General features: G+C 67.9%; 41 protein-coding genes and 2 tRNA genes (1 of these 43 only partly in view). 16 read left to right on the top strand and 27 right to left on the bottom strand.

Annotation, left to right across the window (positions count from 1 at the left end; translation table 11 throughout):
• The coding region (locus AQJ67_RS24330; protein ID WP_062721197.1) for a DUF6192 family protein at window positions 1–684 on the bottom strand (684 nt) is incomplete at its 3' end.
• A 157-nt stretch (window positions 685–841) separates the two neighbouring features.
• On the opposite strand from AQJ67_RS24330, the gene AQJ67_RS24325 reads away from it, so the two are divergent.
• Complete coding sequence (locus AQJ67_RS24325) at window positions 842–1,120, top strand: hypothetical protein (protein WP_159058813.1); 279 nt, start codon at window positions 842–844, stop codon at window positions 1,118–1,120.
• A complete protein-coding gene (locus tag AQJ67_RS47765; RefSeq protein ID WP_159058812.1) occupies window positions 1,117–1,668 on the top strand; it encodes a DUF6192 family protein in 552 nt (183 codons plus the stop codon). The genes AQJ67_RS24325 and AQJ67_RS47765 overlap by 4 nt, the downstream gene beginning before the upstream one ends.
• 252 nt (window positions 1,669–1,920) lie before the next feature.
• On the opposite strand, the gene AQJ67_RS24320 is transcribed toward AQJ67_RS47765, so the two are convergent.
• Together AQJ67_RS24320 and AQJ67_RS24315 are read right to left on the bottom strand one after the other, a co-directional pair.
• On the bottom strand, window positions 1,921–3,786 hold the full coding sequence (locus AQJ67_RS24320) for a tyrosine-type recombinase/integrase (protein ID WP_244190572.1): 1,866 nt from the start codon (window positions 3,784–3,786) through the stop codon (window positions 1,921–1,923).
• A gap of 104 nt (window positions 3,787–3,890) precedes the next feature.
• Window positions 3,891–3,963, bottom strand: a tRNA-Ala gene (locus AQJ67_RS24315).
• Between the two features lie 182 nt (window positions 3,964–4,145).
• Between AQJ67_RS24315 and AQJ67_RS24310 the strand changes: the two genes are divergently transcribed.
• Both AQJ67_RS24310 and AQJ67_RS24305 read left to right on the top strand, forming a co-directional pair.
• The gene (locus tag AQJ67_RS24310) at window positions 4,146–4,694 is read left to right on the top strand and encodes a helix-turn-helix domain-containing protein (protein WP_062721195.1); all 549 of its coding nucleotides are present in this window, start codon (window positions 4,146–4,148) and stop codon (window positions 4,692–4,694) included.
• Window positions 4,695–4,845: 151 nt separating this feature from the next.
• A complete protein-coding gene (locus AQJ67_RS24305) occupies window positions 4,846–6,537 on the top strand; it encodes a serine/threonine-protein kinase (protein ID WP_062721194.1) in 1,692 nt (563 codons plus the stop codon).
• Between the two features lie 55 nt (window positions 6,538–6,592).
• Here the strand turns inward: AQJ67_RS24305 and AQJ67_RS24300 are convergent, their stop codons facing one another.
• Window positions 6,593–7,834, bottom strand: coding sequence for a hypothetical protein (locus tag AQJ67_RS24300; protein WP_244190571.1), 1,242 nt, complete (start codon window positions 7,832–7,834; stop codon window positions 6,593–6,595).
• A gap of 392 nt (window positions 7,835–8,226) precedes the next feature.
• Entirely contained in the window at window positions 8,227–8,355 is a 129-nt protein-coding gene (locus tag AQJ67_RS49500; protein ID WP_003999697.1) for a DLW-39 family protein, read from the bottom strand.
• Between the two features lie 337 nt (window positions 8,356–8,692).
• On the opposite strand from AQJ67_RS49500, the gene AQJ67_RS24295 reads away from it, so the two are divergent.
• Window positions 8,693–9,070: a DUF6344 domain-containing protein gene (locus tag AQJ67_RS24295; RefSeq protein WP_062721192.1), complete on the top strand. Its 378-nt coding sequence runs from the start codon at window positions 8,693–8,695 to the stop codon at window positions 9,068–9,070.
• Window positions 9,071–9,170: 100 nt separating this feature from the next.
• Here AQJ67_RS24295 and AQJ67_RS24290 read toward each other — a convergent pair whose 3' ends face one another.
• The 11 genes from AQJ67_RS24290 to dnaA form a co-directional block, all read right to left on the bottom strand.
• Window positions 9,171–9,914, bottom strand: a complete 744-nt coding sequence (locus AQJ67_RS24290; protein ID WP_062721191.1) for an AAA family ATPase — start codon at window positions 9,912–9,914, stop codon at window positions 9,171–9,173.
• A 46-nt stretch (window positions 9,915–9,960) separates the two neighbouring features.
• Window positions 9,961–10,314 carry a VOC family protein gene (locus AQJ67_RS24285; protein ID WP_062721190.1) on the bottom strand — a complete coding sequence of 118 codons (354 nt, stop codon included), beginning with the start codon at window positions 10,312–10,314 and terminating at the stop codon, window positions 9,961–9,963.
• A 104-nt stretch (window positions 10,315–10,418) separates the two neighbouring features.
• Window positions 10,419–10,492, bottom strand: a tRNA-Ile gene (locus AQJ67_RS24280).
• A 109-nt stretch (window positions 10,493–10,601) separates the two neighbouring features.
• Window positions 10,602–11,411 (bottom strand): DUF3566 domain-containing protein, encoded by an 810-nt coding sequence (locus AQJ67_RS24275; RefSeq protein ID WP_062721189.1) that lies wholly within the window; start codon window positions 11,409–11,411, stop codon window positions 10,602–10,604.
• A gap of 18 nt (window positions 11,412–11,429) precedes the next feature.
• Complete coding sequence (gene gyrA, locus AQJ67_RS24270) at window positions 11,430–14,027, bottom strand: DNA gyrase subunit A (protein WP_062721188.1); 2,598 nt, start codon at window positions 14,025–14,027, stop codon at window positions 11,430–11,432.
• A 42-nt stretch (window positions 14,028–14,069) separates the two neighbouring features.
• Entirely contained in the window at window positions 14,070–16,142 is a 2,073-nt protein-coding gene (gyrB, locus tag AQJ67_RS24265) for a DNA topoisomerase (ATP-hydrolyzing) subunit B (protein WP_062721187.1), read from the bottom strand.
• A 474-nt stretch (window positions 16,143–16,616) separates the two neighbouring features.
• A complete protein-coding gene (locus AQJ67_RS24260) occupies window positions 16,617–17,165 on the bottom strand; it encodes a DciA family protein (RefSeq protein WP_062721186.1) in 549 nt (182 codons plus the stop codon).
• Window positions 17,162–18,283, bottom strand: coding sequence for a DNA replication/repair protein RecF (gene recF, locus AQJ67_RS24255; RefSeq protein ID WP_062721185.1), 1,122 nt, complete (start codon window positions 18,281–18,283; stop codon window positions 17,162–17,164). Before recF ends, AQJ67_RS24260 begins: the two co-directional genes overlap by 4 nt.
• Before the next feature lie 162 nt (window positions 18,284–18,445).
• A complete protein-coding gene (gnd, locus tag AQJ67_RS24250; protein ID WP_062721184.1) occupies window positions 18,446–19,321 on the bottom strand; it encodes a phosphogluconate dehydrogenase (NAD(+)-dependent, decarboxylating) in 876 nt (291 codons plus the stop codon).
• Between the two features lie 173 nt (window positions 19,322–19,494).
• Complete coding sequence (gene dnaN, locus AQJ67_RS24245) at window positions 19,495–20,625, bottom strand: DNA polymerase III subunit beta (protein ID WP_062721183.1); 1,131 nt, start codon at window positions 20,623–20,625, stop codon at window positions 19,495–19,497.
• 903 nt (window positions 20,626–21,528) lie between these two features.
• Window positions 21,529–23,427, bottom strand: a complete 1,899-nt coding sequence (gene dnaA / locus AQJ67_RS24240) for a chromosomal replication initiator protein DnaA (protein ID WP_079056133.1) — start codon at window positions 23,425–23,427, stop codon at window positions 21,529–21,531.
• Window positions 23,428–23,809: 382 nt separating this feature from the next.
• Between dnaA and rpmH the strand changes: the two genes are divergently transcribed.
• The 9 genes from rpmH (at window position 23,810) to AQJ67_RS24195 (ending at window position 30,748) form a co-directional block, all read left to right on the top strand.
• Window positions 23,810–23,947, top strand: coding sequence for a 50S ribosomal protein L34 (gene rpmH, locus AQJ67_RS24235; RefSeq protein ID WP_015659252.1), 138 nt, complete (start codon window positions 23,810–23,812; stop codon window positions 23,945–23,947).
• A 21-nt stretch (window positions 23,948–23,968) separates the two neighbouring features.
• Complete coding sequence (rnpA, locus tag AQJ67_RS45495; protein WP_079056132.1) at window positions 23,969–24,340, top strand: ribonuclease P protein component; 372 nt, start codon at window positions 23,969–23,971, stop codon at window positions 24,338–24,340.
• The gene (yidD, locus tag AQJ67_RS24225) at window positions 24,337–24,690 is read left to right on the top strand and encodes a membrane protein insertion efficiency factor YidD (RefSeq protein WP_062721180.1); all 354 of its coding nucleotides are present in this window, start codon (window positions 24,337–24,339) and stop codon (window positions 24,688–24,690) included. The genes rnpA and yidD overlap by 4 nt, the downstream gene beginning before the upstream one ends.
• 3 nt (window positions 24,691–24,693) lie before the next feature.
• Window positions 24,694–25,980: a membrane protein insertase YidC gene (gene yidC / locus AQJ67_RS24220; protein ID WP_062721179.1), complete on the top strand. Its 1,287-nt coding sequence runs from the start codon at window positions 24,694–24,696 to the stop codon at window positions 25,978–25,980.
• A 15-nt stretch (window positions 25,981–25,995) separates the two neighbouring features.
• Window positions 25,996–26,508 carry a Jag family protein gene (locus AQJ67_RS24215; RefSeq protein ID WP_062721178.1) on the top strand — a complete coding sequence of 171 codons (513 nt, stop codon included), beginning with the start codon at window positions 25,996–25,998 and terminating at the stop codon, window positions 26,506–26,508.
• Between the two features lie 122 nt (window positions 26,509–26,630).
• Entirely contained in the window at window positions 26,631–27,347 is a 717-nt protein-coding gene (gene rsmG, locus AQJ67_RS24210; RefSeq protein ID WP_062721177.1) for a 16S rRNA (guanine(527)-N(7))-methyltransferase RsmG, read from the top strand.
• Window positions 27,348–27,645: 298 nt separating this feature from the next.
• Window positions 27,646–28,719 carry a ParA family protein gene (locus AQJ67_RS24205; RefSeq protein WP_079056166.1) on the top strand — a complete coding sequence of 358 codons (1,074 nt, stop codon included), beginning with the start codon at window positions 27,646–27,648 and terminating at the stop codon, window positions 28,717–28,719.
• On the top strand, window positions 28,716–29,813 hold the full coding sequence (locus AQJ67_RS24200) for a ParB/RepB/Spo0J family partition protein (RefSeq protein WP_062721175.1): 1,098 nt from the start codon (window positions 28,716–28,718) through the stop codon (window positions 29,811–29,813). The genes AQJ67_RS24205 and AQJ67_RS24200 overlap by 4 nt, the downstream gene beginning before the upstream one ends.
• Window positions 29,814–30,130: 317 nt before the next feature.
• Window positions 30,131–30,748 (top strand): GNAT family N-acetyltransferase, encoded by a 618-nt coding sequence (locus AQJ67_RS24195; RefSeq protein ID WP_062721174.1) that lies wholly within the window; start codon window positions 30,131–30,133, stop codon window positions 30,746–30,748.
• 68 nt (window positions 30,749–30,816) lie between these two features.
• Here AQJ67_RS24195 and trxA read toward each other — a convergent pair whose 3' ends face one another.
• From trxA to AQJ67_RS24160, 7 genes are all read right to left on the bottom strand, one after another.
• Window positions 30,817–31,149 (bottom strand): thioredoxin, encoded by a 333-nt coding sequence (gene trxA, locus AQJ67_RS24190; protein ID WP_030049453.1) that lies wholly within the window; start codon window positions 31,147–31,149, stop codon window positions 30,817–30,819.
• A gap of 53 nt (window positions 31,150–31,202) precedes the next feature.
• Window positions 31,203–32,171, bottom strand: a complete 969-nt coding sequence (trxB, locus tag AQJ67_RS24185) for a thioredoxin-disulfide reductase (protein ID WP_062721173.1) — start codon at window positions 32,169–32,171, stop codon at window positions 31,203–31,205.
• A 167-nt stretch (window positions 32,172–32,338) separates the two neighbouring features.
• Complete coding sequence (locus tag AQJ67_RS24180) at window positions 32,339–33,268, bottom strand: anti-sigma factor family protein (protein WP_062721172.1); 930 nt, start codon at window positions 33,266–33,268, stop codon at window positions 32,339–32,341.
• Window positions 33,265–34,005, bottom strand: a complete 741-nt coding sequence (gene sigM / locus AQJ67_RS24175) for an RNA polymerase sigma factor SigM (RefSeq protein WP_062721171.1) — start codon at window positions 34,003–34,005, stop codon at window positions 33,265–33,267. Before sigM ends, AQJ67_RS24180 begins: the two co-directional genes overlap by 4 nt.
• A gap of 30 nt (window positions 34,006–34,035) precedes the next feature.
• On the bottom strand, window positions 34,036–35,754 hold the full coding sequence (locus AQJ67_RS24170) for a protein kinase family protein (RefSeq protein WP_062721170.1): 1,719 nt from the start codon (window positions 35,752–35,754) through the stop codon (window positions 34,036–34,038).
• 136 nt (window positions 35,755–35,890) lie between these two features.
• Window positions 35,891–38,131 carry a murein biosynthesis integral membrane protein MurJ gene (gene murJ / locus AQJ67_RS24165; protein WP_062721169.1) on the bottom strand — a complete coding sequence of 747 codons (2,241 nt, stop codon included), beginning with the start codon at window positions 38,129–38,131 and terminating at the stop codon, window positions 35,891–35,893.
• Window positions 38,132–38,176: 45 nt separating this feature from the next.
• Window positions 38,177–40,585: a DUF6049 family protein gene (locus AQJ67_RS24160; protein WP_062721168.1), complete on the bottom strand. Its 2,409-nt coding sequence runs from the start codon at window positions 40,583–40,585 to the stop codon at window positions 38,177–38,179.
• A gap of 271 nt (window positions 40,586–40,856) precedes the next feature.
• Here AQJ67_RS24160 and AQJ67_RS24155 point away from each other — a divergent pair, with 271 nt between their 5' ends.
• Window positions 40,857–42,299, top strand: a complete 1,443-nt coding sequence (locus AQJ67_RS24155; protein ID WP_062721167.1) for a CCA tRNA nucleotidyltransferase — start codon at window positions 40,857–40,859, stop codon at window positions 42,297–42,299.
• A gap of 102 nt (window positions 42,300–42,401) precedes the next feature.
• Here the strand turns inward: AQJ67_RS24155 and AQJ67_RS24150 are convergent, their stop codons facing one another.
• The 4 genes from AQJ67_RS24150 to AQJ67_RS24135 all read right to left on the bottom strand — a co-directional run bounded on the left by AQJ67_RS24150 (window position 42,402) and on the right by AQJ67_RS24135 (window position 46,220).
• Entirely contained in the window at window positions 42,402–42,923 is a 522-nt protein-coding gene (locus AQJ67_RS24150) for an LppU/SCO3897 family protein (protein ID WP_062721166.1), read from the bottom strand.
• A 110-nt stretch (window positions 42,924–43,033) separates the two neighbouring features.
• On the bottom strand, window positions 43,034–44,311 hold the full coding sequence (locus AQJ67_RS24145; protein WP_062721165.1) for an MFS transporter: 1,278 nt from the start codon (window positions 44,309–44,311) through the stop codon (window positions 43,034–43,036).
• 98 nt (window positions 44,312–44,409) lie between these two features.
• Window positions 44,410–45,492 (bottom strand): inositol-3-phosphate synthase, encoded by a 1,083-nt coding sequence (locus AQJ67_RS24140; protein ID WP_062721164.1) that lies wholly within the window; start codon window positions 45,490–45,492, stop codon window positions 44,410–44,412.
• 44 nt (window positions 45,493–45,536) lie between these two features.
• Window positions 45,537–46,220, bottom strand: a complete 684-nt coding sequence (locus tag AQJ67_RS24135; RefSeq protein WP_062721163.1) for a PadR family transcriptional regulator — start codon at window positions 46,218–46,220, stop codon at window positions 45,537–45,539.
• 352 nt (window positions 46,221–46,572) lie between these two features.
• On the opposite strand from AQJ67_RS24135, the gene AQJ67_RS24130 reads away from it, so the two are divergent.
• Window positions 46,573–48,322, top strand: partial view of a transglycosylase domain-containing protein gene (locus tag AQJ67_RS24130; RefSeq protein WP_079056131.1) — the 5' portion only. Its footprint extends 881 nt past the window's final position; the window shows 1,750 of its 2,631 coding nt (coding positions 1–1,750); it begins with the start codon at window positions 46,573–46,575; its stop codon lies off the right edge, out of view.

Here is a 48,322-nt window from a genome sequence, read left to right as displayed (position 1 = left end):
ACCGAGAGGAGTGGCTTCCTCCTCGAACTCCTCCTCCACCTCCGCGGCGTCGTCCGCTGAGGCCAGCTCGGCTTCGGCTTCCGCCGCCTCTTCAACCTGCTGCCAGTGCTCGTACTGAGCCTCACGCATCAGGCTCCGGGCATGCTGGTCGGATGCGAGACGGGCCCGGACGTCCGGACGTCCGAGCATCTCGGTGACCGCCTTGGCCGCATCCTCATCCGTGCGGAGCAGGCGCCGGGTGTGAGCGAGGCGTTCCGCCTGGTTGGTCGGCGTTCCGACCGCACGGTGCGCGACCTTCTCGGCCTCGTTCACCGTCCAGCGGTGTTCCTTGGTGAACGGGTCATAGGGGTCCTTACGGATCAAGATGTACCGGCTCCGGACGTAAGCCAACTTTTCGTGCACCGAGAAGCTCACATCCGCCCGGCGCTTCGCCTCCGGCCACTGCCGCGCCACGGCGTAGTAGTTCCGCAGTGTCTCCGGATTGGCCCCGATTTGATGCGCCAGGATCTTGATCACCTGGTTCACCTCGCCGTGTCCGCGGCCGTGTCCTTCGAGAGCGTCAATGACGAGGTCGCCGAGAGCCCACTGGATCCCGGACTTCTGCTTCATCAGCTTCTGCCCGCGGCGGACAATCTTCGTCCATTCGGCCTTGGTATAGCCGTCGGGAACAGTCAGGGTCGTCACGAGGAGCCTCCTCGCTTGTCGAGCGTCAGGCCACAGGTGCAGCGCCGCCACGCCCCCGACTTCCAATTTACTCCACTTTGCTAAGATAAACCTGAATGTCACACATGGATGCTGCACTGGTCGGCCCAGGGGCCGCTACGGGCCTGCGGGGTGCGAAATGTCCCACCGAAGCTTTCCCGCCGACTACTCCGGCGAAGAACGAGCCGCGTTGATCGCTCGTGGCCGCATGTTGGTGGCGCGGCGTAAAGACATCGAACGCGAGCTTGGCTGGCGCGTACAGGACGTGATCGTCTTCCAAGGGCTCGACGCCGTCCAGCACCTCGGCGAAGCCATCGGTATGACACCCAGCATTCTGCTCAAGTACGTAGAGGCCACCGCGCAGTCATCCCTTCACCCCGACCGTCCCTCCGGTCCGGCAGAGGAGGGGCAGTCGTGACGAAGCGCAAACTGATCCCCTCGGTCTGGTACTGCAAGTACTGCTACCAGCGGCAACCAATCGACATCGGCCCCGACGGGAGCCTGATCATCTGCACCGTATGCGGATACGGGCTGGCCCCGCTCGATGAAGTCTTCGCCGCCGGATCCATGCTGACTTGGTATGAAGGAATCTGCGACAAGTTCTACGCCGAAGCAGCCGCCTACCAGGTGAAAACCCACAAGGGCAAGGCCGCAAGGTTCCTGCTCGGAGATCTGGCCCTGGGGCTGGTACCCCTGAACGCCCCCTTCACCGGTAGAAGGCTGTCGAAATACGCCGAGTCCGTCGGCCTCACGCCAAAGGCCATGAACCAGTACCGACGTGTAGCGGCAGCATGGCCTGCGGCCCGGCGAAGGCACGATGCCTGCTGGTCAGTTCACGCCCTACTCGCCTCCCATCCCGACCGTTTCGACCTCGTCAAGTCCCCGCCGCCACAAGGGGGACGGTGGACGTGTGCGGACGCTCATGGGGTCATGGACACCTTGCATGCACATCCAGCCCGCTCGTGAGCAGACAAGCAGTGCCTCACGCTGTTGGGTCGGGGCCACCATCGGCAACGAACGCGAGAAGTGACAACAGCAGGCAGGAGCCACGGGCCGGTCAAAGCAAGTGCTTTCCGACATACCCGAGGCAGCGGGCCGACGGACCCGCGTTCCTCTGCGCGAAGGCCCAGGAAATCGGCCCTCAGCTGTAGTGGGCCGATCTTGTTGTGGTGTCAGACACATCACCCTGAGTGATGTGTCTGACGGCCCTCACCAAAATCACGCCTTGACGTTGGCGAGATCAACCTCGGAGTGCTTGGCACACGCCTCCAGAGCCTCCACGCGGGCCTGCTCGAAGGCTCGGGACACGGCCGACCTGTTGATTCCCCGGGCGTGTGCCTCGGTGCTGCCGCGGGGACGGAACTCGGTCCGGAACTCGGCGGCCCGCGTCGTGAAACCGTCGGGCTCAAACTCCCACGTCCACCGGCTACTCACCGGAAGCGGCTCGTACGTCAGGGTCCCGTCGGCTTCGTACGACGCCAGGGCGGAGTACACGAACTGTCGCTCTGGCATCCGGGTCCAGACGGAGCCGCCGCCGGCCCACCGCTCGCGTTCTTCGGGGCCGAGGGCTCCGTGGCGGGCGATCTTCTCCTCCGGCCAGCCGTCTGCCGTCATGACTGTGATCTCATTCTCGTGGTCGTCGTTCCACTGGTCGGCAACATCCTGCGCGTGCTGGCGGTCCGCGAACGGCACTTCCCGGCCTCCCAGGGTGACGACGAAGACCGGGCCGTCTCTGTGCTCCGTAGCGTTCGGTGGCATGTCGCTGACGCCCTTCCATGTTTCCTGAGCTGGGTCAGAAGATTGGTGGGGCACACGAGGGAGAGCGCCCGTCGCGGACGAGAGGCCGGAATGCTCCAGGAAGCCGGGCAGCGGAGCAGTGGGGTCCATTGCCCATTCGACGGCGGCCAGGACCTCGTCGTCCAGCGCGTCCAGCAAGTGCCCGTACGTGTCCACCGTGGTGGTGATGGACTCATGGCCCATGCGCCGCTGGATGGCGGGCAGGGGCACCTTCGCCGCGATCAGCCATGACGCGTGCGAGTGCCGGAGGTCATGAATTCTCGGCCGCTTGATCAGACCGTACTTCTCGGCGGCGAGTTCGATCGCAGGCACCCAGCGCAGGCGGCGGAAGGTTCCCGGGTCCCACTTATTGCCCTCCGGGCCGGTGAACAGAAGGTCGTCCTGCTTCAAGCCCTTGGCCCGGCGCCGCAGCATCCGGTCCAGCTTGTGCGTGATGACGACGGTTCTGCGCGACTTCCGGGTCTTCGGAGGGCCGAGCACGGACTTGCCGTCCTCGTCCTTCTTCCACGCCCTCTGTACGCGGATGGCGGGGCGGCCGTTGCGCCGCCGGAGGTCGCGGGGCTGAAGCGCGGTCGCCTCCCCCCACCTGAAGCCGGTCTCCGCGATGGTCTCGCCAAGTTCCTTCGCATCCTCGGCCATGCACTCGTGGATCCACGCCCACTCCTCGCGTTCGAGGAAGACGATCTCTTCCTCATCTTCGGTGGAGTCGAGTCGAGGCAGACGGGTCTTGGCGCATGGGTTGGAAGCGCGCAGTGACGTTTCTGCATCGACGGCGGACTGCATGATCGCGCTGAGCAGACCGTGCTTGTTGTGGATGGTCTTCGGCTTGTATGCGGTCCGGGGTTTCCGGTCGGGCGGGTCGAGCGGAGCAAGGCGCCCAACCTCCAGGTCGTTGACCCAGTCCTGGACCATGGTCCGGAGGATGCTCCCCTCGCCGCCCTCTACGGAGTAGGGGCCGAACCAGGGGACCATATTGTCCAGAACATCCTTCTTGTACTTTGCGCGCGTATCACCCTGGATGCCCGTGAGGCGATCGATGTAGGCGAGCGCGAAGGGCTCGAACATCGTCTCCGCGCGGCGCTGCTCGGCGACGAACCCCTGCCCCCGAATCCACCCCGGGGGCCAGTTCTGGCCGTGTCCGTTGACCAGATCCTTGAAGCGCTGGGCGTCCGGCTCCTCGTCGAAGACCTCTGACTCCTGCTTGCCTCCAGCGGTCCCGCCGGCTCGCCACATCACGGTGTAATAGACCGATCCGTCGCGTCTGACCCTGTCTTTCACGTACGCCATGCCCAGCACCGTAAATCAGGTCGATGCTGACGCGGTGCTGACGTTATGAACACGTAGAGCCCCCTTGACCTGCGTTTCCGCAGGTCAAGGGGGCTCTCCGGTTGTGGAGCCTAGGGGAGTCGAACCCCTGACATCTGCCATGCAAAGACAGCGCTCTACCAACTGAGCTAAGGCCCCGGAAGAGGAACGTCCGACCGGAAGAACCGCGTACCGGCGGGCGCCGCAGACCAGAGTACCGGGTCGCCCCCCGTATCTCGCAAAAAGATTGGGGGTCCCGGTGAACGACCACTCTCCGTAAGATGCTCGGCGTGGTTCGCTACAGCGAACCGCAGTTTTTGGGGAAGCGATGGGGAGACGCAATGGACGCCGCACAGCAGGAAGCCACCGCAAGAGCGCGGGATCTGCAGCGGAACTGGTACGGGGAGCCGCTGGGGACGCTCTTCCGTAAGCTCATCGACGATCTTGGTCTTAACCAGGCTCGTCTCGCGGGGGTGCTGGGACTGTCCGCACCGATGCTGTCGCAGCTGATGAGCGGTCAGCGGGCGAAGATCGGCAATCCCGCCGTGGTCCAGCGGGTGCAGCTGCTGCAGGACCTGGCGGGGCAGGTCGCGGACGGCAGCGTGAGTGCGGCCGAGGCGACCGAGCGCATGGACGAGATCAAGAAGTCGCAGGGGGGCTCGGTGCTCAGCAACACCACACAGACGACGAACAGTTCGGGAGCGCCCACGGTCAAGCGGGTGGTCCGGGAGATCCAGTCACTGCTGCGTTCGGTCGCGGCCGCGGGGGACATCATCGAGGCTGCGGACACCCTCGCCCCCACGCACCCGGAACTGGCAGAGTTCCTCCGGGTGTACGGCGCGGGCCGCACCTCCGACGCGGTAGCGCACTACCAGTCCCACCAGAACTGACCCCGAGGCCCGGTCGCCGAAGGGGGTTCGGCAACCGGGCCGACGGCCCACGTTCCGGAAGGACCCGGATTGCGTCAGCGAGGGGGAGTCGTATCGCTCGTCGAGGGGGAGGCAAGGGGGGTAGCCGAAGGGGGAGGAGCGACGCACAGCCATGGGTGAGGTCTTCGCCGGCCGGTACGAACTGGTCGATCCGATCGGACGCGGCGGCGTAGGTGCCGTCTGGCGTGCCTGGGACCACCGGCGTCGCCGGTATGTTGCCGCCAAGGTGCTCCAGCAGAGCGACGCGCACTCGCTGCTGCGGTTCGTCCGCGAACAGGCCCTGCGGATCGATCATCCCCATGTGCTCGCGCCGGCCAGCTGGGCCGCCGACGACGACAAGGTCCTGTTCACCATGGACCTGGTGGCCGGCGGCTCGCTGGTCCATCTCGTCGGGGACTACGGCCCCTTGGCGCCCTCTTTCGTCTGTACGCTCCTCGATCAGCTCCTCGCCGGGCTTGCCGCGGTGCACGCGGAGGGTGTCGTCCACCGTGACATCAAGCCCGCCAATCTGCTCCTCGAAGCCACCGGCACGGCGCGTCCGCGGCTGCGTCTGTCCGACTTCGGCATCGCCATGCGGCTGGGCGAGCCCCGGTTGACCGAGACCAATCTGGTGGTGGGCACTCCGGGCTATCTCGCGCCCGAGCAACTCATGGGTGCGGAGCCGGACTTCCCGGCCGACCTGTTCGCCGTGGGACTTGTCGCCCTGTATCTGCTGGAGGGCGCCAAGCCTGACGTGAAGGCGCTGGTGCAGTACTTCGCGGATCACGGGACGCCCGGTGCGCCCAAGGGCATTCCCGAACCTCTCTGGCAGGTTGTGGCGTCGCTGTTGCAGCCGGACCCCCATGCGCGGTTCCGCACGGCCACGGGGGCGCGCAAGGCGCTCGCCTCGGCTGCGGAGCTGCTGCCGGAACCGGGCCCGGACGACGAGCTCATCGAGATTTTCGACCAAATCGGGCCGCTGCCCACGGGGTTCGGACCGGACGGGCCGCTCCAACGGGCGCCGGGCGTCGAGGAGAGCACGGGCAGCCGTCGCCGGTTCGGCACGAGTACGGACTCGGTGAGGGCGGCCAACTCCGGTTCCCTGCATACGGGTACCGGGGCGGTGGCCGGCGCCGCGGGCTCGGTCTACGGCACTGGCACTGACTCCGGCTCCGGCTCCGGCTCCGGCTCCGGCTCCGGCTCCGGCTCCGGCTCCGGCTCCGGGACAGCAGGCACCGGCTCGGGCATCGCGCCGAGCGATCCGCGCCAGGGCGTGGCTGGGCCGGCCCCGGCTTCCCGGGAGTCGTCCGTCCCCTCGCGGACCGGCGACACGGACGGGCCCCTCAGCATGTCGGACACCGGCAGCTTCCACCTGCTGCCCCCGCAGGACACCGTCTCCTCCGCGCGGCCTCAGACACCCCCGCCCCAGCCGCCCTGGGCCCCGGCGGCCCCTCAGGACCCGGCCCAGGGCCAGCCAGAGCAGGCCCATCAAGCCGCACAGCACCACTTCACCCACGTCTCCCCCTACGACACCACGCACGTCCTGTCCTCCCCCCGACCTCGCACACCGCAGTACCCGCCTCAGCCCCCGACGCCGGTGCAACCTCAACGCGTCGATGCCTCTACTGCTTCGTACACCGCTCAGAGCCCGCAGGTTCCACCTTCGGCGCCCTCAATTCCGCAGCCGCACCGCCGCGGCGGCCACCGCGCCGCCCGCCGCCTCGCACGCCGGCGTCCCGGCCCGCCCGCGAAGGTGGCCGTACCGCTCCTTCTGCTGGCGCTGGCCTGTTACGCCGTGGGTTTCTGGGCGCTGGCCCGCATCTGAGCCCGCCGCGGCGCCGACGGGGTCCAGGCCGCGTCATGTGCTGCCCCGGCTGTCCCTACAGGGCCGCGGCCCTGCGCCGAGCCACCATCGTCCACACCCCCAGCACCACCAGCACCACAGTCCCCGTGCCGATACCGCTCACCGCCAGCACGGTCATCGCGGAGTCGCCGCCGCTCCCAGCCCCGCCGGCCGCGGAAGTCGCCTGATCGCCACCGGTCCCGGCCTGCCCGAGCTGGAAGAGGCCCTTGGGCTCGGACTCCCCCGCGTAGCTGGGGCCGGCCTCCGAGGCACCCTCCACTCCCACGCGCAACGTCAGCTGAAACGGTCCCTCCCCGTACTTCTCGGCGACCTCGGCCGCGAGGTTCACCACGAGGTAGTAGGAACCGGCGAACCGCATCCCGTTGAGCGGGTCGGACCGGGCGTACCGGTTCTCGTAGGCGACCGGGGGCAGGGGGTCGAGTTCGGCGGACTTCTGGCGGCCGTCGTAGGTGGCGCTCGCCTCGTCGACGAAGCCGTGCACGGGGTTGTAGAGCGAGAGGTTCAGGGCGCCGCCCGCGGAGCCCTCGCCGCTGTTCGAGCTGCCCAGTTCGGCGGTGGCGTTCAGCTGGCGCCCCCAGTCGAGCGGCACCTTGTAGAAGAGCGTCCGGCCGGGCTCGATGGCGGAGCTCCAGACGCCGTTCCCGATGGAGGCCGCCGTGGCGAAGCCGGAGCCTCCGTCGCGCCGGGCGGCGTCGCCGGTGAGGGGTGCCGGCGGGGCGGAGTTCCAGTCTTCGGGGGCTTCCGTCGCGCCGGTCTGCTCCAGGGAGGGCTCCGTGACGGCGAAGAGCTCCAGGTCCCAGGTGTCCGGTGCGGAAGTCACCGTACTGACGCGCTCGAGGACCACGTAGTAGGTGCCTCTGGTCGCACATCGGGTCGGCTTGACGGAGATCTCACGCCCGGCCCACGCCGCGAGCGGGCGGGCGGTGGCGACGATGCCGAAGGTCTCGCTGTCGGAGGAGCAGATGCGGCCGTCGGAGTCCTCCACGGAGACCCTGACGCCGTCGCCCGGGCGGATGGTGCTGCCGGCGGCGGGGACGGCGGTGGCGGAGACGTAAGCGTCCGAGGCGGCGTCGAGTTCGAGGCTGTAGTAGATCTCTCCGTCGCTCGGCAGGGAGCTGCGGTACGTCGTGCCCGGTGTGAGGGGTGCGGCGTCCGCCGTGCCCGTCGCTCCCGGGACGAACTGTGCGTCCGGCGCGAAGGCGTAGGGGCTGGGTGTTCCGGCCGCGAGCGCGGCTGCGCCCGGCAGGGCAGCCGTCATGCACAGCAGCAGTGCCCCTACGACGGCCACGCGCGCGCGTGCCGCGTGATGACCGCGCCGCACCCTCGCCCGGCGCCACCACGCTGTACGCCGCCGCCTCATCACGCGCCACCCCTCGTCGCCGCCGGACCATGGACCGTCGCCCATCCTGCCCAGCCGGGCCGCCCGCCACCCACGCAATCCGTACGACCGTCCGAAACGCCCGGCTCTACGGTCTCCGCTCCGGTCCCGCAACTCGAGTCGTGACGCTCCGCGCGGCCGCCGCACGAGTGGTCGTCCCAGCGGACAGGTCCGGGCTCCGAACGAACAAGAGCCGGGCACAGAAGGGCCCAGGCACACAAAACCCCGACCGCTTGGCGGCCGGGGTCTGCTTCAGAATCCGATGTGATGACTCACGAACCCGTGGGCACGGAGTCGGTCGCCTCCGTCCACAGATCCTGCTCGGCGCGATCCGCCTGGATCTGGCGGTACACGAGGAGCCCGCCGATGGCGGCCAGTGCGACCAGGAGAAGCTTCTTCACCGCGCGACCTCGTCTTTCCTTGACGTAGGGGACCTCTGGCGCCCGACTATACACACCGACCGATATCGATCGGTGACCTGCGTCCGGGCTCAACTGCCCTCCGGAACACCGCAGTAGAAGCGGACCGGATCGCTCCGATCGGAGGGTGATCACACCTCGACAGAGGGTGACTTCGCTCCCCTTCCTCCGCGTTTCCGCGCTCTTCGAGTTTCTTGCACCCATTCGAGTGTTGTTCATCTGAAGATCGACGCGTCATGGGCGTCGGTCCATGACTTCTCGGCCCCCATACACATCATGAGGAAAGTACGCAAATCGCCCAACCCGAAAGTGAGGGGCCATGACCAGGAACAAGGTCATGAAGCTGTGGACCGCCATTGTCTCCGCCTTCCTCGCGCTGTTCTCGGCGCTCGGATTCGTCTCGACCTCCGCTGCCGCGGCCGTACCGCACACCGAGACGACGCGCAAGAGCGGCAGCGACGACAGCGACCGCAACGCGGAGCTGACGGTGCCGGCGATGCCTCACTGGGCCTGGTCCTACGCCAGAGCGCTGCCCCCCACGATGAAGCAGCGCATCCGGGCCGAGGCCCACGGCAAGACCCCCAGCTGCCGACACCGCCCGCTCTCGGACACGGAAGCGGCCTTGCCCGACTCGGCCACCCGCGAGTGCGCCCACGCCGGCCCCCCGGCTCAACCGCTCGTCCCGCACCAGCGTTGACCCGACGGCTCACCCCCTGAGCCGTCCCCCCTTTGACTCTCTGTGCAACACCTGTTGATTGTCCTCAGTACCGTTGTGACAACGGCCCCCAGGGCGTGCTTCACCCCGCTTCGACGATGTGCCGCAGATAGGCCCATGGATCGTTGAGGTAACGCCTCCAGTGGTCGACGAGTTCCAGATCCCGCCAGCCGGCGGGACGCATTCCGTGGTCGCCCACCTCGATGATCTCGGCGCCTGGCAGTGCCGTGAGCACGGGTGAGTGCGTGGCGCAGACGATCTGCGCACCGGAACGCCCCAGTTCATGCAGATGTCCGACGAGTTGAAGACAGGAAGCGAAGGACAGCGCGGCCTCGGGTTCGTCCAAGACGTACAGCCCAGGCTCCTGAAACCGCTCGCGGAAGGCCATCAGAAAGCCCTCGCCGTGGCTCATCTCGTCCGCGGCCCCGGACAGCCTTCCCGTCTCCTGTTCCCGGCCCAGCGCGTCCAGCGCCGTCTCCGCCCGCAGAAAGAAGCCTCTGCGGCGCGTCCGAGGCCCGCGCAGCATCCGACGCCCGGCCGCCGTCGCCTCGAACCGTATCCGGCCGCCCAGCTCCGACGGTTCACGCCGGCTCGCGTACTTGTAGCCCGCGGATCCGCCCCAGGAGTCCAGGCCGAACCCCTCCGCCAGCGCCTCTACGAGCGTCGACTTGCCCGAGCCGTTCTCCCCCACCAGGAACGTGACCGGCGCGGTGAACGTCAGGCCGTCCTGCAGCAACTGCCGTACGCACGGCACCGACCACGGCCACTGGCCGCCGTCTCCCAGCTCGCCCTCGGCGACATGCGCGTATGCCCGTTCGACGATCATGCCGTCAGGCTCTCATCCGGCACTGACAACCGCGCCGGCCGATCCTTCACTGCCGTCGTTGGGCGAGGACGCAGAACTCGTTGCCCTCGGGGTCTTGCATGACCACCCATGCCTGGTCGCCCTGGCCGATGTCGACGCGCTTGGCGCCGAGGGCCTCCAGGCGGGCCACCTCGGCGTCCTGGTCGTCGGGCACGAAGTCGAGGTGCAGGCGGCTCTTGGCCTTCTTGGGCTCGCGAAGCAGCACGAACTCCAGCCCCGGCGAACGATCCCGCTCCGGGCGGATCGCGAACTCCACGTCAGACGTGTGGACCACGACCCAGCCGAGAGCCTCGGCCCACCACTGACCCAGCGCCGCCGGATCCGCCGAGTGAACGATTACGTGTCGCCATTCCAAGGTCATCCGGGGAGTCTAGGCCGACCGGGAGTGTTCGACACTCGGCGAACGTGGGCAGCCGTGCATGCCAAAGACCCCCAACCATGATCGGTTGGGGGTCTTCTCGAATGTGGGGCTAACAGGATTTGAACCTGTGGCCTCATCCTTATCAGGGATGCGCTCTAACCAACTGAGCTATAGCCCCGCCGCGCTCTGCGGTGTGTCCCGCGCGCTGACTCCTGAAGATTAGCGCACGGCCGGGGCAGTCCCAAAATCGGTTGTCGGGGGACGGTCAGCCGCGGTTCAGCCGCAGGTCACTCGTCCTCGGCCAGCGTCAGCTCGACGCCGCCCACGAAGCCGGCGGACAGGTTGTAGATGAACGCGCCGAGGGTCGCCAGCGCCGTCGCGAGGACAACGTCGATGACCGCGATGATCGACGTGAACATCAGGACGTGCGGCAGCGACAGGAACGACTGAAGGTCGAAGCCGTTCGACTCGTTCGAGCCGGTGGCCTCGGAGATCGTGCCGCCGACCGTCGAGAAGACGCCCATCGCGTCCATGACCATCCACAGCACCGCGGCCGCGACGATCGTGCAGATGCCCAGCGCGATGGAGAGCAGGAAGCTGACCTTCATGACCGACCACGGGTCGGCCTTGGCCACGCGCAGGCGTGCCTTGCGGGTGCGGGGCGTCGTACTGGCCCCCGTACGCGGCCGGCGGACCGTGCTCGCCGGAGCGGGCGTCTGGTAGGCCTGCGGCGGGTGGTAGGGCCCGGCGGCGGGCTGCTGTGCCTGCCGTTCCCCGGGCAGCGGCGACGCGGACGGCGCCGCGGCCGCCTGCTGCGTACCTGTGGGCGCCGGCTGCGGCTGGGCGCCGAGACCGGTCGAGCCCGCGCCGGCCGCGTACTGCTGGGACTGCGCGCCTCGGCTGTCCGTCACGGTTCCCCCCTGGGATCCACCGCCTGACGAGGGCGAGTCCTTCGCGGGCGACTTGATCGCCTTCAGCTGCGTGGTGTGCGTGTCCGCCGCACGCGCGGCGGAGCCACGGCCTTTGCCGTCCGTCTCCTTACCGGCCGTAGAACCGGTCGGGGTTCCGGAGGATCCGGCGCCCGTGGCTCCGCTCACGATGACTCACTCCTCGTGCTACTCGGCCGAGGGTGCCTCACCCTCGTCCGTGCCGATGGTCACGGCGGCATCCTCGGCGGTCTCGTCGACGACCACGTCGCCGTCGACTTCCTCCGCCTCGCGTCCCGCCTCGGCGTTACGTGCGATGCCCACGACGGCATCGCGCTTGCCCAGGTTGATCAGTTGGACGCCCATGGTGTCACGGCCCGTCTCCCTGACCTCGTTGACTCGCGTACGAATCACACCGCCGCCCAGCGTGATGGCGAGGATCTCGTCGGTCTCCTCGACCACCAGCGCACCGACGAGCGAGCCACGGTCCTCGACGATCTTGGCGGCCTTGATACCGAGGCCACCGCGACCCTGGACGCGGTACTCGTCGACGGGGGTCCGCTTCGCGTACCCGCCGTCGGTGGCAGTGAACACGAACGTACCGGTTCGAACAACATTCATCGAGAGCAGCTCGTCTCCCTCGCGGAAGCTCATGCCCTTGACGCCAGAGGTGGCGCGGCCCATGGGACGCAGCGACTCGTCCGTGGCCGTGAACCTGATCGACTGTGCCTTCTTGCTGATCAGAAGCAGATCGTCGTCGGCCGAGACGAGTTCGGCGCCGATCAGTTCGTCGTCGGAACCGTCCTCGCGCTCACGCAAGTTGATCGCGATCACGCCGCCGGAGCGGGGCGAATCGTAATCCTTCAGCGGCGTCTTCTTCACAAGTCCGCCCTTCGTGGCGAGCACCAGGTACGGCACCGCCTCGTAGTCGCGGATCGCGAGGATCTCGGCGATGGCCTCGTCCGGCTGGAACGCGAGCAGGTTCGCCACGTGCTGGCCACGCGCGTCACGGCCGGCATCCGGGAGCTCGTACGCCTTGGCCCGGTACACGCGGCCCTTGTTGGTGAAGAACAGCAGCCAGTGGTGCGTGGTCGAGACGAAGAAGTGGTCGACGATGTCGTCTTCCTTCAGCTTCGTGCCGCGTACGCCCTTGCCACCGCGCTTCTGCGCCCGGTAGTCGACGGTCTTGGTGCGCTTGACGTAACCGCTGCGCGAGACCGTGACGACGATGTCCTCCTCGGCGATCAGGTCCTCGATGGACATGTCGCCGTCGTAGGGCACCAGCATGGTCTTGCGGTCGTCGCCGTACTTCTCGACGATCGCGGCGAGTTCCGCGCTGACGATGCCGCGCTGACGGACCGGCGAGGCCAGGATCTCGTTGTACTCGGTGATCTTCGCCTGGAGCTCGTCGTGCTCCTGGATGATCTTCTGGCGCTCCAGGGCGGCCAGTCGGCGCAGCTGCATCTCGAGGATGGCGTTGGCCTGGATCTCGTCGATCTCCAGGAGCTCCATCAGGCCCCCGCGAGCGATCTCGACGGTGTCGCTGCGCCGGATCAGCGCGATGACCTCGTCGATGGCGTCCAGGGCCTTCAGCAGGCCGCGCAGGATGTGCGCCCGCTCCTCGGCCTTGCGCAGCCGGAACTTCGTACGGCGGACGATGACCTCGATCTGGTGCGTCACCCAGTGCCGGATGAACGCGTCCAGGGAGAGGGTGCGCGGGACGCCGTCGACGAGCGCCAGCATGTTGGCGCCGAAGTTCGTCTGGAGGTCCGTGTGCTTGTAGAGGTTATTAAGTACGACCTTGGCGACCGCGTCCCTCTTGAGCACGATGACCAGACGCTGACCGGTACGGGAGCTGGTCTCGTCCCGGACGTCGGCGATGCCGCCGATCTTGCCGTCCTTCACCAGGTCGGCGATCTTCTGCGCGAGGTTGTCGGGGTTGACCTGGTAGGGCAGCTCCGTGACCACCAGGCACTGGCGGTTCTGGATCTCCTCGACCTCGACGACCGCGCGCATGGTGATCGAGCCGCGGCCGGTCCGGTACGCCTCCTCGATGCCCTTGCGGCCCACCACCAGGGCGCCCGTCGGGAAGTCGGGGCCCTTGATGCGCTCGATGAGGGCGTCCAGGAGCTCCTCGTGCGAGGCCTCCGGGTTCTCCAGGTACCACTGGGCGCCGGACGCGACCTCGCGCAGGTTGTGCGGCGGGATGTTGGTCGCCATGCCGACCGCGATACCGGCCGAACCGTTGATCAGCAGGTTCGGGAAGCGGGCCGGCAGGACGGTCGGCTCCTGGGAGCGGCCGTCGTAGTTGTCCGTGAAGTCGACGGTCTCCTCGTCGATGTCGCGGACCATCTCCATCGACAGCGGCGCCATCTTGCACTCGGTGTACCGCATGGCCGCCGCCGGGTCGTTGCCCGGAGAGCCGAAGTTGCCGTTGGAGTCGACGAGCGGCATGCGCATCGACCACGGCTGGGCGAGGCGGACCAGGGCGTCGTAGATGGAGGAGTCGCCGTGCGGGTGGTAGTTACCCATGACGTCACCGACGACACGGGCGCACTTGTAGAAGCCGCGCTCGGGGCGGTAGCCGCCGTCGTACATGGCGTACAGGACGCGGCGGTGCACGGGCTTGAGGCCGTCGCGGACGTCCGGCAGCGCGCGGGAGACGATGACGGACATCGCGTAGTCGAGGTAGGAGCGCTGCATCTCCGTCTCGAGCCCTACGGGCTCGACACGCTGGGCGATGTCGCCGCCCTCGTCAGGCGTGACGGGAGTGTTCTCGTCGGTCATTGCTGGTGAGGATCCTTCCTGATGCGGTCAGCTGAGACCGACTCAGATGTCGAGGAAGCGGACGTCCTTGGCGTTGCGCTGGATGAACTGGCGGCGGGCCTCGACGTCCTCGCCCATGAGGACCGAGAACAGGTCGTCGGCCTGGGCGGCGTCGTCGAGGGTGACCTGGCCGAGGACGCGGTGCTCCTGGTCCATGGTCGTGATGCGCAGTTCCTCGGCGTTCATCTCGCCGAGACCCTTGAAGCGCTGGATCGAGTCCTCACGGACGCGCTTGCCGCGCTGACGGCCCATCTCGATCAGCGCGTCGCGCTCGCGGTCGGAGTACGCGTACTCGACCTCGTCACGCCCCCACTTGATCTTGTACAGCGGGGGGCGGGACAGGAACACGTGCCCGGCCTCGACCAGCGGCCGCATGAAGCGGAACAGGAAGGTCAGCAGCAGGGTGTTGATGTGCTGGCCGTCGACGTCGGCGTCCGCCATCAGGATGATCTTGTGATAGCGCAGCTTCTCGATGTCGAAGTCCTCGTGGACTCCGGTACCGAAGGCCGAGATCAGCGCCTGGATCTCCTGGTTCTGCAGGATCTTGTCGATCCGCGCCTTCTCGACGTTGAGGATCTTGCCTCGGATCGGGAGGATCGCCTGGTACTCGGGGTTGCGGCCCGACTTGGCCGAGCCGCCGGCGGAGTCACCCTCGACGATGAAGATCTCGCACTTGGTGGGGTCGTTCGACTGGCAGTCGGAGAGCTTGCCCGGCAGGGACGCGGTCTCCAGCAGGCCCTTGCGACGCGTCAGGTCACGGGCCTTGCGAGCCGCCACGCGCGCGGTGGCCGCCTGGATGCCCTTGCGGATGATGTCCGCCGCCTCGTTCGGGTTGCGGTCCAGCCAGTCATTGAGGTGCTCGTAGACGACCTTCTGGACGAAGGTCTTCACCTCGGTGTTGCCCAGCTTGGTCTTCGTCTGCCCCTCGAACTGGGGCTCGCTCAGCTTCACCGAGATGATCGCGGTCAGACCCTCGCGGATGTCGTCACCCGTGAGGTTGTCGTCCTTCTCGCGCAGCAGCTTCTTGTCACGCGCGTACTTGTTGATCAGCGAGGTCAGCGCGGCCCGAAAGCCCTCTTCGTGCGTACCGCCCTCGTGCGTGTGGATGATGTTCGCGAAGGAGTACACGCCCTCGGTGTAGCTGCTGTTCCACTGCATCGCGACTTCGAGGGAGAGGCTGCGCTCCTTGTCCTCGGCCTCGAGGTCGATGACGGTGGGGTGCACCACGTCTCCCTTGCGGGAGTTGAGGTACTTCACGAAGTCGACGATGCCGCCCTCGTAGTGGTAGTCGACCGACTTGACCTCGGCGCTCTCGTCCGCACCCGCCTCGTCCGCGCCGGACGTCGCCTTGGCCGACTCCCGCTCGTCAGTGAGTTTGATCCTCAAACCCTTGTTGAGGAACGCCATCTCCTGGAAGCGGCGCGAAAGCGTCTCGAAGGAGTAGTCGGTGGTCTCGAAGATGTCCGGGTCGGCCCAGAAGGTGACCGAGGTGCCGTGCTCGTCCGTGGCCTCGTGCTTGGCCAGCGGTGCCGTCGGGACGCCGAGCTTGTAGTCCTGCGTCCAGCGGTAACCATCGGTCTTGACCTCGACGGCCACCTTGGTCGACAGGGCGTTCACGACGGAGACGCCCACGCCGTGCAGACCACCGGAGACCGCGTAACCGCCGCCGCCGAACTTTCCGCCCGCGTGCAGCACGGTGAGGACGACCTCGACGGCCGGCTTGCCCTCGGAGGGCACGATGCCGACCGGGATGCCACGGCCGTTGTCCACGACGCGGACCCCGCCGTCGGGGAGGATCGTCACGTCGATGGTGTCCGCGTGGCCCGCCAGCGCCTCATCGACGGAGTTGTCGACGACCTCCTGCACCAGGTGGTGCAGGCCGCGCTCGCCGGTCGAGCCGATGTACATACCGGGTCGCTTGCGGACCGCGTCCAGACCCTCGAGGACGGTGATGGCGCTGGCGTCGTACGAGGCGGTTACCTCGCCGTTCGACGAGGCCGCCTCGGCGTCGGTGGACGGGATGTTCTCGTTGGGGTTGCCGGAATCGGCCACGAAGCGCCCTTTCTGGCACAGCACGAGCCAGGCTCGTCGGCGGGTTGCCGGAGCGGCTGCGGCATGTTGCGTTGGTAAGCCTTGATCAGCGTTGCTCAGCTTTTCCCGGACGGTCCCCACGTTTGGGGCGGGATTGGCTTCCAGTCTACCGGTTGCGCCGACAGTGATGGGGGTTTGCCGGTACCTGAGTCCGCATGTGCCGCCCTGAACCCGGCTCGGCCGACTCCCGATATACGGATGGGGTCTCCAAGAGGCTCAGGGAGCCACTCAGCGCTTCCGGGCGTCAACCCTTGGCTACTTAGGAGTCAGGTCGCGATTCGCAACCGCGCGCGGTGGTACGAAGAGCAGGTCACCGACCGCCCTTCGGGACCGTCGGCAACTACTGATGTGATGTCGGTCACCTGTGGCTGACGAGGCCTCGGAGACTGCTGTGACGGCGCCTCGACAGGCCCCGCACACCCTTCACGGACAGCCCGACCACGCCCTGTACGACCCCCGTCACCCGTAGGTGTCGCCGGGCCCCGTGCTGCCGGGCGCACGCAGCGGGCCGTACCGGCGCGCTGGGCCGCCCGGCCCCTGCACCCTGATCTGCCGCACCGCGCCATGGCCGAGGTCCTCGTTGAGGCGGGCCACCAGGGTCGGGGCGAGCAGCCGCAGGTTCGTCGCCCAGGCCGTCGAGTCGCAGCGCACGACCAGGACCCGCTCGTCCTCGTCGTACTTCTCCGGCACACAGTGATTGGCGACGTCCTCGCCGACGATCTGCGGCCAACGGCCCATCACACCGCCCACCGCGGCCGGGGCCTCCCAGCCCCGCTCGGTGATCAAGCGGTTAATGGCAGCTCCGAGCGCCAGGGGATCGCGGCCGTCGGCGCGCGCGCCCGAGCGCAGCCCTCCGCGCCGCGCCTGCTTCTTCTGCTGCGCCGCGTCCCCACGCGCGCGTGCCTGCTCCTTGGCAGCTCTGAGCGCCACGCGCGCGAGGTCGACACCGGAGGGTTCCGGAGCCTTCTTGGCGGCCTCCGGGGCCTTCTCGGACGGGTCCTCGCTCATACGCGCTCCACCGTCCCCTCGGCCACCGCATACCGCGCCCCCGCCAACGCATGCGGCACGTCGTCGTCGACCGCGGCGGTCACCAGGACCTGCTCACCGGGCGCGACCAGCTCGGCCAACCGCTCACGGCGCCGGGCGTCCAGCTCGGCGAAGACATCGTCCAGGACCAGCACCGGCTCGTTGCCCTCGGCCCGCAACAGGTCGTACGAGGCCAGCCGCAGCGCCAGCGCGTACGACCAGGACTCGCCGTGCGAGGCGTACCCCTTGGCGGGCAGCTGACCGAGTTTGAGAAGCAAATCGTCCCGATGAGGGCCTACGAGGGTGACGCCACGCTCGATCTCCTGCTTACGGGCCTCGGCGAGCGCCGCCATCAGCTGCTCGAAGAGATCCTCGCGCGTGTGCGCCTCGCCGGGGGCCGACGGCTTGTAGTCCAGGGAGACCGGCCCGCCACCGGGGGCCAGCTGCTCGTACGCCTTGTCGGCCAGCGGCTGGATCGCGGCGATCAGATCGAGACGCTGGGCGAGCAGTTCGGCGCCCGCGCGCGCCAGGTGCTGGTCCCAGACGTCGAGAGTGGACAGGTCCATGGAACGCCCGCCGTGCCGACGGGCCAGCGCGGCCGACTTCAGCAAGGTGTTGCGCTGCTTGAGGACCCGCTCGTAGTCGGAACGCACGCCGGCCATGCGCGGGGAACGGGCGGTGATCAGCTCGTCGAGGAACCGGCGCCGCTCCCCGGGATCGCCCTTGACCAGGGCGAGATCCTCCGGCGCGAACAGGACCGTCCGCACGATGCCGAGCACGTCACGGGGCCTGACCTGCGAGGACCGGTTGATCCGGGCACGGTTGGACCTGCCGGGGTTCAGCTCCAGCTCCACCAGTTGCTGCCGGTCGCCCTGGCGCACCTGCGCCCGGATGATCGCCCGGTCGGCGCCCATACGGACCAGCGGGGCGTCGGAGGCGACACGATGGCTGCCGAGCGTGGCGAGATAGCCGACGGCCTCGACGAGATTGGTCTTGCCCTGGCCGTTGGGGCCCACGAAAGCGGTGACGCCCGGGTCGAGCGGAACTTCGACCCGGGCGTAGGAGCGGAAGTCGGCCAGCGACAGATGCGTGACGTGCATGGTCGTTCGCCGACCTCCCCCAACATGTAGTTCAACCTTCCCCAGTTGTGGACAACCGGGTCACTCCCGAGGGTGCCAGGGTGCCACCCCCAGGGTGTGGATTACTTCTTCTCGTTTCCGGCGGCCGCTCCGCCCGCCGTTTCCGACGGGCGCTGCCGACGGCTACTTCGTCTCGACCGCGTGGCCACCGAACTGGTTCCGCAGCGCCGCGATCATCTTCATCTGCGGAGAGTCGTCCTGCCGGGACGCGAACCGCGCGAACAGCGACGCGGTGATCGCCGGCAGCGGCACCGCGTGGTCGATCGCGGCCTCCACAGTCCAGCGTCCCTCACCGGAGTCCTGTGCAAAACCCTTGAGCCTGTCCAGGTGCTCGTCCTCGTCGAGGGCGTTCACCGCGAGGTCCAGCAGCCAGGACCTGATCACCGTGCCCTCCTGCCAGGAACGGAAGACCTCCCGGACGTCCGTCACGGAGTCGACCTTCTCCAGCAGCTCCCAGCCCTCGGCGTAGGCCTGCATCATCGCGTACTCGATGCCGTTGTGGACCATCTTCGCGAAGTGCCCCGCGCCGACCTTGCCGGCGTGCACCGCGCCGAAGTCACCCTCGGGCTTGAGGGCGTCGAAGACCGGCTGCACCTTGGCCACGTTCTCCGCGTCGCCGCCGTACATCAGCGCGTAGCCGTTCTCCAGGCCCCAGACGCCGCCGGAGACGCCGCAGTCGACGAAGCCGATGCCCTTGGCCGCCAGCTCCTCGGCGTGCCGCTCGTCGTCCGTCCAGCGCGAGTTGCCGCCGTCCACGACGACGTCACCGGGCTCCAGCAGCTCGGCGAGCTCGTCGATGGTCGACTGGGTCGGGGCACCGGCCGGGACCATCACCCAGACCACGCGCGGCCCGGGAAGCTTGCCCACAAGCTCTTCCAGGCTGTGGACATCTGCGAGGTCCGCGTTGCGGTCGTATCCGACGACGGTGTGGCCCGCGCGGCGTATCCGCTCGCGCATGTTGCCGCCCATCTTGCCGAGGCCGACGAGACCGAGCTCCATCAGTTGTTCCTTAGGTTGCTGTGGCGTGTGGGGCACCTTCGTACCCACGCATGAGCCTAAACCCGGACGCACGCGCACATCCGTGGGCATAGGCGCTCATACGTACGCCCTCACCTGCGGGTTCTCCCACAGGCCGGGCTCACTTCTCCACCGGCCTGTGGACAACTGTCGGCTCAGCCGCTCAGACGCACCGGCATGATCAGGTACTTGTAGGCGTCGTCCGCCTCCGCGTCCAACGCCGGCTTGCCGCTCAGCAGCGCCGGCTTCGTGGACGTCGTGAAGGACAGCTGGGCGACCGGGGAGTCGATGGCGCTCAGACCGTCCAGCAGGAAGGTCGGGTTGAAGGCGATCGAGATGTCGTCGCCCTCCAGCTGGGCGTCAACCCTCTCCACAGCCTGTGCGTCGTCGCTGGAACCGGCCTCCAGGATCAGCACACCCTGCTCGAAGCTCAGCCGCACCGGGGTGTTGCGCTCGGCGACCAGAGCCACACGCTTGACGGCCTCCACGAAGGGGGCGGTCTCGATCACGGCGACGGAGTTGAACTCCGTCGGGAACAGCGTGCGGTACTTCGGGAGGTCGCCCTCCAGCAGACGGGTCGTCGTACGACGCCCGGCGCCCTCGAAACCGATCAGGCCCTCGCCCGCACCCGAGCCGGACAGCGCCAGCGTCACGCTGTCACCGCTGGTGAGCGCCTTGGCGGTGTCCAGGAGCGTCTTGGCGGGCACCAGGGCGACCGCGGAGGCCTCCGGGTTCTCCGGCTTCCACAGGAACTCGCGGACCGCGAAGCGGTAGCGGTCGGTGGACGCCAGCGTCACCGTGTCGCCCTCGATCTCGATGCGCACACCGGTCAGCACGGGCAGCGTGTCGTCGCGGCCGGCCGCGATGGCGACCTGAGCGGCCGCGGACGCGAAGACCTCGCCGGGGACGGTGCCCGTGGCGCTCGGCATCTGCGGCAGCGCCGGGTACTCCTCCACCGGCAGGGTGTGAAGTGTGAACCGCGAGGAGCCGCAGACCACGGTCGCCCGTACACCGTCTGTGGAAATCTCGACCGGCCGGTTGGGCAGAGCACGGCAGATGTCCGCGAGCAGACGGCCGGAGACCAGGACCGTGCCCTCCTCCTCGACCTCCGTCTCCACGGACACCCGTGCCGAGACCTCGTAGTCGAAGCTGGACAGGCTCAGCTGGCCGTCCTCGGCCTTGAGGAGGAGGCCGGCGAGGACAGGCGCCGGCGGACGGGCCGGGAGGCTGCGTGCCGCCCAGGCCACTGCCTCCGCGAGTACGTCGCGTTCCACCCGGATCTTCACTGTTGCCGCCTCCTGCTGTTGCCGGCGCTTCTCGCTCTGCCTGGCCCTCGTCGTCTGTCTCTGTGTCGTCGGCCCCTGTGAGGGGGAGGACACCGGGGACCAGTCTGACGCACGGCACTGACAGTAGGTGCCTCTCGGGGTCAAGTCGTGACGAGGGGCAGCCGGGAGCCGGACAGCGAGTTGTGCACAGGACCCCCTTCGAAACGAATTCCCAGCTCTCTCTAGTTGGGAGTAGTAGTAGGGCCTGTGGATACCGTGGATAACCTCGTTTGCCCAGCTCAGAGCGGAGATTTTGTCCACGGGGCCTGTGGGTGACGGCGGTGGACAACTCGGCGTTTCTGTGGAGAACGGAAAGTTCTGCACACCCCGTGCACAGGCTGGGGCGACTTCTCCCCAGCGCCGTCCCCAGCTTTACCCACCTTTCCCACAGCCCAACCCGGCACCTTCGTGTGACGCCTTTCACTCAGGGCGGTGAGAGGGCGCGTCGCGTTGCCGAACAGTGGACAGCGGTGTGGAGAAGCCGGCAATCACTGGGGACAACTGGCCACAGCCTGTGGGTTGCCGGTGGACAACTTGATGCACAGCCTGTGGATCTTCTCGCTGTCCACAGGCTGTGGAGATCGTTCGTCCACGAATCCACAAGCAGTTGACCTGGTCTGATGGTCTTTCAACAGCCATCTCTGTGGACACAGTCTGGACAACTTCCCAGTCCCCAGGGTGTGGACGCCAGAAAGTCACCGAATCTGTGGAGGGTGGCCGTAACCCGACAGGTAATCGAACAGTCGGTGTCCGGACGTTCGGCCGTGGCATGACGAAGATGACGAAGGGCGCCCCCGGAATCTCCTCCGGGGGCGCCCTCGGCGTCGTACGACGGCTCTTCCGGCCGTTGGCCGGCCGGCTCGGTCAGCCGTTCTTGATGCGGTTGGTCAGCTCGGTGACCTGGTTGTAGATGGAGCGCCGCTCGGCCATGAGATTGCGGATCTTGCGGTCGGCGTGCATGACCGTGGTGTGGTCGCGGCCGCCGAAGAGTGCGCCGATCTTGGGCAGGGAGAGGTCCGTGAGCTCACGGCACAGGTACATGGCGATCTGGCGGGCGGTGACGAGGGCGCGGCCGCGGGAGGTGCCGCACAGGTCCTCTACGGTCAGGCCGAAGTAGTCGGCGGTCGCGCTCATGATGGCCGTGGAGGTGATCTCGGGCGCCGAGTCCTCGCCGCCGGGGATCAGGTCCTTCAGGACGATCTCCGTGAGGCCCAGGTCCACCGGCTGCCGGTTGAGCGAGGCGAAGGCCGTCACCCGGATCAGCGCACCCTCCAGCTCGCGGATGTTGCGCGAGATGCGGGAGGCGATGAACTCCAGCACCTCCGGCGGGGCGTTGAGCTGCTCCTGGACCGCCTTCTTGCGGAGGATCGCGATGCGCGTCTCCAGCTCGGGCGGCTGGACATCGGTGATCAGACCCCACTCGAAACGGTTCCGCAGCCGGTCCTCCAGCGTGACCAGTTGCTTGGGCGGCCGGTCGCTGGAGAGCACGATCTGCTTGTTCGCGTTGTGGAGCGTGTTGAAGGTGTGGAAGAACTCCTCCTGCGTCGACTCCTTGTCCGCGAGGAACTGGATGTCGTCGACGAGCAGGATGTCCATCTCGCGGTAGCGCTTGCGGAAGCTGTCGCCCTTGCCGTCGCGGATGGAGTTGATGAACTCGTTGGTGAACTCCTCAGAGCTCACGTAGCGCACGCGCGTGCCGGGGTAGAGGCTGCGCGCGTAGTGCCCGATGGCGTGTAGCAGGTGTGTCTTGCCGAGGCCCGACTCTCCGTAGATGAAGAGGGGGTTGTACGCCTTGGCGGGCGCCTCGGCGACGGCGACGGCGGCCGCGTGGGCGAAGCGGTTGGAGGCGCCGATGACGAAGGTGTCGAAGAGGTACTTCGGGTTCAGTCGCGCGGTGGGCTCGCCGGGGCCGGGGGCCGGGGCGGGCTGCGCTGCCAGGGGGCCGGGGGCGCCGGTGGTCGGCAGGTTCGCGCCGACGGGGCCGCCGCGGTGCACATGACCGGAGCCGGGGGGCGGGTCGGGCAGGTCGCGGCGTGCGTCGCGGTCGTACTCGGCGCGTGGTTGGTCGTAGTCCGGCCGCTGCTGCTCGTACTCGGGGCGGTGCTGCTCGTAGTCGGAGCGGTGTCCGTCGTAGGACGGCCGTTCCATCCGCTGCGGCCGGTAGTCCTGGGTGGGGGCGCCGTAGGAGTCCTGTGCGTAGGAGTCCTGGGAGGGCGATCCGTACGGGTCCCGCTCGGGGAAGCCGAGTCGCTGCTGCTGCCAGCCGTAGTCGTCCTGGGTCGGGCGGGGCCAGCTGCCGGGGCCGGGCTCGGGGCGCTGGTACTCGCCCGGGTAGGCCGGGCGGGCGGTGGGCAGCGGGTCGTTGGGCGCGCCGTTCCCGCGGTCGTCGGCGCGGTGGCGGCCGTAGCCGTCGTACGAGGGAAGCTCGGGCTCCTCGTAGCGCGGCTGGGGTGGGGCGGGGGGCGCCGGTGGGGCGGGGGGTTCGCCGGCGGAGTCGTCGACGGTGATCGCGATGCGGATCGGGCGGCCGCATTCGCGGCTCAGGGTCTCGCTGACGATGGGGGCCAGACGGCCCTCCAGTACGCCCTTAGCAAATTCGTTCGGTACGGCGAGGAGGGCGGTGTCGGCCACCAGGGCGAGTGGCTGGCAGCGGCGGATCCAGTGTTCGTCCTTGACCTCGACGCCCTGCCCGCGGCCCTCACCGAGAAGTTGCTCGAGTACTCGTGGCCACACTGCGGCAAGATCGGCAGGTACGTCAGCCACAGGGCACGCTCTCTCACGGGTCCCACGAACGTGTGATGGTGGGACGGGTCGGGATTCAAAAGGGGTGGAGCCAGAATCAAGGGGACAAGGGAACGAATCGGAGTTCAGCCACGGTAGTCAGGGCGGCGGGTGCGGTTCAAGTTGTTGTCCCCAGCCTGTGGATAGTGTCTCCCCGTGACCTCTGGTTTGACCGGATGGCGTAGCCGCGCGTACCGTAACCAGGTCGAGTTGTCGATGGCTGCTGCCGCCTGCCTCCGATGGGCACAGATCGCCTCGGGTGATCGGGAAGCGGTGCACTCGGGCGTAACGCGAGCTACTCGTGGGCGCACGGTGACAGCCAGGACGGCACCCGCCAACACCGATTTCTTTCTGGAGCCCCCGAGTGAGCAAGCGCACCTTCCAGCCGAACAACCGTCGTCGCGCGAAGACCCACGGCTTCCGCCTGCGGATGCGCACCCGCGCCGGCCGCGCGATTCTCGCGAACCGTCGTGCCAAGGGTCGCGCCAGCCTGTCCGCCTGATCCTGATCAGGTCATGACGTCGTGCTGCCCACCGAGAACCGGCTGAGGCGGCGCGAGGACTTCGCGACCGCGGTACGACGAGGTCGCCGGGCAGGCCGCCCGACACTCGTCGTCCACCTTCGTAGCGGTGCCACGGACCCGCACGCGCCTGGGGAGAGCGCTCCCCGGACACGTGCGGGTTTCGTCGTGAGCAAGGCTGTGGGCGGTGCGGTCGTGCGGAACAAAGTGAAGCGCCGGCTTCGCCATCTGATGCGCGACCGAGTCGACCAGCTGCCCCCCGGTAGCCTGGTAGTCGTACGAGCGCTGCCCGGTGCGGGTGACGCCGACCATGCACAGCTGGCCCGAGACCTGGATGCCGCTCTGCAGCGGCTCCTGGGAGGGGGCGCGCGATGAAGTACCCACTGCTGGCCCTGATCAAGCTGTACCAGTGGACGATCAGTCCGCTGCTCGGGCCGGTGTGCAAGTACTACCCGTCGTGTTCCCACTACGGCTACACGGCGATCGACCGGCACGGTGCGATCAAGGGCACGGCGCTCACCGCCTGGCGCATCCTGCGGTGCAATCCGTGGTCGCTGGGTGGTGTGGACCATGTCCCGCCACGCAAGCGCCCGCGGTGGCACGAGATGCTGCGGGGCGCTTGGCGCGCACGCAAGGGCGGGCCCTCCGCCGCCGAAACGGCCACCGAAGAGAATGCTTCTTCGAGCCCGGCCGCAGAGACCTCGCCCCATGCCCAAGGAGCATGATTAGTGGACACGATTGCCAGCCTCTTCAGCTTCATCACGACACCCGTCTCATGGGTCATCGTCCAGTTCCACAAGGTGTACGGCGCCATCTTCGGCCCTGACACCGGGTGGGCCTGGGGCTTGTCCATCGTGTCCCTGGTGATTCTGATCCGTATCTGCCTGATCCCGCTCTTCGTGAAGCAGATCAAGGCGACCCGGGCCATGCAGACGCTCCAGCCCGAGATGAAGAAGATCCAGGAGCGCTACAAGAACGACAAGCAGCGTCAGTCCGAAGAGATGATGAAGCTGTACAAGGAGACGGGTACCAACCCACTCTCCTCGTGCCTTCCCATCCTGGCGCAGTCGCCGTTCTTCTTCGCCCTGTACCACGTGCTCAACAGCATCGCGAACAACGACACCATCGGTGTCATCAACCAGAGCCTGCTGGAGAGCGCTCAGAAGGCGCACATCTTCGGGGCCCCGCTGGCGGCGAAGTTCACCGACAGTGCCTCGGACGTCGCGGCGCTGGACGCCTCGCTGACCACGGTCCGGATCGTCACCGCGGTCATGATCGTCCTGATGTCGGCCTCGCAGTTCTACACGCAGCGTCAGCTGATGACGAAGAACGTCGACACCACGGTGAAGACGCCGTTCATGCAGCAGCAGAAGATGCTGATGTACGTCTTCCCGGTCATGTTCGCCGTCTTCGGTATCAACTTCCCGGTCGGTGTCCTCGTCTACTGGCTGACCACCAACGTGTGGACCATGGGCCAGCAGATGTACGTCATCCGCAACAACCCGACGCCGGGTTCCAAGGCCCAGGCCGCGTACCTGGAGCGTCTCACCAAGCACGTCACGCAGCACGGGAAGGCCCGCAAGCGCAGCGAGCGCGTCATTATCAAGGCGATCGTCACCAAGGGCCGTGACCGCAACGATTACGAGCGCAAGTTCATCAACGGCCTGAGCAAGGCGGGTCTCGTGGCGCAGACCGACGGCAGTGTGGTGAAGGGCGAGGGCTCTGTCGCCACCGTGACCGAGGACGGTACGCCGACAACGGCTGGTGCCCCCAAGCGTCAGCAGCCGAAGCGGCAGAGCAAGTCCCAGCGTCAGTCCGGAACTGCGAAGCAGGCCGGTGAGCCGACCACCTCGCTTCAGAAGTCCGACGAGCCCGAGGACGCCAAGCCCGACGCTGCGAAGCCTGAGGCTGCCAAGAAGGGCGCGCAGAAGCCCGGTGGCGGCGCCCGCAGCAAGGCCCAGTCCGGGCAGCGCAAGGGCGGCCCGCAGCGCCCCAAGTCCCCGTCCAAGAAGTAAGAAGGAGCCCATCCCGTGACGGAAGGCACCACCTCCGCCGCTGCCGAGGGTGCAGACACCCTGACCCGCCTGGAGCAAGAGGGCGAGATCGCGGCGGACTACCTCGAGGGTCTGCTCGACATCGCCGATCTCGACGGCGACATCGACATGGACGTCGAGGCCGACCGCGCCGCTGTCTCGATCATCAGCGACGCGGGCGGCCGAGACCTGCAGAAGCTGGTTGGGCGTGACGGCGAGGTGCTGGAGGCACTCCAGGAGCTCACGCGCCTGGCCGTGCACCGGGAGACCGGGGACCGCAGCCGGCTGATGCTGGACATCGCGGGCTACCGGGCCAAGAAGCGTGCCGAGCTCTCCGAGCTGGGCGCCAAGGCCGCCGCCGAGGTCAAGAGCACGGGCGAGCCCGTGAAGCTGAAGCCGATGACGCCGTTCGAGCGCAAGGTCGTGCACGACGCGGTCAAGTCCGCGGGCCTGCGCAGCGAGTCCGAGGGCGAGGAACCGCAGCGGTTCGTCGTCGTGCTCCCCGCCTGATCGGCCCGTTCGTTCCCCCGGCCCCGTCTGCCCGCAGACGGGGCCGAACTTTGTCAGCCTGATAGTTCTGGTGGTTCTGGTGTCGGCGCTCGGTGCGTCGGCGGTACGGAAGGACGGTCCCCGTGACGGAGGAAGCGGAGCTTCCCCCCGCGCCCGAGCAGGCACGTGAGGTGTTCGGTGATCGCTTCGCTGATGCGGTCCGCTACGCCGAACTGCTCGCCGAGGCGGGTGTGCAGCGTGGTCTGATCGGCCCACGCGAGGTGCCCCGCCTGTGGGAGCGGCATCTGCTGAACTGTGCCGTGCTCTCCGAGGTCGTGCCCGAGAGTGTGACGGTGTGCGATGTCGGCTCGGGCGCGGGCTTGCCCGGCATCCCCCTGGCTCTGGTCCGGGAGGATCTGAAGATCACGTTGTTGGAGCCCCTGCTGCGGCGTACGAACTTCCTGACGGAGGTCGTGGAACTGCTGGGGCTGGACCATGTGACGGTCGTCCGTGGGCGTGCCGAGGAGGTCATGGGGAAGCTGCCGCCGGTGCATGTGGTGACCGCACGCGCGGTGGCACCGCTGGACCGGCTGGCCACCTGGGGCATCCCGCTGCTGCGCCCGTACGGCGAGATGCTCGCCCTCAAGGGCGATACCGCCGAGGAGGAGCTGAAGAGCGCGTCGACCGCCCTGAGCAAGCTCGGTGCGGTGGAGACCTCGATCCTGCATGTGGGTGACGGCGTCGTGGATCCCCTGTCGACGGTCGTGCGGGTCGAGGTCGGGGAGAGCCCGGGCGGTGTGCGGTTCGCCGCGAAGCGGGCCAAGGCGGCGAGGACGGGACGGGTACGTCGTCGACGCTGATCCGTCCTGACGACGAGACGTACTCCACACAAGCTGGCAAACCTACCCATGCCGGAGTGTCGCGGCAGATCGGCGACGGCGGCTGTGCATCGTGTTTCACGTGAAACGTCGCTCACTGCTGCACGGCATCATCAGTCGTGGCCGCGCCGCGGCCGAACCCCGAGACCGAAAGCCCCTCGGTTCTCTCGGAGAGGATGCTTCTGACGGCATTCCGTCCCCCTTGAGGGGCACGGAGTTGTCCACAGAGGTGTATTTCTCCACAGAACACCAGGCCTCACTGGTTCACGACCCCGAAGACATGGGAGGCTCTGTTCATTGCGAGCCTGAAGTCGAGGAGAGTGAATCCTTGCGGTCCGACGCCAACATCGCGGGACCGATGACCGATCCGGTCCCCGGTCCCCGTACCGAGTCGACGGGGGAGGATGTTTCACGTGAAACACCGCCCCCGATGGACGACACTCCCATCGGTCGTGCTGCCCAACTGGCGGTGGAGGCTCTAGGCCGCGCCGGCGAGGGTCTTCCGCGGCCCGAGCAGACCCGCGTCATGGTGGTCGCCAACCAGAAGGGCGGCGTGGGCAAGACGACGACGACCGTCAACCTTGCCGCGTCGCTGGCCCTTCATGGTGGCCGCGTGCTGGTCATCGACCTCGACCCGCAGGGCAACGCGTCCACTGCCCTGGGTATCGATCATCACGCCGAAGTTCCATCCATCTACGACGTGTTGGTCGAGAGCAAGCCGCTCGCGGAAGTCGTCCAGCCGGTCCCCGATGTCGAGGGTCTCTTCTGCGCCCCTGCCACGATCGATCTCGCCGGTGCGGAGATCGAGCTGGTGTCTCTGGTGGCGCGCGAGAGCCGTCTCCAGCGGGCGATTCAGGCTTACGAGCAGCCGCTGGACTATGTCCTCATCGACTGCCCGCCTTCGCTCGGTCTGCTGACGGTCAATGCGCTGGTGGCCGGGCAGGAGGTCCTGATCCCGATCCAGTGCGAGTACTACGCGCTGGAGGGCCTGGGCCAGCTGCTGCGGAACGTCGACCTGGTCCGGGGGCACCTCAACCCCGTTCTGCACGTCTCGACGATCCTGCTCACCATGTACGACGGCCGGACGCGGCTCGCGTCCCAGGTTGCGGACGAGGTACGCACCCACTTCGGCGACGAGGTGCTACGGACGAGCATTCCCCGCTCGGTCCGTATCTCCGAGGCGCCGAGCTATGGACAGACGGTACTGACCTACGATCCGGGATCGAGCGGTGCCCTGTCGTATCTTGAGGCGGCACGAGAAATCGCGCTGAAGGGTGTGGGCGTCAGTTATGACCCGACGCACGCCCACTTCGGCGCCCAGAGCAATCCGAGCATGGCGGAGGGGATCCAGTGAGCGAGCGACGGAGGGGGTTGGGCCGTGGTCTCGGCGCACTGATCCCTGCTGCACCGACGGAGAAGACGGTGCCCCCTGCTGCGATGGGAGGGGCTGCTTCCCCGTCCCCGACTGCCGTTCCGGTGCTGAGCGAGCGCGGAGTGGCCGCGGCCAAGGTGGCCACACTGGCGCCTGTTTCACATGAAACCGAGGAGCCGGCCCACCATGGTGCCGCGGAGACGCCCGCACCTCCCATGGGCGCCCACTTCGCGGAGATCCCCCTTGAGGCGATCACGCCGAACCCGCGGCAGCCGCGTGAGATCTTCGACGAGGATGCGCTGCAAGAACTGGTCACCTCCATCCAGGAGGTCGGCCTCCTCCAGCCGATCGTCGTACGACAGATCGGCCCCGCACGCTACGAGCTCATCATGGGCGAGCGGCGCTGGCGGGCCTGCCGTGAGGCTGGCCTCGAGGCGATCCCGGCGATCGTGCGGGCTACGGACGACGAGAAGCTTCTGCTGGACGCCCTCCTGGAGAACCTGCACCGGGCTCAGCTGAATCCGATCGAAGAGGCGGCTGCCTACGATCAGCTGCTGAAGGACTTCAACTGCACGCACGACCAGTTGGCGGACCGCATCGGCCGTTCGCGCCCACAGGTCTCCAACACCCTGCGTCTGCTGAAGCTCTCCCCCAAGGTCCAGAACCGGGTGGCTGCCGGAGTGCTCTCCGCCGGGCACGCGCGGGCGCTTCTCTCCGTCGAGGACCCGGAGGAGCAGGAGCGGCTGGCCTACCGGGTCGTGGCCGAGGGGCTCTCCGTCCGCTCCGTCGAAGAGATCGTGACCCTGATGGGCTCCCGCCCGCAGAAGGCCCAGCGCTCCAAGGGGCCTAGGGCCGGGTCCGTGCCCTCGCCGGCGCTGTCCGACCTTGCGACCCGTCTCTCGGACCGCTTCGAGACGCGGGTGAAGGTCGAACTGGGCCAGAAGAAGGGCAAGATCACCGTCGAGTTCGCCTCCCCGGACGACCTCGAGCGGATCCTCAGCACGCTCGCTCCGGGCGAGAAGCTGGCCCTTCAGAAGAGTCTTCTGGACGGTGACGCGGACGACACCGAGCTCTGAGCTCGGCTGACCGGGGATCAGCCCGGTCACCCATGCGGGCCGTGTCCGGTGTGTACCGGAACACGGCCCGCACTTTGCTTTCTGGCGGTATCGAGGGAATCGCTTCGTGGATACGATGCGTTTGGGTATGGCGCATCCACCTGGCAAGACCTCTTAGGGGAGGCGGGGTCCATGCGAACGGTGAGCCGCACCGGACTGGTGAGCGCGGGTCTTGGGCTGGGCGCGGTCGGCGGGTTCGTCGGCAGCCTGCTCAGGGAACGGAGCGCCCTGACAGCCGCCCGCGATGCCGCGGGCGAAGGAAGCGAGGATCAGCCTTCATGGGGCGTCGGCTCGTACCGCTCACGCTGGACAACCTTCCGGACCTTCCCAAGCGCTGCCGCTCGTGTGTCTTCTGGGAGTTGGACCCCGTCAGCGGTGAAGCCGCGGTAAAGGCCGGCACCGCCGGCCTGGAGAAGGAAGCCTGGATCTCCGCCGTCCTGCTGGACTGGGGATCCTGCGGTCGGGTCGTCTACGTCGACGACGTGCCCGTGGGTTTTGTGCTCTACGCCCCGCCGGCTTACGTGCCCCGTGCGACAGCGTTCCCCACGAGCCCCGTGTCGCCGGACGCGGTGCAGTTGATGACCGCGTTCATCATGCCGGGCTATCAGGGCCAGGGACTGGGCCGGGTGATGGTCCAGACGGTCGCCAAAGACTTGCTGCGGCGGGGCTTCAAGGCGATCGAGGCGTTCGGGGACGCACGCTGGAAAGAGCCGGCATGTGTGCTGCCTGCCGACCATCTCCTGGCCGTGGGCTTCAAGACAGTGCGCCCTCACCCGACCTTCCCGCGTCTGCGGCTGGAACTGCGGACGACGCTGTCGTGGAAGGAAGACGTGGAGATGGCGATCGACCGGTTGCTGGGGGCCGTACAGAAGGAACCGGCGTTGAGGCCGCTCTAGAAGCCGTCTCTCGAAAAGCGAATGGGCCAACCCTCCCGGGCTGGCCCATTCGTGTTTCACGTGAAACGTCACTCGGCGATGAAGTCCTCGAGGTCGCGGACGATCGCGGCCTTCGGCTTCGCACCAACGATGGTCTTGGCGACCTCGCCGTTCTGGTAGACGTTCAGCGTCGGGATGGACATGACGCCGTACTTGGCGGCCGTACCCGGGTTCTCGTCGATGTTCAGCTTGACGACCTCGATCTTGTCGCCGTACTCGGAGGCGATGGCCTCGAGGGACGGCGCGATCTGGCGGCACGGTCCGCACCAGGCGGCCCAGAAGTCCACCAGGACGGGCTTGTCGCTCTTGAGGACGTCCTGCTCGAAGGAGTCGTCGGTCACGTTCTTCAGGGTGCCGGCCACGGCGGGCTCCTTAATTGTGTGGTGCGTGAGGCGGATGGGGGTGAGGCGGGGGGTCAGACAGCGGTCTTCTCGGGCTCGGCCTGCTCCTCGTCCGCGAGGGCGGCGAGGAAGCGCTCGGCGTCGAGAGCGGCGGAACAGCCGGTACCGGCCGCGGTGATCGCCTGGCGGTAGGTGTGGTCGACCACGTCGCCGGCGCCGAAGACACCCGTCAGGTTGGTGCGGGTGGAGGGGGCGTCGACCTTGAGGTAGCCCTCCTCGTCCAGCTCCAGCTGGCCCTTGAACAGCTCGGTGCGCGGGTCATGGCCGATCGCGATGAACAGGCCGGTGACCGCCAGGTCCGAGAGTTCGCCAGTCTTGATGTTGCGCAGCTTCAGGCCGGCGAGCTTCTGGTCGCCCTGGACCTCGGCGACCTCGCTGTCCCAGACGAACTTGATCTTCGGGTCGGCGAAGGCACGGTCCTGCATCGCCTTCGAGGCGCGCAGGGTGTCACGTCGGTGGACGATGGTCACCGACTTGGCGAAGCGCGAGAGGAAGGTGGCCTCCTCCATCGCGGTGTCGCCGCCGCCGATCACGGCGATGTCCTGGTCCTTGAAGAAGAACCCGTCGCAGGTGGCGCACCAGGAGACGCCGCGGCCGGAGAGGGCGTCCTCGTTCGGCAGGCCGAGCTTGCGGTGCTGCGAACCGGTGGCGACGATGACGGCCTTGGCCCGGTGGACCGTGCCCGCGGTGTCCGTGACGGTTTTGATCTCACCGCTCAGGTCGACGTTGACGATGTCGTCCGGAACGAGCTCGGCTCCGAAGCGCTCGGCCTGGGAGCGCATGTTGTCCATGAGCTCGGGGCCCATGATGCCGTCCTGGAAGCCCGGGAAGTTCTCGACCTCGGTCGTGTTCATGAGCGCACCGCCAGCGGTGACGGCTCCCTCGAACACAAGCGGCTTCAGCGACGCGCGCGCGGTGTAGAGCGCCGCCGTGTAGCCGGCGGGCCCGGAGCCGATGATGATCACGTTACGGACGTCGCTCACGGCTTGATTCCTCGTCTCTGGACTGCGTCGTCGGACCGGGGGGAGCCCTTTCAGAACTCTCACCCCACCCAACGGATCCTAAGGGGCGCGCATTCCCACTGTGTCCGGGCACACGGTGACGCCACACCGTAGGGGTTGTCAGGCAGACGGAGGCGAACCGCCGGGTTCTAGGAACGCGCGTAGGACTCCTGGAGAAGGACCTTGGCCTTGGTGGAGGACGGGTGCTTCACGCAGGTCGCGTCCATCACGTAGACGGTGACCCGGCTGTCGTTGGTCGCATGCGGCAACACGACGAGCAGAGCGTCCTTGCCCTTGTAGACGCCTTCCTCAGCGGCGAGCGCCATGTCGTCGCGGCCGATGCCCTTCCTGACGCATTCGGGCACAGTGATCTCGCGCAGGATCTGAGGACTCTGGGTGTCGGGTCCGCCTTGCGTACCCAGGCTGCGGTCCGGTTTGTGGGAGCCCTCTGCGGAGCTCTCGCTCTTGGCGAGGAGATCGGCGACCTGCGTCTCCAGCTTCGCCGCGGAGAAGGTGTCGGTGGCGGTCTGCCCGCCGTCCGCCGTGGGGCCGGCTCCTCCGCCGCCCATCAGCGAGGTCAGCAGCACCGAACCGAGGCCCAGGGCTGCGGCTGTGAACGCGGCGCTGAGGACGGCGACCTTGCGTCGCCCTGCCTTCTTGCGGTTCTTGCGGCCGGGGCCGGTGCTCGCGGAGCGGGCGTGTCCTGCCGGACGGTCTGCCGTGGCCGATGTTTCACGTGAAACATGCGCGCTGTCGTGTGCACCGGAGACCGGGCGGGTCTCTCCGGTGGGCATCGTCGTCGCTTCGGCGTCATCGGGTGCCGTGGCGTTCAGTAGCGCCTCCGCGGCGAGGGCGGCGTCGATGCGGCCGGCGACATCCGCGGGCATGCGCGGAGGGCCGGGCACGGTGCCCAGCAGGTCCCGGATCTCCTCCAGCGAGGCGTGGACGTCTGCGCACAGTTCGCACTGCTCCAGATGCCGCCGTACGTCGGCAGTCCTGGACGGGGACAGCAGGCCCTCGGTGAGGTCGGAGATCTCGGCGACGTCCGGGTGCCCGGCCGTGTCCGTCGTGGATGTCACGCTCGCCCACCTCCGCCCTTCACTGCAGCTGAATCACTTGGCCCGGTATCTCGCGGATCCGTGACCGATGGCCTGGTGGCCTGTGGACCCGCTGCCGGTGGGACGGATGTCCCCTGCGTCCGGTTCCGCCTCTCACCCGAGTCCTTGCCGTTGCTGGCACCTTCCGGCCTCAGATGGGTGAGCAGGGGCAGGAGTCTGGCTCTGCCGCGTGCGCAACGGCTCTTGATCGTGCCGGTCGGCACGTCGAGTACGCGGGCCGCTTCCGCGACCGGGTAGCCCTGCATGTCCACCAGGACGAGCGCCGCGCGCTGGTCCGGGGGGAGCGTCCCGAGGGCCTCCAAGAGCTGGCGGTGCAGATCGTTGCGCTCTGCCGGAGCGGATGCCTCCTCGTGGGGCTCCAGCAACTGCTCCAGGCGCTCGGTGTCGTCAACGGGGGAGGTCTTGCGGGAAGCCGCCTTGCGCGCGCGGTCCAGACAGGCGTTCACGGTGATTCGGTGCAGCCATGTCGTGACGGCCGACTGGCCCCTGAACGTGTGGGCGGCCCGGTAGGCGGAAACGAGGGCATCCTGGACGGCGTCAGCGGCCTCCTCACGGTCGCCGAGCGTCCGCAGCGCCACCGCCCAGAGCCGGTCGCGGTGCCGCCGCACGAGCTCACCGAAGGCGTCGGGGTCGCCCTTCACGTGGAGGGCGAGGAGATCCCGGTCGCTCACGCCGCGGTGAGCGGTGCCATCTGCCATCGGACCCCCTCCCCTTGGATCTCGTGAGTTCTAGCCGGTGAACTTCAGGTCGGTGATGGCCTGCTTGAATCCGGCGCCGCTGTACTGGTCCCCGTCCGCATGGGGCATGGCGGTAAACCATACGAGAACGTACTGGCTCTTCACCGGCTTGGTGACCTTCACCGTCGCACTGGTGCCGTTCGTCGTGATGCTGCCGATCTTTTCCATCGAGTCCAGCGACGAGGGCGTCAGGGAGTCCGAGGCATAGAGGGAGACCGTCGTGTGGTCACCGGGGTACAGGAGCCCTATCGAAGCGGTCGACACCGTCTGTGCCGAACCGAGGTCGTAGACGATGCCGATACCAGGCTTGTAGGCGGGCTTCATGTCCGGACCGTCGACGAAACTCCTGCTGCGCCAGTACGTCGAGCTGTCGCCGTCGTAGGTCTTGTCCACATCCTCCGGCGCCTGGGCGTCGCCCTTGGCGACGAACTCCTTTGCGCTCCGGATCTCGATCGGCTTGACCGGCTTGGTCTTGTCGCTGCTCTTGTCGTTGTCGTCCGTCGTCTGCGTCTGGTTGCTGTCCTCGGACTTGTTGCCCTGACCCATGAGGGCGTCTGCGAGCTGCCAGCTGCCGAGACCCAGGGCAGCGATCAGTAGGGCCGAGACGGCCCACTTGAGCGCCTTGCCGGTGCGGCTCTGCAGCGGGGGCGGCGGAGCCGGGACCGGCTGTGTGACACCCGGACGCGGCGTCTGGCGGCCGTAAGTGCCCTGCTGGTAGGTCGTGCGCTGGTAGTCCGGTGGGGCCGTGAAGGAGGGCTCCGGCGGGCGGATGCGGGGCATCTCGCCGATCGCCTTCACCAACTCCTCCGGCGTCGTGCATGCGGACTCATGGCGGGACGCCGTCGCGCCGTCGTTGACCAGCGCGCGCATGGCGAGCTCCGACAGCCCACGGTGGACGCCGGCACGCACCTGGTCGGGGGCGATCAGACCGACGTCCTTCGGCAGCCCGGACAGGCCGTACGCGTCGCTCTCGTACGGCCAGCGCTGGGTGAGCGCGGCGTACAGCAGGGCGCCGATGGCCTCCGTGTCGGTGCGCTGCGGGGTGTCGGAGCTGATGCCGCGCAGCGCGGCGTTCACCGCGAGTCCCCGGATGCGCCACTGGCCGGTCGAGGTGCGCAGTACGGCGTTCGGGTTGAGACGGAGATGGGCCAGGCCCTCGCGGTGGGCGGCGGCCATGGCCGCGGACACCTGGGTGACCATCTGGTAGGCGTCGTAGACCTCCAGCGGGCCCGCGGCGAGCAGGGTGCTCATCTCGGTGGCGTCGGGGAGCCACTCGTGGACGACGTAGACGAGGTCGTTCTCCTCGACGGCGTCGAGGACCTGGACGAAGCGGGGGTCGCCGAGAAGCGCGGAGGACCGGGCTGAGGCCAGGACGGACCGGGCCCGTGCGTGGTCCGCGGGCAGGATGTGGACGCCGACGGCGCGACGGAGTTTCTCGTCGACCGCACGCCAACTGCTGAAACCGTCCAGACGGGTGACGCACTCCTCGAGGCGGTAGCGTCTGGCGAGTTTGTGACCGCTGTGCAGTTCGGGCGGTGAGGCCTTTCCGGGACCCTCGGTCCCGCCACTCCCCTGTGCCTCGTCGATGTCCGTGTCCCGCTCCCGATTCTTGGCCACCCCGTCGGCCGTGGACTGGTCCGCCTGCGCGGTCAGCGGCTCGTCGCCGCTGTTGTCTGCCACGTCGACGGCAGCCGTGCTCCGTTCCGCCACCGTCGTTCCTGCCTCCCCATCCAATGCGCGCCGCCAGACTCCGTGCGCGCCGTCCGACGCCGAACCAATTGTGCCCACAGTCCGCCGCTATGCACGACACACGATGGCGGACGATGGTTGTGCGCGTACCCCCGGCTCAGCGACCCAGGCGTCCGCGCACCATGCCGACCAGTGAGTTCAGCTCCTCGATCCGCATCCGGCGTGCGGCGACGAAGAAGATCCCGAGCAGCACGGCTCCACCGGCCAGCAGAGCGGCGAAGGAGCCGACAACGCCCTGCCCCAGGGTTTGGGCGATGCCGTAGCAGGCCGCACCACTCAGCAGCGCCGCGGGCACCGAAGCGATGCAGAGTCTGGCGTACGTCCGCATCACGCGGGCGCCGTCGAGGTCGCCGCCGAGCTTCTTGCGCAGCCGGCTCCAGGCAACGCCCACACCGATCGCGTAGGCCAGTCCGTACGAGGCGGCCATACCGACGACGGCCCAGCGGGCCGGGATGACGAAGTAGCAGACGGCGGAGGCGGCGGCGTTGACGGCCGCCACGATGACCGTGTTGTAGAACGGGGTCCGGGTGTCCTCGTAGGCGTAGAACGCGCGCAGGACCACGTACTGCACGGAGTACGGGATCAGGCCGAGGCCGAAGGCCATCAGCATGAAGCCCATGTTCGTGGCCTCGCTCGCGCCGGAGGTGCCGAACATCAGGGTGCACATCGGGATGCCCAGGGCGAGGAATCCGAAGGCGATGGGGACGATCGCGACCGCCGTCGTCCGCAGGCCCTGGGAGATGTCGTCCCGGACAGCGCCGCTGTCGCCCTCGGCCGCCGAGCGCGACAGGCGCGGCAGCAGGGCCGCCATCAGCGAGACGGTGATGATGGCCTGCGGCAGACCCCAGATCAGCTGGGCGTTGGCGTAGGCGGCGAAGCCGGTTCCGTCGACGTCGGAGTTGACGCCGGCGGCCGTGGACAGCTGGGTGACGACGAGGGCACCCGCCTGGTTGGCGAGGACGAACAGGATCGTCCACTTCGCGAGCATCGCCGCCTTGCCGAGACCGTGGCCCTTCCAGTCGAAGCGCAGCCGCAGTCGGAAACCCGTCTCGCGCAGGTACGGAATCATCGCCAGGGCCTGGACAACCAGGCCGAGCAGTACACCGATCCCGAGGAGCCGCTGGCCCTCCGGCGGGATGTTCGTGACGGCCATGCCGGAGCGCTCAGCGGTGCCGTACACCCAGAGGAACATCCCGAGCGTCACGATGATGACGATGTTGTTCAGGACCGGGGTCCACATCATCGCGCCGAACTTGCCGCGGGCGTTGAGGATCTGGCCCATCACCACATGGACGCCCATGAAGAAGATCGAGGGCAGGAAGTAACGCGTGAAGGTGACGGCCACCTCGTTGGCGGCGGGGTCGTTGGCGACGGGGGTCGACAGGGCCTTGACCAGGAGTGGCGCGCCGACCATCGCGAGCGCGGTGAGGGCGGCGAGCGCCACCATCACCAGGGTCAGCAGACGGTTCGCGTAGGCCTCGCCGCCGTCCTCGTCGTCCTTCATGGCGCGTACCAACTGCGGCACGAAGACGGAGTTGAGGCCGCCGCCGACGGTCAGGATGTAGATCATCGTCGGCAGCTGGTAGGCGACCTGGAACGAGTCTCCCAGCAGGCCGAGGCCCAGCGCCGAGACGATCATCATGGACCGTACGAAGCCGGTGAGCCGGGACACCATCGTGCCCGCGGCCATCACGGCGCTTGACTTCAGCAGACCGCCGGCCCGCCCGCCCTTCTTCGCGGCCGGCGCCGCGGCAGGGGCGGGCGCAGGCGGGGCGCTCTCGGCCGCGGCAGGCGTTGGAGCTCCCTGGTACGGGCCCGCGGTCGGCGCCGGGGACGGCCCGGGGACGGCGGGCGGCTGGTACTGCGGGTGGCCGCCCTGCTGCTGGTCCCGGAAGAGGTGCGCGAAGGCGTCGTGCTCGGGGCGCTTCTCGGTGGAGTGCGTGACGAGGTCGTCGACGCCCACGTACTGGGTCGTACGGTGATCGTCGCCGTACGGCAGGTACTGGGTCGGACCCTCCGGCTCGGGCGCCGGGGTCTGCGCCCACACGTGCGGGTCGGGGGCGTACGGCGACTGCGGCGGCTGGGCGTACAGCGCCTGGGGCGGCTGGTACGTGCCCGGCGGGGGCGGCGGGTGGGCGGCGCGGTCGTACAGCGCCTCGGCGACCGGGTCCTGGGCGGAGAGGTCCTGGGCCCGGTAGGGGTCCTGGGCGTATGCGTCCTGGAGGTACATGTCCGCGGGGTGCTGCGGCGGTACCTGGCCGTGCTCGGGCGGCGGGCCCTCGGGGTGCCCCGAGGGGCCCGCGGGCTGGCCGCGGTCACCGTCGTACGGCGCGTTCATGGTTACCCCACCTCATCGTCCCGGGCCCACCGGCCACGACATCGCTCAACGGTCCACTCTCTCACCCGTGCCGGACGGGTCGTTGCTTTCCGCTGCGGTGTCCGGTGCAGGGTCACTCGGCTGCTCCGGGGCGTCTGCCCGGATACCGGTGTCCGACTCTTCCTCGAGGAGTCCCTCGGGCGTGAGACGGTCCTCGGGGCCTTCCGGGTTCTGCGGATCGCCGTCGTTCTCGTCCGTCTCCTGGGAACCGTCCTCCTCGGCCGCCCGGGCCACCGCGCGCTTGCGCTGCGTGTACATACGGAACCCGGCGAGGACGAGCAGAAGGAAACCGCCACCGATGACCAGCATCACGGTGGCCGTGAACTCGGTGACCTTCACGTCGAAGGTGACGCGTTTGCCGTAGGGCTGGCCGTCCTCCGTGAATAGCTGGGCGACGACCGTGGCCTGGCCATTGGCCTGTGCCGACGTGGTGAACTTCACGGTCTGGCTGTGTCCACCGGAGACCGCGACGTCCTGCTCGGAGAAGGCGTCGCCGTCGATCTCCAGGCGCCTCGGGCTCATCGACGTGAGCCGCAGCACTAGGTGGTCGACACCCTGGACCAGGTTGTTCTGCACGGTCACGGGGATCGTGGCGCTGCGTCCGGAGAGCTTGGTCTCCGACTTGTCGATCAGCGTGACCTGTCCGGCCAGCGAGTCGACGTACGCCTCGATGCCGTTGCGGTAGTCCGCGGCCTCCGCGGAGCGGCCGCGCCACGACGTGGACATCGCGCGGTTCATGGCCCGCCCGAAGGGGGTCACCACCCGGGACTTGTTGGTGAGGATCACCTTGAACTTGTCGAGCTTGTCCTGCGTGCCGGCGACCTGCTCGAAGGCCGACCGCGGCAGCTGCTGCTTGCGCAGCGACGAGGGGTACCTGGACGCCGCCGGCACCTTCGTGGTGGCGCCGGAGTCCGGCTTGGCCGTGGCCGCGGCCGTGAGGTCCTGGGACTGGGTCCACGTGCCGTCCTGGAGCGCCGTGACCGCCTCGGCCATCGTCTGGGCCTGGCTCGGCGTGGGCATCCGCTGTGGGGCGAAGACGATGCTGCGCTGTTTGTCCGTCTGGTGGTTGAGGGCCAGGCTCAGGGCCAGGAACCGCTGCACGGCGAGCGTCGAGTTCGACGCCTTCGTCAGGTCGCCCTGGAACGCCGTCGACATCCGAGCGTCCGCGACGACCGCTGTCGTCCCGCCGCCGATGGGGCGGGCCGCGGACGGCGTGTAGGTCAGGCCGCCGGTCTCCACGAGGCTGTCGCTGCGGGCGATCACCTTGTCCGCGCCGGCGGACGTGGCGACCTTGACGATGGACGGGTCGACGGCGCCGTTCACAGGCCAGGCGAAGTCGGTGGACGGCTGCACGTGGAGGATCGAGTCGACCGTGTCAGCGGCGACGTCGGTGGCCTCCTTGAGGTGGTTCAGGGAGCCGGTGACATTGGTGCCGTTGTGCGCCAGGGAGGCCAGGTCGGGGTCGGCGAAGGGCAGGGCGACCACCTCCTTGTCCTGCACCGCGTCCTGGAGCTCGGCCAGCCACTGCGTGGCGACCGTGCGATAGGTGCCCGGCCTGGTCGTGTCACCGTCGCCCTGGACGCGGTAGCGCTCCGTCATCGCGTCCACCGAGGCCAGCAGGTCCGGGTCGATCACCCAGGTGACGTCGAGTTCCTTGCCGAGCGACACGAGCTGTTGCAGCCGGCCGCCCGGGGAGATCTCCTTGGCGAGGTCGTCGTCACGGAAGACCGGCGTCTGCGACTCGTCCGACCCCGTCTGCGCCGTCATGTGCGAGGTGGACATGAGCGGCCACAGAACGGTCGTCCGGGTCTTCGTATCGGCCGCGTCGGGCTGCCACGGCAGGAACGTCCGCTGGATGCCGAGCACCTGGTCCCACGGCCGCGCGGCCGTCTCGCCGGACAGGGAGACGGCGAACTCGTAGACACCGTCCGCGCCAAGATCCAGCTTGTCGACCGGTACGGAGACACTGAAGCGCTGGGAAACGCCCGGAGTGAGCTTGGAGAACTTCTCGACGTACTTTCCGCCCACCGGGGACCCGTCGAGGCGCTCCTGATAGTCGCTGCGCCCCGCGACCGTGTCGATGGCCGAGCGGGTGTTCACGGGCGATCCCAGGCGCAGGTCCACCTGAGCGTCGGTGACCGCCTGCTTGCCTTCGTTGGTCACCGTGCCGGACACCGTGAGGGTGTCGCCCTCACCGGGAACGGTGGGGGTGAGCGAGTCCACAGCGACGGCCACCGTGCCCGAGCCGGAAGCGGCCTCCAGGGAGTCCTGTTCGGCGGCGTGTGTGGAGGTGGCGGCAGGCAGCTGGAGCAGACCGGCCAGCAGAGGCGCCCCGGCGAGCAATGCTCCGGTGCGCCGCATCCACCGGCGGGCAGGTGAGGGACTCATCCCCTGGAAGTCTGCCGCCTCGGCCACGCGCTCGCCCGTCCCTCGTCGTCGTCAGTGGTCGTCGGAATGTGCGTCCACGCATGGTAACGATGCGCGCTGAGAGGAAGTGCCGCGGTCTCATCCACAAGATCGGTTCGGGCCGTCGGTCCTGTCCTGTATGTGCCCCTATAAAGGGGAGCAGTTTCGTACGTCGCAAGAGCAGACCTTGTGCGCGTATCTCCGGAGCTGTCCGCACCACCGAATGTGCACGTTTAATGGAGGCGATCCCGGTCGCCTCGGCCACGTACCCTCTTCTGTTGTGCCGAACGCCAACGAAGACAAGCCCAGCGCCCTGAGCCAGGCGCAGCACCGCGCGGTGAGTGAACTGCTGCGGGTTGCCCCTGTCGCCGACGACCTCGCCCGCCGTTTCCAGGAGGCCGGGTTCTCACTCGCCCTGGTCGGCGGGTCGGTCCGGGACGCGCTGCTCGGCCGGCTCGGCAACGACCTGGACTTCACGACCGACGCTCGTCCCGAGGACGTGTTGAAGATCGTGCGCCCGTGGGCGGACGCCGTGTGGGAGGTCGGTATCGCTTTCGGCACGGTCGGGGCACAGAAGGACGGCTACCAGATCGAGGTGACCACCTACCGCTCGGAGGCGTATGACCGGACCTCGCGCAAGCCCGAGGTGTCGTACGGCGACTCGATCGAGGAGGACCTCGTCCGTCGGGACTTCACGGTGAACGCGATGGCCGTGGCGCTTCCGGCGAAGGAGTTCATCGACCCGCACGGCGGCCTGGAGGACCTCGCGGAGCGTGTGCTGCGCACGCCGGGCACTCCCGAGGAGTCCTTCTCGGACGACCCGCTGCGCATGATGCGGGCGGCGCGCTTCGCGGCACAGCTCGACTTCGAGGTGGCTCCCGAGGTCGTCACCGCGATGAAGGAGATGTCCGGCCGCATCGAGATCGTCTCGGCGGAGCGGGTGCGGGACGAGCTGAACAAGCTGATCCTCTCCGCCCAGCCTCGCAAGGGCCTGACCCTGCTGGTCGACACCGGGCTCGCCGACCATGTGCTGCCCGAGCTCCCGGCTCTGCGCCTGGAGAGCGACGAGCACCACCGCCACAAGGACGTCTACGAGCACACGCTGATCGTCCTGGAGCAGGCGATGGCGCTGGAGGAGAACGGCCCCGACCTGACCCTCCGGCTGTCGGCGCTGCTCCACGACATCGGCAAGCCGCGCACGCGGCGCTTCGAGAAGGACGGCCGGGTCTCGTTCCACCACCACGAGGTGGTCGGCGCGAAGATGACGAAGAAGCGCATGACGGCCCTGAAGTACTCCAACGAACTGGTGAGGGACGTCTCACATCTGGTCGAACTTCACCTGCGCTTCCACGGCTACGGCACGGGTGAGTGGACGGACTCGGCGGTTCGCCGCTATGTCCGCGACGCCGGCCCCCTCCTCGACCGTCTCCACAAGCTGACCCGCTCGGACTGCACCACTCGGAACAAGCGCAAGGCGGCCGCGCTGTCCCGTGCCTACGACGGCCTGGAGGAGCGGATCGCCCAGCTGCAGGAGCAGGAGGAACTGGATTCCATCCGCCCCGACCTCGACGGTAACCAGATCATGGAGATCCTCGGCGTGGGGCCTGGGCCGGTGATCGGGCGGGCTTACAAGCACATGCTGGAGCTTCGGCTGGAGAACGGGCCGATGGTGCATGACGAGGCCGTGGCGGCGCTCAAGGAGTGGTGGGCCGAGCAGGGCTGAGCTTGTGGAGTGGGTCATGTTTCACGTGAAACATGACCCCGCGATGCACTGAGGGCCGGTGTTTCACGTGAAACACCGGCCCTCAGTAGTGAAGAGATCAGATCAGACGTCCTTGAGGCACAGCAGGAACTCGTCGTCGCTCGTGCCCGTCTTCATCGTCTCGGTGTAGAAGCTGGTGGCACCGTCGACCTTGCCGCACTCGGCCTCAGCAGTGAGCTGCGTGTAGTGCCCCTTGACCTTCTTGAGGACCTTCACCTCGGCCTCGGAGGAGGAGCAGTCCACAACCTCCAGCTTGTCATCCGAGACCGACGAGGACGGGGTCTTCAGGCAGTCGCCTTCCGCAGCGTTCTTGGCATCGTCCTGACTCATTACGTAGCCGACGATCATCATGATGGCGACGATCACGACGGCGCTAACGTTCTTGATCGTCTTGAAGGTGACCTTGCGACGCGGCTGCTGCGGCGGAACCGGCGCATAAGGCGCCGCGCCCTGTTGGGGGAACCCGGGCTGGCCCGGCTGCTGCGGGTAGCCGCCCTGGGGCGGGTACGGTGCCTGGGCCTGCGGCTGGCCGTACGGGTTCTGGCCCTGGGCGAACGGATTACCCTGGGGCGGCGGAGTTGTCACTTGGGGGTCCCCCTAGAACATGGGTGCGTGGCGCGAACTAAGCGCGGAAATAAGACGCACGTAAGTTACCGGGCCCCACTGACACCGGAGCGGCCGGGAGTGGCTCTGTGTCATTGATGTGACACAGGCTGGCGTTCAAAGCGGGCCATAGCCGCAGCAACTGCCGCGTAGATAACGGCGACAGTGACCACGAGCGGCACCGAGCGTCCGTCCGGCGGCAGCATCAGCGCGGCGACGCCTGCCGCTCCGACGAAGGAGACGTTGAACAGCACGTCGTACACGGAGAAAATCCGGCCACGGAATCCGTCCTCGACCGAGGCCTGCACGATCGTGTCAGTGGAGATCTTCGCTCCCTGCGTCGTCAGGCCCAGGACGAATGCCGCCGCCAGCATGGGAGTTGGGGTGAACGGGAGACCGAGCGCGGGCACAAGGATCGCTGCGGTCCCCGCGCATACGGCGATCCAGAGGCCTGCGCCCAGTCGCCCCGCAGCCCAAGGAGTCGCCACGGCCGCCGCGAAGAAGCCGGCGGCAGAAATGGCCAACGCCAGCCCCAGCAAGGCGAGTCCGTCGTCGGCGTTCGAGGAGAAGGCGTACCGGCAGAGCATCAGCAGCATGACCAGCAGGGCGCCGTAGCAGAAGCGCATCAGGGTCATCGTGAACAGCGCCCAGACGGCCTCCCGCCGCGGCGGTGTGGCGAGATGGCGTACCCCCGCCACCAGGTCGCGCGCCGTGCCGGAGATGGCCGTCGCGAGTTGCTGCTGCACCAACTCTTGGTCGGGCCCCAGCAGTTCCCGGGACATGCGCAGTGACGCCAGTCCCGCGCACAGGTACAGCGCGGCCCCCAGAAGCACCACGGCCGCGTCGGAGTCCCACGCCACCAGCCGTACGACGAAGGCCAGGCCGGCACCCGCGGTCGCCGCGAGCGTCCCGGCGGTCGGGGACAGGGAGTTGGCGATGACGAGCCGGTCTTCGTCGACCACGCGCGGCAGTGCGGCGGACAGGCCGGACAGGACGAAGCGGTTGACGGCGGTGACACACAGGGCGGAGACATAGAAGAGCCAGTCGGGGGCCCCGGTAATGATCAGAGCGGCCGTCGCCGAGGCCAGTGCCGTGCGCAGCAGGCTGCCGTAGAGCAGGACCTGGCGGCGGCGCCAGCGGTCCAGGAGAACGCCGGAGAACGGGCCCACCAGGGAGTACGGCAGGAGCAGTACCGCCATCGCGGAGGCGATCGAGGCGGCCGAGGTCTGTTTCTCCGGGGAGAAGACGACGTACGTGGCGAGTGCGGTCTGGTAGACGCCGTCGGCGCCCTGCGAGAGCAGACGTACGACGAGCAGGCGCCGGAAGTTCCGGAAGCGCAGCAGGACCCGCAGGTCGCGTACGACGGACATGGGGCACAGCCTCACATACGGGGAGGGTCCCCGGGCGGTACAACCCGGGGACCCTCGGCAGCTCTGGCAGGAGCGTTCTAGTGCGGCGCTGAGGAGCCTTAGCGCTCGACCTCACCCTTGATGAACTTCTCGACGTTCTCGCGGGCCTGGTCGTCGAAGTACTGGACCGGCGGGGACTTCATGAAGTACGAGGAGGCGGAAAGGATCGGGCCGCCGATGCCGCGGTCCTTGGCGATCTTCGCGGCGCGCAGGGCGTCGATGATGACGCCGGCGGAGTTCGGGGAGTCCCAGACCTCGAGCTTGTACTCCAGGTTCAGCGGGACGTCACCGAAGGCGCGGCCCTCGAGGCGGACGTAGGCCCACTTGCGGTCGTCGAGCCAGGCGACGTAGTCGGACGGGCCGATGTGGACGTTCTTCTCGCCGAGCTCACGGTCGGGGATCTGCGAGGTGACGGCCTGCGTCTTGGAGATCTTCTTGGACTCGAGGCGGTCACGCTCGAGCATGTTCTTGAAGTCCATGTTGCCGCCGACGTTCAGCTGCATCGTGCGGTCCAGGACGACGCCGCGGTCCTCGAACAGCTTCGCCATGACGCGGTGCGTGATGGTCGCGCCGACCTGGGACTTAATGTCGTCGCCGACGATCGGGACGCCCGCCTCGGTGAACTTGTCCGCCCACTCCTTCGTACCGGCGATGAAGACCGGCAGGGCGTTGACGAAGGCGACCTTGGCGTCGATCGCGCACTGGGCGTAGAACTTCGCCGCGTCCTCGGAGCCCACGGGCAGGTAGCAGACGAGGACGTCGACCTGCTTGTCCTTGAGGGTCTGGACGACGTCGACCGGGGCCTCGGCGGACTCCTCGATGGTCTCGCGGTAGTACTTGCCGAGGCCGTCGAGGGTGTGGCCGCGCTGGACGGTCACACCGGTGCTCGGCACGTCGCAGATCTTGATGGTGTTGTTCTCGCTGGCGCCGATCGCGTCCGCGAGGTCGAGACCGACCTTCTTCGCGTCGACGTCGAAGGCGGCGACGAACTCGACGTCACGGACGTGGTAGTCGCCGAACTGCACGTGCATCAGACCGGGGACCTTGGACGCCGGGTCGGCGTCCTTGTAGTACTCGACTCCCTGAACCAGCGACGCGGCGCAGTTGCCGACGCCGACGACGGCTACGCGAACCGAACCCATTCCGGTTGCTCCCTGTGTGTACGAGTGAGGCCCTGAGTGGGCTCTCACGTGGCGGTGTCGCCGGGCGAATCCGTCCCGGGGGTACCCCCGGGACGGGGCAGATCGCCCGGCTCTCCAGATGTGGTGTCCTGCTGAGCGGCCCCCCCGGAAGCGGAACCCTTCAGGTCCCGCCCGGCTCGCTCGCTCTCGATGAGCTCGTTCAGCCAGCGCACTTCGCGCTCCACGGACTCCATCCCGTGGCGCTGGAGCTCAAGCGTGTAGTCGTCGAGGCGCTCCCGCGTGCGGGCGAGAGAGGCGCTCATCTTTTCCAGGCGCTCCTCCAGCCGGCTGCGGCGGCCCTCCAGCACGCGCATGCGCACGTCCTGTGGTGTGCGTCCGAAGAAGGCAAATCGGGCAGCGAAGTGCTCGTCCTCGTACGCGTCGGGGCCGGTCTGCGAGAGCAGTTCCTCGAAGTGTTCCTTACCTTCCGCCGTCAACCGGTAGACGATCTTGGCGCGACGCCCCGCGAGTGGTGCGGCGAGGGCGTCCTCGGCGGTGCTCCCCGGTTCCTCGATCAACCAGCCGTTGGCGACCAGCGTCTTGAGGCAGGGGTAGAGCGTGCCGTAGCTGAACGCACGGAACACGCCCAGCGACGTATTGAGTCGTTTGCGCAGCTCATAGCCGTGCATCGGGGATTCGCGGAGCAGTCCGAGTACGGCGAACTCGAGGATGCCGGAACGTCGGCTCATCCCCTCGCCTCCTCGTCATATCTCGCGCTGATGTATCGACTCGATACATCAAGACGATAGAACGGCCTTCCGGGCGCGACAAGTGGGGGAACGGTGAACGGGATCACATCAACGATTCATGTGGAGCGAGTTGCCCGATTTGGGGTGAAGTTCGGGACTAGGTGGGCTTTGACGGTGCGTAGTCTGTGCGCCATGCACAGCACCGGGAACCGAGTGAAGCCTGAGGGCGTCGTTGTCCTTGGTGCAGTACGGGTGAATGCGGAACCGACCGCATCCGTACTTCGGGGGGACCGGAAAACAGCCGCCGTTGTCAGGCGCGCAGGGGTGCGCCTGCCCGAGGAGTAGTCGTTCGATGAGCGAGCACCGTCGCAAACCGCCGCACCCGCAGGGAGGCGGACGTGCCGCGGCCCGACGCGGCCAGGCCGGCTCGTCCTCCGGCCGCCGAGCGGCACCGCGAGGCGCCACCGGATCTCCTTCCGACTCGTACGGGTCGGGTCCCAGCGGTTCGGAAGGCGAGGAACGTCCGTACGGCGGACGCGCCGAGGCACGGCGCGCTGCCCAGAGAGGCGCAGGCAGCCGCCGTAGAGCGGCCGAACCGGCCCGGGGCGGCCGCCGTGCCGCTCCCGGCGGTCCGGGCGGCCCCGGACGCGGCAGAGGGCGTTCGGCCCCGCCTGCCAAGAAGCGGTTCATCGACTATCCCCGCGCGGGCAAGTACGGAGCGGCGCGCTGGGTGCCGTCGTGGCGGCTTGTCACGGGTACGTTCCTCGCCTTCATGGGCGGTCTGGTCGCTGCGGCGGGCATCGGGTACGCCATGGTGGGCATCCCGAAGCAGCAGGACACGGCCCTGGCCCAGAACAACGTCTTCTACTGGTCCAACAACAAGCAGATGGCGTCGACCGGTGGGCAGACCAACCGTCAGCTCGTGAGTAACTCGGAGATCCCGAAGGCCATGAAGGACGCGGTGGTCTCCGCCGAGAACGCGTCCTTCTACGAGGACAACGGCATTGACCCCGCGGGTATCGGGCGAGCCCTCCTCAACATGGCGAGGGGCGGCGAAACGCAGGGTGGCTCGACCATCACCCAGCAGTTCGTGAAGAACACTTACCTGAGCCAGGAACAGACGCTCTCCCGCAAGTTCAAGGAACTGTTCATCTCCATCAAGGTGGGCCAGAAGATGTCCAAGGACGACATCCTCGCGGGCTACCTGAACACCGCCTACTACGGGCGTAACGCCTATGGCATCCAGGCGGCGGCCCAGGCGTACTTCGGCGTGGACGCCGAGAAGCTCACCCCCTCCCAGTGCGCCTTCCTCGCTGCCGTACTGAAGGGCCCGAACTTCTACAACCCTGACGGCGGTGTGGGAGCCAACGCCACGGAGAAGGCCAACACGAAGCGGGCCAAGGAACGCTGGTCGTGGATCCTGGACCGCATGGTCGAGGTCGAACGAATGACTCCGGCGGAGCGTGCCAAGGTCGGCGCCTTCCCCACCTTGAAGAAGCAGACCTCAAATCTGTCCGGTCAGTCCGGTTATCTCATCGACATCGCCAAGGAGTACGTCGCCAAGAAGGCGAACCTGTCCCCCGAGGACCTGGAGAAGGGCGGCTACCGGATCTACACGACCTTCGACAAGCAGAAGGTCAACGAGCTGGCGGCGGCCGTCGAGAAGACGGAGAAGAGCTTCCTCGACCCCAAGAAGCGCGAGAAGGACAAGTACGTCCAGTTCGGCGGTGCGTCGGTCGACCCCAAGACCGGGGCGATCGTCGCGCTGTACGGCGGCGCGGGCTACAACAAGGGGCACTACTCCAACAACGCCAACACTCTGGGTGTGCCGGTCGGATCGACCTGGAAGCCCATCGTGCTGGCTGCCGCGATGAAGTACGGGACGTACCAGACCAACGGAAAGCCGCTCTCGCCGTTGGCCAAGTACAACGGCAACGACCTCCTCGAGATCAAGGACCAGAACGGCGACCCGATCATGGGCGACAACGGAAAGCCGTTCCGTCAGAAGAACGAGGGCACCACGGCCTGGGGTGATGTGACGCTCAGGAAGGCCATGGAGCAGTCGATCAACAGCCCGTTCGCTCAGCTGGGTATCGACGTCG

The sequence above is a fragment of the Streptomyces caeruleatus genome, assembly GCF_001514235.1.
Classification (GTDB): Bacteria; Actinomycetota; Actinomycetes; order Streptomycetales; family Streptomycetaceae; genus Streptomyces; species Streptomyces caeruleatus.
Note: the sequence above shows the minus strand (reverse complement) of the source record. Positions and strands in the feature narration are given on the sequence as shown.

Coding starts and splice junctions, on each gene's coding strand:
- AQJ67_RS24145 (WP_062721165.1), bottom strand. CDS start 44,311: ATGTCCGTCGTACGCGACCTGCGGGTCCTGCTGCGCTTCCGGAACTTC.
- AQJ67_RS24285 (WP_062721190.1), bottom strand. CDS start 10,314: ATGACCTTGGAATGGCGACACGTAATCGTTCACTCGGCGGATCCGGCG.
- recF (WP_062721185.1), bottom strand. CDS start 18,283: ATGCACGTCACGCATCTGTCGCTGGCCGACTTCCGCTCCTACGCCCGG.
- AQJ67_RS24195 (WP_062721174.1), top strand. CDS start 30,131: ATGGGGCGTCGGCTCGTACCGCTCACGCTGGACAACCTTCCGGACCTT.
- AQJ67_RS24310 (WP_062721195.1), top strand. CDS start 4,146: ATGGACGCCGCACAGCAGGAAGCCACCGCAAGAGCGCGGGATCTGCAG.
- AQJ67_RS24290 (WP_062721191.1), bottom strand. CDS start 9,914: ATGATCGTCGAACGGGCATACGCGCATGTCGCCGAGGGCGAGCTGGGA.
- murJ (WP_062721169.1), bottom strand. CDS start 38,131: ATGAACGCGCCGTACGACGGTGACCGCGGCCAGCCCGCGGGCCCCTCG.
- yidD (WP_062721180.1), top strand. CDS start 24,337: ATGAAGTACCCACTGCTGGCCCTGATCAAGCTGTACCAGTGGACGATC.
- AQJ67_RS24305 (WP_062721194.1), top strand. CDS start 4,846: ATGGGTGAGGTCTTCGCCGGCCGGTACGAACTGGTCGATCCGATCGGA.
- AQJ67_RS24300 (WP_244190571.1), bottom strand. CDS start 7,834: ATGACGGCTGCCCTGCCGGGCGCAGCCGCGCTCGCGGCCGGAACACCC.
- AQJ67_RS24295 (WP_062721192.1), top strand. CDS start 8,693: ATGACCAGGAACAAGGTCATGAAGCTGTGGACCGCCATTGTCTCCGCC.
- AQJ67_RS24135 (WP_062721163.1), bottom strand. CDS start 46,220: ATGAGCCGACGTTCCGGCATCCTCGAGTTCGCCGTACTCGGACTGCTC.
- AQJ67_RS24140 (WP_062721164.1), bottom strand. CDS start 45,492: ATGGGTTCGGTTCGCGTAGCCGTCGTCGGCGTCGGCAACTGCGCCGCG.
- AQJ67_RS24320 (WP_244190572.1), bottom strand. CDS start 3,786: ATGGCGTACGTGAAAGACAGGGTCAGACGCGACGGATCGGTCTATTAC.
- AQJ67_RS24260 (WP_062721186.1), bottom strand. CDS start 17,165: ATGAGCGAGGACCCGTCCGAGAAGGCCCCGGAGGCCGCCAAGAAGGCT.
- AQJ67_RS24325 (WP_159058813.1), top strand. CDS start 842: ATGTCCCACCGAAGCTTTCCCGCCGACTACTCCGGCGAAGAACGAGCC.
- gyrA (WP_062721188.1), bottom strand. CDS start 14,027: ATGACCGACGAGAACACTCCCGTCACGCCTGACGAGGGCGGCGACATC.
- sigM (WP_062721171.1), bottom strand. CDS start 34,005: ATGGCAGATGGCACCGCTCACCGCGGCGTGAGCGACCGGGATCTCCTC.
- AQJ67_RS24205 (WP_079056166.1), top strand. CDS start 27,646: ATGGGAGGCTCTGTTCATTGCGAGCCTGAAGTCGAGGAGAGTGAATCC.
- gnd (WP_062721184.1), bottom strand. CDS start 19,321: ATGGAGCTCGGTCTCGTCGGCCTCGGCAAGATGGGCGGCAACATGCGC.